The 57,255-nt window shown below is 70.0% G+C and carries 50 protein-coding genes and 1 pseudogene (2 of these 51 cut by a window edge); 16 read left to right on the top strand and 35 right to left on the bottom strand.

Annotation, left to right across the window (positions count from 1 at the left end; translation table 11 throughout):
• The 11 genes and pseudogenes from dxs to ACFV2X_RS18860 form a co-directional block, all read right to left on the bottom strand.
• Positions 1–618 carry the beginning of a 1-deoxy-D-xylulose-5-phosphate synthase gene (dxs, locus tag ACFV2X_RS18910; RefSeq protein WP_385617566.1) on the bottom strand. It extends 1,371 nt beyond the left edge of the window, so 618 of the gene's 1,989 nt are visible here — the first part of the coding sequence; the start codon lies at positions 616–618; the stop codon falls past the left edge of the window.
• A 229-nt stretch (positions 619–847) separates the two neighbouring features.
• A pseudogene (locus tag ACFV2X_RS18905) lies at positions 848–2,136 on the bottom strand (sugar ABC transporter permease).
• On the bottom strand, positions 2,133–2,921 hold the full coding sequence (locus ACFV2X_RS18900; protein WP_014175708.1) for an ATP-binding cassette domain-containing protein: 789 nt from the start codon (positions 2,919–2,921) through the stop codon (positions 2,133–2,135). The pseudogene ACFV2X_RS18905 and the gene ACFV2X_RS18900 overlap by 4 nt, the downstream one beginning before the upstream one ends.
• Positions 2,922–3,060: 139 nt before the next feature.
• Positions 3,061–4,167, bottom strand: a complete 1,107-nt coding sequence (locus tag ACFV2X_RS18895) for a substrate-binding domain-containing protein (RefSeq protein WP_385617563.1) — start codon at positions 4,165–4,167, stop codon at positions 3,061–3,063.
• Between the two features lie 252 nt (positions 4,168–4,419).
• On the bottom strand, positions 4,420–5,619 hold the full coding sequence (locus ACFV2X_RS18890; protein ID WP_089509173.1) for an ROK family transcriptional regulator: 1,200 nt from the start codon (positions 5,617–5,619) through the stop codon (positions 4,420–4,422).
• A 321-nt stretch (positions 5,620–5,940) separates the two neighbouring features.
• Entirely contained in the window at positions 5,941–6,666 is a 726-nt protein-coding gene (locus ACFV2X_RS18885; RefSeq protein WP_385617561.1) for a hypothetical protein, read from the bottom strand.
• 3 nt (positions 6,667–6,669) lie between these two features.
• Positions 6,670–6,927, bottom strand: coding sequence for a phosphopantetheine-binding protein (locus tag ACFV2X_RS18880; protein WP_358633209.1), 258 nt, complete (start codon positions 6,925–6,927; stop codon positions 6,670–6,672).
• Between the two features lie 16 nt (positions 6,928–6,943).
• Positions 6,944–8,215 (bottom strand): type III PLP-dependent enzyme, encoded by a 1,272-nt coding sequence (locus ACFV2X_RS18875; RefSeq protein WP_385617559.1) that lies wholly within the window; start codon positions 8,213–8,215, stop codon positions 6,944–6,946.
• Positions 8,202–9,203, bottom strand: a complete 1,002-nt coding sequence (locus tag ACFV2X_RS18870) for a 3-oxoacyl-[acyl-carrier-protein] synthase III C-terminal domain-containing protein (protein WP_385617557.1) — start codon at positions 9,201–9,203, stop codon at positions 8,202–8,204. Before ACFV2X_RS18870 ends, ACFV2X_RS18875 begins: the two co-directional genes overlap by 14 nt.
• 5 nt (positions 9,204–9,208) lie before the next feature.
• Entirely contained in the window at positions 9,209–10,480 is a 1,272-nt protein-coding gene (locus ACFV2X_RS18865) for an acyl-CoA dehydrogenase family protein (protein WP_385617555.1), read from the bottom strand.
• Positions 10,477–11,217 (bottom strand): acyl-CoA dehydrogenase family protein, encoded by a 741-nt coding sequence (locus ACFV2X_RS18860; RefSeq protein ID WP_385617553.1) that lies wholly within the window; start codon positions 11,215–11,217, stop codon positions 10,477–10,479. The genes ACFV2X_RS18865 and ACFV2X_RS18860 overlap by 4 nt, the downstream gene beginning before the upstream one ends.
• A gap of 143 nt (positions 11,218–11,360) precedes the next feature.
• Between ACFV2X_RS18860 and ACFV2X_RS18855 the strand changes: the two genes are divergently transcribed.
• The 3 genes from ACFV2X_RS18855 to ACFV2X_RS18845 are packed head-to-tail and all read left to right on the top strand — an operon-like array spanning position 11,361 to position 14,731.
• On the top strand, positions 11,361–11,609 hold the full coding sequence (locus ACFV2X_RS18855; protein ID WP_089508721.1) for an acyl carrier protein: 249 nt from the start codon (positions 11,361–11,363) through the stop codon (positions 11,607–11,609).
• A complete protein-coding gene (locus tag ACFV2X_RS18850) occupies positions 11,602–13,236 on the top strand; it encodes an AMP-binding protein (protein WP_385617551.1) in 1,635 nt (544 codons plus the stop codon). The genes ACFV2X_RS18855 and ACFV2X_RS18850 overlap by 8 nt, the downstream gene beginning before the upstream one ends.
• A complete protein-coding gene (locus ACFV2X_RS18845) occupies positions 13,223–14,731 on the top strand; it encodes a class I adenylate-forming enzyme family protein (protein WP_385617549.1) in 1,509 nt (502 codons plus the stop codon). The genes ACFV2X_RS18850 and ACFV2X_RS18845 overlap by 14 nt, the downstream gene beginning before the upstream one ends.
• Here ACFV2X_RS18845 and ACFV2X_RS18840 read toward each other — a convergent pair.
• The 8 genes from ACFV2X_RS18840 to ngcE form a co-directional block, all read right to left on the bottom strand.
• Positions 14,706–15,650: a hypothetical protein gene (locus ACFV2X_RS18840; RefSeq protein ID WP_385617547.1), complete on the bottom strand. Its 945-nt coding sequence runs from the start codon at positions 15,648–15,650 to the stop codon at positions 14,706–14,708. The two genes, ACFV2X_RS18845 and ACFV2X_RS18840, sit on opposite strands and share 26 nt — an antisense overlap.
• On the bottom strand, positions 15,647–16,699 hold the full coding sequence (locus ACFV2X_RS18835; protein WP_385617545.1) for a glycosyltransferase family 2 protein: 1,053 nt from the start codon (positions 16,697–16,699) through the stop codon (positions 15,647–15,649). Before ACFV2X_RS18835 ends, ACFV2X_RS18840 begins: the two co-directional genes overlap by 4 nt.
• Positions 16,689–18,188 carry a hypothetical protein gene (locus ACFV2X_RS18830; RefSeq protein WP_385617544.1) on the bottom strand — a complete coding sequence of 500 codons (1,500 nt, stop codon included), beginning with the start codon at positions 18,186–18,188 and terminating at the stop codon, positions 16,689–16,691. The genes ACFV2X_RS18835 and ACFV2X_RS18830 overlap by 11 nt, the downstream gene beginning before the upstream one ends.
• Entirely contained in the window at positions 18,185–18,433 is a 249-nt protein-coding gene (locus ACFV2X_RS18825) for an acyl carrier protein (RefSeq protein ID WP_385617542.1), read from the bottom strand. Before ACFV2X_RS18825 ends, ACFV2X_RS18830 begins: the two co-directional genes overlap by 4 nt.
• Complete coding sequence (locus tag ACFV2X_RS18820) at positions 18,433–19,902, bottom strand: class I adenylate-forming enzyme family protein (protein WP_385617591.1); 1,470 nt, start codon at positions 19,900–19,902, stop codon at positions 18,433–18,435. Before ACFV2X_RS18820 ends, ACFV2X_RS18825 begins: the two co-directional genes overlap by 1 nt.
• Before the next feature lie 288 nt (positions 19,903–20,190).
• Positions 20,191–21,162 carry a carbohydrate ABC transporter permease gene (locus ACFV2X_RS18815; RefSeq protein ID WP_385617540.1) on the bottom strand — a complete coding sequence of 324 codons (972 nt, stop codon included), beginning with the start codon at positions 21,160–21,162 and terminating at the stop codon, positions 20,191–20,193.
• A 61-nt stretch (positions 21,163–21,223) separates the two neighbouring features.
• Complete coding sequence (locus tag ACFV2X_RS18810) at positions 21,224–22,255, bottom strand: carbohydrate ABC transporter permease (protein WP_385617538.1); 1,032 nt, start codon at positions 22,253–22,255, stop codon at positions 21,224–21,226.
• A 57-nt stretch (positions 22,256–22,312) separates the two neighbouring features.
• Positions 22,313–23,749, bottom strand: a complete 1,437-nt coding sequence (gene ngcE, locus ACFV2X_RS18805; RefSeq protein ID WP_385617536.1) for an N-acetylglucosamine/diacetylchitobiose ABC transporter substrate-binding protein — start codon at positions 23,747–23,749, stop codon at positions 22,313–22,315.
• 345 nt (positions 23,750–24,094) lie between these two features.
• On the opposite strand from ngcE, the gene ACFV2X_RS18800 reads away from it, so the two are divergent.
• The gene (locus ACFV2X_RS18800) at positions 24,095–24,610 is read left to right on the top strand and encodes a hypothetical protein (RefSeq protein ID WP_385617534.1); all 516 of its coding nucleotides are present in this window, start codon (positions 24,095–24,097) and stop codon (positions 24,608–24,610) included.
• A gap of 316 nt (positions 24,611–24,926) precedes the next feature.
• Entirely contained in the window at positions 24,927–28,802 is a 3,876-nt protein-coding gene (locus ACFV2X_RS18795; protein WP_385617533.1) for a GH92 family glycosyl hydrolase, read from the top strand.
• A gap of 61 nt (positions 28,803–28,863) precedes the next feature.
• Here ACFV2X_RS18795 and ACFV2X_RS18790 read toward each other — a convergent pair whose 3' ends face one another.
• Positions 28,864–29,199, bottom strand: coding sequence for a hypothetical protein (locus ACFV2X_RS18790; RefSeq protein WP_385617531.1), 336 nt, complete (start codon positions 29,197–29,199; stop codon positions 28,864–28,866).
• Between the two features lie 151 nt (positions 29,200–29,350).
• On the opposite strand from ACFV2X_RS18790, the gene ACFV2X_RS18785 reads away from it, so the two are divergent.
• A complete protein-coding gene (locus tag ACFV2X_RS18785; protein WP_385617589.1) occupies positions 29,351–30,211 on the top strand; it encodes a DUF5753 domain-containing protein in 861 nt (286 codons plus the stop codon).
• Between the two features lie 3 nt (positions 30,212–30,214).
• The gene (locus tag ACFV2X_RS18780) at positions 30,215–30,415 is read left to right on the top strand and encodes a DUF397 domain-containing protein (RefSeq protein ID WP_385617530.1); all 201 of its coding nucleotides are present in this window, start codon (positions 30,215–30,217) and stop codon (positions 30,413–30,415) included.
• Between the two features lie 727 nt (positions 30,416–31,142).
• Here the strand turns inward: ACFV2X_RS18780 and ACFV2X_RS18775 are convergent.
• The 3 genes from ACFV2X_RS18775 to ACFV2X_RS18765 are packed head-to-tail and all read right to left on the bottom strand — an operon-like array spanning position 31,143 to position 36,776.
• Positions 31,143–31,496 carry a hypothetical protein gene (locus ACFV2X_RS18775; RefSeq protein ID WP_385617528.1) on the bottom strand — a complete coding sequence of 118 codons (354 nt, stop codon included), beginning with the start codon at positions 31,494–31,496 and terminating at the stop codon, positions 31,143–31,145.
• 1 nt (position 31,497) lies between these two features.
• A complete protein-coding gene (locus ACFV2X_RS18770; RefSeq protein WP_385617527.1) occupies positions 31,498–36,180 on the bottom strand; it encodes a putative T7SS-secreted protein in 4,683 nt (1,560 codons plus the stop codon).
• Positions 36,180–36,776 carry a hypothetical protein gene (locus ACFV2X_RS18765; protein ID WP_385617525.1) on the bottom strand — a complete coding sequence of 199 codons (597 nt, stop codon included), beginning with the start codon at positions 36,774–36,776 and terminating at the stop codon, positions 36,180–36,182. The genes ACFV2X_RS18770 and ACFV2X_RS18765 overlap by 1 nt, the downstream gene beginning before the upstream one ends.
• A 361-nt stretch (positions 36,777–37,137) precedes the next feature.
• On the opposite strand from ACFV2X_RS18765, the gene ACFV2X_RS18760 reads away from it, so the two are divergent.
• From ACFV2X_RS18760 to ACFV2X_RS18725, 8 genes are all read left to right on the top strand, one after another.
• The gene (locus ACFV2X_RS18760) at positions 37,138–37,548 is read left to right on the top strand and encodes a hypothetical protein (protein WP_385617523.1); all 411 of its coding nucleotides are present in this window, start codon (positions 37,138–37,140) and stop codon (positions 37,546–37,548) included.
• A gap of 85 nt (positions 37,549–37,633) precedes the next feature.
• Positions 37,634–38,293 carry a response regulator transcription factor gene (locus tag ACFV2X_RS18755; protein WP_385617521.1) on the top strand — a complete coding sequence of 220 codons (660 nt, stop codon included), beginning with the start codon at positions 37,634–37,636 and terminating at the stop codon, positions 38,291–38,293.
• A gap of 188 nt (positions 38,294–38,481) precedes the next feature.
• Complete coding sequence (locus ACFV2X_RS18750; RefSeq protein WP_385617519.1) at positions 38,482–39,864, top strand: sensor histidine kinase; 1,383 nt, start codon at positions 38,482–38,484, stop codon at positions 39,862–39,864.
• 99 nt (positions 39,865–39,963) lie between these two features.
• Positions 39,964–41,637, top strand: a complete 1,674-nt coding sequence (locus tag ACFV2X_RS18745; protein WP_385617517.1) for a S41 family peptidase — start codon at positions 39,964–39,966, stop codon at positions 41,635–41,637.
• A 332-nt stretch (positions 41,638–41,969) separates the two neighbouring features.
• Complete coding sequence (locus tag ACFV2X_RS18740) at positions 41,970–42,470, top strand: hypothetical protein (protein WP_385617515.1); 501 nt, start codon at positions 41,970–41,972, stop codon at positions 42,468–42,470.
• A gap of 8 nt (positions 42,471–42,478) precedes the next feature.
• On the top strand, positions 42,479–44,230 hold the full coding sequence (locus tag ACFV2X_RS18735; protein WP_385617513.1) for an alpha/beta hydrolase: 1,752 nt from the start codon (positions 42,479–42,481) through the stop codon (positions 44,228–44,230).
• Positions 44,231–44,245: 15 nt separating this feature from the next.
• Complete coding sequence (locus ACFV2X_RS18730) at positions 44,246–44,764, top strand: hypothetical protein (protein ID WP_385617511.1); 519 nt, start codon at positions 44,246–44,248, stop codon at positions 44,762–44,764.
• Positions 44,765–44,962: 198 nt separating this feature from the next.
• Entirely contained in the window at positions 44,963–45,169 is a 207-nt protein-coding gene (locus tag ACFV2X_RS18725) for a hypothetical protein (protein WP_385617509.1), read from the top strand.
• 7 nt (positions 45,170–45,176) lie between these two features.
• On the opposite strand, the gene ACFV2X_RS18720 is transcribed toward ACFV2X_RS18725, so the two are convergent.
• Positions 45,177–46,391, bottom strand: coding sequence for an MFS transporter (locus ACFV2X_RS18720; RefSeq protein WP_385617507.1), 1,215 nt, complete (start codon positions 46,389–46,391; stop codon positions 45,177–45,179).
• A gap of 64 nt (positions 46,392–46,455) precedes the next feature.
• Here ACFV2X_RS18720 and ACFV2X_RS18715 point away from each other — a divergent pair, with 64 nt between their 5' ends.
• A complete protein-coding gene (locus tag ACFV2X_RS18715; protein ID WP_089509166.1) occupies positions 46,456–46,854 on the top strand; it encodes a MerR family transcriptional regulator in 399 nt (132 codons plus the stop codon).
• A gap of 11 nt (positions 46,855–46,865) precedes the next feature.
• On the opposite strand, the gene ACFV2X_RS18710 is transcribed toward ACFV2X_RS18715, so the two are convergent.
• The 11 genes from ACFV2X_RS18710 to ACFV2X_RS18660 form a co-directional block, all read right to left on the bottom strand.
• Entirely contained in the window at positions 46,866–48,344 is a 1,479-nt protein-coding gene (locus ACFV2X_RS18710; RefSeq protein ID WP_385617505.1) for an NAD(P)/FAD-dependent oxidoreductase, read from the bottom strand.
• The gene (locus ACFV2X_RS18705; RefSeq protein WP_385617503.1) at positions 48,328–48,621 is read right to left on the bottom strand and encodes a (2Fe-2S)-binding protein; all 294 of its coding nucleotides are present in this window, start codon (positions 48,619–48,621) and stop codon (positions 48,328–48,330) included. The genes ACFV2X_RS18710 and ACFV2X_RS18705 overlap by 17 nt, the downstream gene beginning before the upstream one ends.
• Positions 48,611–49,807: an NAD(P)/FAD-dependent oxidoreductase gene (locus tag ACFV2X_RS18700; protein WP_385617501.1), complete on the bottom strand. Its 1,197-nt coding sequence runs from the start codon at positions 49,805–49,807 to the stop codon at positions 48,611–48,613. The genes ACFV2X_RS18705 and ACFV2X_RS18700 overlap by 11 nt, the downstream gene beginning before the upstream one ends.
• Positions 49,804–50,442 carry a GntR family transcriptional regulator gene (locus tag ACFV2X_RS18695; RefSeq protein ID WP_385617499.1) on the bottom strand — a complete coding sequence of 213 codons (639 nt, stop codon included), beginning with the start codon at positions 50,440–50,442 and terminating at the stop codon, positions 49,804–49,806. Before ACFV2X_RS18695 ends, ACFV2X_RS18700 begins: the two co-directional genes overlap by 4 nt.
• A gap of 66 nt (positions 50,443–50,508) precedes the next feature.
• Positions 50,509–51,510, bottom strand: coding sequence for a proline racemase family protein (locus ACFV2X_RS18690; RefSeq protein WP_385617497.1), 1,002 nt, complete (start codon positions 51,508–51,510; stop codon positions 50,509–50,511).
• Entirely contained in the window at positions 51,507–52,415 is a 909-nt protein-coding gene (locus ACFV2X_RS18685) for a dihydrodipicolinate synthase family protein (RefSeq protein ID WP_385617495.1), read from the bottom strand. The genes ACFV2X_RS18690 and ACFV2X_RS18685 overlap by 4 nt, the downstream gene beginning before the upstream one ends.
• Before the next feature lie 59 nt (positions 52,416–52,474).
• Positions 52,475–54,001, bottom strand: a complete 1,527-nt coding sequence (locus ACFV2X_RS18680) for an aminopeptidase P family protein (protein ID WP_385617493.1) — start codon at positions 53,999–54,001, stop codon at positions 52,475–52,477.
• Positions 53,998–54,885 (bottom strand): ATP-binding cassette domain-containing protein, encoded by an 888-nt coding sequence (locus tag ACFV2X_RS18675; RefSeq protein WP_385617491.1) that lies wholly within the window; start codon positions 54,883–54,885, stop codon positions 53,998–54,000. The genes ACFV2X_RS18680 and ACFV2X_RS18675 overlap by 4 nt, the downstream gene beginning before the upstream one ends.
• Positions 54,882–55,730, bottom strand: coding sequence for an ABC transporter ATP-binding protein (locus ACFV2X_RS18670; protein ID WP_385617489.1), 849 nt, complete (start codon positions 55,728–55,730; stop codon positions 54,882–54,884). The genes ACFV2X_RS18675 and ACFV2X_RS18670 overlap by 4 nt, the downstream gene beginning before the upstream one ends.
• Complete coding sequence (locus ACFV2X_RS18665; protein ID WP_385617487.1) at positions 55,727–56,722, bottom strand: ABC transporter permease; 996 nt, start codon at positions 56,720–56,722, stop codon at positions 55,727–55,729. Before ACFV2X_RS18665 ends, ACFV2X_RS18670 begins: the two co-directional genes overlap by 4 nt.
• A protein-coding gene (locus ACFV2X_RS18660) for an ABC transporter permease (protein ID WP_385617485.1) crosses the window boundary here: on the bottom strand, positions 56,722–57,255 show its 3' portion. 426 nt of this gene lie beyond the right edge of the window; only the last 534 of its 960 coding nucleotides appear in the window; its start codon lies beyond the right edge, outside the window — the gene reads right to left on this strand; its stop codon occupies positions 56,722–56,724. The genes ACFV2X_RS18665 and ACFV2X_RS18660 overlap by 1 nt, the downstream gene beginning before the upstream one ends.

Below are 57,255 nucleotides of genomic sequence, written 5' to 3'. Positions count from 1 at the left end.
GTCCTTGCCGCGGGCCAGGAAGCGCTCATAGCCGTCGGTGGTGCGCAGGGTGGCCAGGTGGTTGGCGAGGCCGCCGATGGTCGGCGCGTACGAGCGCTCGTTGTCGTTGACGACGATGACCAGCGGGCGGTTCTTGGCCGCGGCGATGTTGTTGAGCGCTTCCCAGGCCATGCCGCCGGTCAGCGCGCCGTCACCGATGACCGCGACCACATGGTCCTGCTTGCCCAGCAGCTCATTGGCCTTGGCCAGGCCCTCGGCCCAGCCCAGCACGGTGGAGGCGTGGCTGTTCTCGATGACGTCGTGCTCGGACTCGGCGCGCGAGGGGTAGCCGGACAGCCCGCCCTTGCTCTTGAGCTTGGCGAAGTCCTGGCGGCCGGTGAGGAGTTTATGGACGTAGCTCTGGTGGCCGGTGTCCAGGAGCACCTTGTCCCTGGGCGAGTCGAAGACCCGGTGCAGGGCGATGGTGAGCTCCACCACGCCGAGGTTGGGGCCCAGATGGCCACCGGTCTTGGAGACGGCGTCGACGAGGAAGGTGCGGATCTCCGCGGCCAGCTGGTCCAGCTGCTCCAGAGTGAGCCGGTCCAGATCACGCGGTCCCCTGATGTGGGTCAGCAGCACCCGTGCCTCCTTGCTGTCGAGTTTGCCGTCGTGCGTCTTTGCACTTGTGCCTGTCGAGCCTTGCCGGTCCGCCTGAGTCTAATGTTCCGACCGGCGGGCGAAGGCCCGGTCCATGCGATACGCGTCACGCGTTCGGCGGCAGAACACGCGTGCCCGGCACCGCCTGCGCGAGGCGGTGCCGGGCACGTGAGAAACGGCACAGGGCGAGTGCGCCCTCAAAAGAGGGGGCTCAGCCGCGTCCCGCCGAGCGCTGGGTCCTCCGCGAGACCGAGTCGATCACGACCGCGGCCAGCAGCACCGCACCGGTGATCATGTACTGCACGGAGTTGGCGACACCCAGCAGGGCCATACCGGACGCGATGGAGCCGATGACCAGCATGCCGAGCAGCGCCGACCAGACCGACCGCGGCCGCCGAAGAGGCTGGTGCCGCCGATGACCGCGGCGGCGATCGCCTCCATGAGCAGGTTGCCGGTGCCGGCCTGCTGGCTCGCGGAGCCGATCCGGGAGGCGATCATGATTCCGCCGAACGCCGCCATCAGCCCGGACAGGGCGTACACCGAGATCCGCACCAGATCCACGTTGATGCCCGCGCGGCGGGACGCCTCGACGTTGCCGCCCAGCGCGATCACCTTGCGCCCGTACGAGGTGCGGCGCACCACGAAGTCGAGGGCGAGCAGCACCACCACGAAGATGACGAGCGCCAGCGGCAGGCCCTTGTACTCGTTGAGCCGCCAGGCCGCGGCGTAGGCGATGACGGCCAGCACCGCGGTGCGCACCAGGATCTCGCTCAGCGGCCGGGAGGGTACGCCGGCCGCCTTGCGGCGCCGCGCGCCCAGGAACTGGGCCAGGAAGAACGCGGCCACGGCGACCGTGGCCGCCCCGTACGCGGCGATCAGCTGGGAGAAGTAGTGGCCGGACAGGGTCTGCACAAAGCCGTCGTCGTCGAGGTCGAGCGTGCCGGTGGTGCCCAGCACCTGGAGCATCAGCCCGTTCCAGGCCAGCAGACCGGCGAGGGTGACCACGAAGGCCGGGACGCCGATCTTGGCGAAGAAGAACCCGTGCAGCGCGCCGAGTGCGGCTCCGAGGGCCAGCGCGATGACCACGGCGAGCACTTCGGGGACCCCGTGCCTGATGTTGAGCACCGCCATGGTGCTCGCGGCCAGCCCGCTGAGCGAGCCGACGGACAGGTCGATCTCACCGAGCAGCAGCACGAAGACGATGCCGACCGAGATCATTCCGGTGCCGACGATCAGGATCGACAGGTCGGAGAGGTTCTTGGGTGAGAGGAAGGCGTCGTCCTTGATCTGGTAGACCGCCCAGATGACGGCGATGCCCACGATGACCGGGAGCGCGCCCAGGTCACCGCTGCGCAGCTTGCGGCCGAACTCCTGGACGTAGCCCTTGAAACCCTCCTGGCGCACCAGCAGCCGGGGGTCGACCGCGGTGACCGCGTCCTTGGCGACCGGGACCACGTCCTCGGTGTCGCCGCCATTGGTCTCGTCGATCTTGGTGGTCACTTGGCAACCTCCGCGTTACGCGCCTTGCGGCGGGTCACGGCGTTGTCCGTGGCGCCGGTGATGGCGGAGATGATCTCTTCTTGAGAGGTGGTCTTCACATCGAAGGTGCCGTTGTTACGGCCGAGCCGCAGCACCGCGACCCGGTCCGCCACGGCCTTGACGTCGGCCATGTTGTGGCTGATGAGGATCACCGCGAGGCCGCGCTCGCGCAGCCGCTCGACCAGGTCGAGGACCTGCGCGGTCTGCTCGACGCCCAGGGCCGCGGTCGGCTCGTCGAGGATGACCAGCTTGGGCTCGCCGAGCATCGAGCGGGCGATGGCGACGGTCTGCCGCTGGCCGCCGGAGAGCGAGGCGATCGGGATCCGCACGCTGGGGATCCGGATGGACAGGGTCTGCAGCAACTCGCGGGAGCGGCGCTCCATCTCGACCTCGTCGAGCACCCCGGCGCGCAGGATCTCGCGGCCGAGGAAGAGATTGCCGACCACGTCGATGTTGTCGCACAGGGCGAGGTCCTGGTACACGGTCGCGATGCCCAGTTCCTGGGCGTCGTGCGGGCGGCTGACCTGGACCGGCCTGCCCTCCCACTCGACGACGCCCTCGTCGGCGGGGCCGACTCCGGCGATCGCCTTGACGAGGGTCGACTTGCCGGCGCCGTTGTCGCCGACCAGGGCGACCACTTCACCGGCGCGGACCTCCAGGTCTATGTCCGTCAGCGCCTGGACGGCGCCGAACCGCTTGGAGATCCCGCGCAACGCCAACACGGGTTCATTCGGCACGATGGCCATCTCCGATCTGAGCAGGGGCGGACCCCTGCGGTGTTACGGAGAGGAGAGAGCTCTCTCTCCTCTCGCCTTCTTGTGGGGGCTGTGGTGGTGCCGACAACAGGGACGGGCCGCCCGTGGTTCACGGGCGGCCGGTGGCGCACTACTTGATGCCGAGCTGGTCGCACGCGGCCTTGTACTTGGCCGTGCAGACGTCGGAGGCCTTGTACAGGCCGTCCTTGATCACGGTGTCCTTGATGTTGTCCTTGGTCATCGACACCGGCGGGATCAGCGTCGCCGGGATGCCCTTCTTGGTCGGGCTGTCGGCCGTGGCCTCGGCGGGGACCTTCTCACCGCGGCCGAGCGCGAGGGCCATCTTCGCGGCGGCCGCCGCCTCCTGGCCGTAGGGCTTGTACACGCTCATGTACTGCGTGCCCGCCAGGACCCGCTGGACGCCCGCGAGTTCCGCGTCCTGCCCGGTGACCGGGGGAAGCGGGTCGACGCCACCGGCCTTGAGCGCGGCGATCGCGCCGCCGGCCATGGTGTCGTTGGCCGAGTAGACACCGATGATCTTGTCCTTGCCGAGCGAGTTGATCGCACCGGTCATCTGCTTGTTGGCCTCATCCGCCAGCCAGCGGTCGATGTCGTACTTCTTGCCGATGTCGACCTTGCCCTCCAGAACCGACAGCGCGCCCTTCTTGAACAGCGCCGCGTTCGGGTCGGCCTCCCAGCCGTTGAGCATGACGACCTTGCCGGACTTGGCCTTGCTGCCGAGCGCCTTGAGCAGCGCCTCGCCCTGCACCTTGCCCACCGTCTCGTTGTCGAACGAGGTGTACGCGGAGACCGGGCCCTCGGCGAGCCGGTCGTAGGCGACGACCGGAATTCCGGCCTCGTCGGCCTTCTTGACCGAGCTGGAGATGGCCTTGGAGTCCACCGAGTCGAGGATGATCACGTCCACCTTCTTGGTGATCATCGAGTCGACCTGCTGCTGCTGGACCGAGGTGTCCGACTTGGCGTTGGCGTACACCACCTTGCAGTCCGCACAGCCCGCCTTGATCTCCTTCTCGATCAAGGGATGGTCCATCGCCTCGTATCTGGCGGTCTGGTCTTCCGGCAGGAGCAGGCCGATGGTGAGGGGGCCGGTCTTCTTCTTGTTGTCGCCCTTGTCCTTGTTGTCGCCGGCTTCCTTGGCGGAGCCACAGGCGGCGAGCGAGACGGCCATCGTGACGGCGGCCGTGGCGACGACGACGCGACGCATCGTTGCGTTCATGCTGGGGGTGACCTCCCTGACGAGGCCGCGTCATTGCGGCCGAGGTGGCTGGAAGTCAACTCGGCCGCCCGCATGACGTCAAGAAGTAAATCCTTAACGAGATGGCAACGGTGCCATTCGTTATCTGAGTGAACGCAGCGTGATCCGGTCCAGACCAGGCAGAAAAGCCGGGGATCCGGGCACTGAATGTGCCCGGAGCCCCGGCTCGTTGCGGCGGTGAAGCGGGTCAGGTGGTCAGGCCGGCGGCCCCGCTCAGGTGAGGGCGGGGGTGCCCGCCGACAGGGCGCCGTCGAGCAGCGTCGAGTCGCCCATCTCGCTCAGCACCAGCGCCAACGCGCCCAGCACCTCGGCCCGGCCGCCCAGCGCCCCCGGCATCACCGACAGCCGGCGGGCCGCGCTCGGGATGGCGTACCGCGCGACCGACTCCCGGATCGGGCCGAGCACCAGCTCCCCCGCCTCGGCGAGATGGCCGCCCAGCACCACCCGGCTCGGGTTGATCAGATTGCACAGATTCGCCACGCCACTGCCGATGTGCCGCCCCACGTCCGCGATCACCCGGCGGCAGCCGGGGTCGCCGTCCCGGGCCAGCTGCACCATGCGCTCCACGGTCAGGTCGGCGCCATGGCTGGAGTACAGCAGCGGCAGCACGTACCGGGCCGCGGTGAACGTCTCCAGGCAGCCGCGGTTGCCGCAGCGGCACACCGGGCCCGACTCGTCCAGCGTGATGTGGCCGATTTCGCCGGCCGTACCGCCGGGCCCGCGGTAGATGTGTCCGCTGATCACCAGGCCCGCGCCGACACCGTCGGCGACCTTGATGTACGCGAGGTCGGCCACCCCTCGCCCGGCCCCCCACACCAGCTCGCCGAGTGCGCCCAGGTTGGCATCGTTGTCCACATGCACCGGCACGCCGAGGCGCTGGGCCAGGTCGTCGCGCGGATTGGTGCCCGCCCAGCCGGGCAGGATCGCGGTCGAGCCGAGCGTGCCGGTCTCGACGTCGATCGGGGCCGGTACGCCGAGGCCGACCCCGACCACCTTGTCCTGGCTGATGCCGGTCGCCGCGATCAGCCTGCTGACCAGGTGTTCCGCCCGGTCCAGGCCCTGCGAGGCCGAGGCGTCCACGTCCAGCGGCTCGGACTCCTCGGCCAGCACCTGATGGGCCAGATTGCCGATCGCCACACGCAGATGCGTATGCCCGAAGTCCACGCCGACTACGATGCCCGCGTCCCCGCTGAGCGAGACGCTGCGCGCCCGGCGGCCGCCCGCCGAGGTCGGGGTGACCTCGACCGTGCCGCCGTCCTTGAGCTCACGGACGATATTGGAGACGGTGGCCGCGGACAGCCCGGTGGTCCGGGCGATCTCCGCCTGGGTGAGCGAACCCGCCATGCGCACCGCGCGGACCACCCGCTCGAGGTTGGCCCGGTGCAGCGACGACTGCGATCCCGGAGTCTCCACGCCCATCCACTCCTGCCTCCGCGGGCGACACGACCGCCGCTCCGCCGGCCGGGCCGCAGCAGTGAGGCCCGGCTTGTCTCCAACATGTGAACTCTAAGCTGAGCCGCCTCGGTTGTCCCCCGTCAAGTCCTTGACAGACCATGACGGAGCCAAGAGGACTCCTTGATCGATTGGTGTGTACCAGGCCGGACGGTTGCGCTCCGCCGCGTCGGTGTGACTTGAGGCTTCCCGTGCCCTGCATACACAATCTCGATATCGCGCCAGCGTACGACGGTCGGCGCCAGGCGGTAGGGGGTGTCCAGCACCTGAGCGATCAGGCGATCACGCCCCGACGAACACCGCGACATGCAGCCGGCCCAGCCCCCGGTCGCGGTCCGCGATCACCAGCCGCTCAGCGCCCTCCCCCGCCGCGTCCGCCGCCGCATCGCGCAGCGCCCGCCACACCCCGGCACAGCCGTGGGCCGCCTCGGCGGTCCGTACCGTGGCCCCCGCCGCCTCCAGGGGCCCCGCCGGCTCGCGCAGCCCGTCGCCCAGGACGTACCAGGTACGCGCGGCCGGCCCGAGCAGCGGCAGGCAGTCCGCCGCGTCCCCGGCCCGCTCCTCCACCACCGCCTCCAGGGCCCAGCCGCCCGTCCCGCCGAGGGCCAGCACCGCCCCGGCCGCCGGGTCGAGCACGAACAGCGCGGCGTCGCTCAGGCCCCCGCTCCGGTGGATACGGTCGAGCACCTTCAGACCGCTGAAGGGGGCGCCGATCCCCTGGTCGGCGATCGAGAAGGCGCGCGGCTCGCCGGGGCATGCCTCGGCGAGGAACCCCGCCGCGAGCCCGGCGGGGGCCGCGTCATACGCCTCGTGGGCCACCACCAGATAGTCCAGCGGACGAGACAGCGTCGGCCCCGATGCCCCCGGGGCCTGCTGCCCACCGCCACCGGGCGTTCCCGCCAGCAGCTCACCGCCCATCGCGACGAAGGAGCGCTCGCCGGGCGGCCCCGGGAAGTCCAGCCCCCAGGTCGCGCCCAGGCGCAGCCCCGCCACCCCCGTATCCGTCATCCCTCACCGCTCGGCCGGGAGGCCGCGCATCAGGAAGTCGACGAGCGAGCCGACAGTCTCGAAGACGTCCGGTTCGATGGCGTCCGTGTCGACGACGACCCCCGCGTTGTCCTCCAGGTCGATCATGAGCTCGACGATGCTGGTGGAGTCGAGCCCCAGGTCCTCGAAGAGCCTCTTCCCCTCGTCCACCGGGGTGTCGGAGTACGGCACCATCGCGGCCACCGCCTTGCCGATCGTCTCGACCATCTGTGCGCGGTCCATCCGGGCCTCCCGTCACTTACTGAACGAACTGGTGGTGTCGCTGCTTGCGCAGCAGGTCGTCGGCGGTGTCCCGGTCGCGGACCAGCAGCGGGCGGCCCTCGTGGACCAGCACCTCGGCCGGGAATCCATGGCTGAGGAAGAGTCCGGGCGACGCCGTCGGGCCGTACGCGCCCGACCGCAGCACGGCCAGCACATCGCCCGGCGCGAGGTCGGGCAGGGGCACACCGCGGGCGAGGGTGTCCTCGGGGGTGCACAGCGGGCCGGTGATGTGCCAGCGGCGCTCGGGTCCCGCGCCGGCGCCCGCGACCGCCGCGACGGGGAAGTTGCGGCGGGCGTACGAGCCGACGCCGACCGCCGCCATGTGGTGGTGCGTACCGCCGTCGGTGACGGCGAACCACGTGTCGCGGGATTCCTTCACGTACTGAACTCGCACCAGGTAGGCCCCGGCGCGGGCGGTGAGGAAGCGCCCGGACTCCAGCAGCAGCCGGGTGCGCGGATGGCGGCGCGCGAAGTCGCCCACGACGGGCGTGAGTCCCGCGCGCAGCGCGTCGAGGTCGAGGTCCTGTTCGTTCTCGAAGTACGCGACTCCGAGCCCGCCGCCGACGTCCACCGCCTCCAGCTCGATGCCCGTGGCCGCCGCGATCCGTTCGGCCAGCGCCAGCACCTGGGCGGTGTTCTCCACGATCGCCGCCGCGTCGAGGATCCGGGTGCCCAGATAGACGTGTACGCCCAGGGGTACGGCGTGCGTGAGCGCGCTCAACCGGTCCTTGCGGACGAGCACTTGCTCCTCGTCGATGCCGAACTGCCGGGGCTTGCCGCCCATGGCCAGCCGCGAACCGGCGCCGCCGAAGGAGGGGTTGATCCGAAGCAGCACCCGCTGCCGCAGCCCCGCCTGACGCGCCGTCGCCTCGATGAGCTCCAGCTCTTCCCAGGACTCGCAGACGATGGCGTACACCCGGCCCTGGACGCAGGCGCGGATGTCCTCGGCGTTCTTTCCGGGGCCGAGGAAGATGATGTTCTCGGGGCGGGCCCCCGCCGTGCGGGCGGTGCGCAGCTCGACGAGGGAGGAGACCTCGGCGTGGGCGCCGTGCGCGAACAGCAGTGAGCAGACGCTGCTGTTGGGGTTGGCCTTGAGGGAGTAGAAGATCTCCATGGGGCGCGGCAGCGCCTCCGTGAGCGACCGGACCGCGCCCGCCAGCAGCTCGCCGTCGTAGACGTACAGCGGAGTGCCGTAGTGGTCCGCCAGATCCGCGGCCCTGATCCCCTGGACGGCCTCAAAGCTCTCCATCGCGCCCTCCCTCGCTCCCTCGCCCGCCTTGCTCGCCTTCTCGTTGCAGGACCACCGCGCCGAAGGTGGCGCCGAGGCCGACGGTGGCCAGGACGTACCGGTCGCCCGGCGCGAGCCGCCCGGAGGCGCGCAGCGAGGCGAGGTTGAGATACGGGTCGGCGCAGTTGGCGTGGCCCAGGCGCGGCAGATCGTCGAGGTAGATCTGGGAGAAGGGGATGCCCAGCTCCTTGGCCACGCCTTTCCAGGACAGGCGGTTGACGTTGTGCGGGACGATCCACCGTACGCCGTCGAGCCCGGTCCCCGCCTCCCCCAGCGCCTCCTGGATCACGGCGGCGAGGGCGGGCGCGTAGAACCGGGTGTACTCCCGCTCCCGGTCGGGGTCCTGGCCGCCGAGGCTGCGGTAGAACCGCCCGTACGTACGGAAGGCGGAGCCGAGCAGCGGATCGCCCGGCACCCGCGGGCCCACCACACACGCGGCGGCGGCGTCGGCGACGACCGCGATCCCCGGGATGACCCCCCGCTCCGGGCGGGCCACCCGGTCGCCGGTGAGCAGCAGCGCGCTGCCGCCCGTCTCGGGTGTGAGCAGCTGTCCGGCCAGGAAGAGCGCGAACAGCCCGGCGGCGCAGTTCATCTGGCCGACCGCGAAAGCGGGGGCGTGGTCGAGGCCGAGGGCGGTGCGGACGCCGTCGAGCAGCTGGGCCCCCGCCGGGCCGGTCTCCGTCGGGCCCCCTGCCGGGCCCGCCTCCTCGCCGATGCGCGCGAACAGCACCTGGCGTATCTCGCGCGGGTCCGTGCCGCGCAGCGCCTCGCGGCCCGCCGCCGTGAGCATGTCGGCGAGCGAGTGGCCGGTGCTTCGGGGGATATCGCGGAAGCCGAGGTAGTCGCGGTAGAAGCGGGCCTTGGCGTCCGGGAGCCCGGCGTCCGCGGTGACGTCCGCGACCGTGAGCGCGGTGCGCGGGACGAAGGTGCCGACGGGCCCCAGGCGCATCGGCGTCACCCGCCCTCGCCCGCGGGCACGCCGTCGCCGACCACGGGCACGCCGTCGCCGCCCGCGGGCACCGGATCGCTGCCCGCGGGCACGGCGCCCGACCGGGCGAAGTCCTGGGCCAGTCTGAGCCGTTGGATATCGCTGGTGCCCTCCATGAGCTCCAGCGCGGCGGCGTCGCGGACCCACTTCTCCAGCAGCGGATGGTCCAGCAGCGCGCCACGCCCGAGGAGCGCGGGCAGCCGGCGGGTGACGTCCCCGACCAGGCGGACCGCCTCCAGCTTGCACAGGGCGGAGGCGTCGCCGCGTCCCTGATCCGCCTCGACGAGGAGCGCGGTGCGGTGGACGAGCCGGGCGGCGGCCGCGATGCGCAGCGCGGCCGTCTCCAGCACCCGCCGCTCGGCGGCCGGGGCCGGCGTCCGGCGCTCGGCGCGCACGTAGTCGTACACCGCCGCGGCGAGCCCGACGGCGGTCGCGGAGATCTGTACGCGCGCACCGTAGAAGGCCGTGACCGCGCCCCACATCCCCCGGCGGGTGGCGGGCAGATGGGCGCCGAGCAGCCGGTCCCGCGCGATCGGCACCTCGTGGAAGGTCATTTCGCTGATACGCGCGCCCCGCAGTCCGATCATGTCCAGCGCCTCGCCGTGCGCACCGGGCGCCGGGAGCTCCAGGAGCGCGGCGCGCACGCTCAGCGGCGAGTTGCCGGTCTGTGCGAAGACCACGCCGACGCCGCCGCGCGAGCCGTTCCCGACGTACTTCTTGGCGCCGCTCAGCAGCCAGTCACCGCTCCGGTCGGCGGGGTCGGCGGGGGTGAGCGCGGTCTGCATGCGGGTGGCGTCGCTGCCCGCCTGTGGTTCGGTGATGGCGCAGAAGGCCCAGGTCGCGCCGTCGGCGACGCGCTCGTAGAACGCGGCCTGCTGCCGTTCGTCGCCGAGGGTGCGGACGACCACGCCGGCGAGGGCGGGGGCGGGGCCGGCGAACATGGCGCCCGCGTCGCCGCGCGCCAGCTCCATGGAGCAGATCATCTGCGCGAGGAAGTCCCGCGGCAGGCCCTTGACTTCGGCCCGGTACCGCTCGTCCTGGAACCGCTCGGGGATGCTCATGGCGCGGAAGAGGCGGAAGGCGGGGTTGTCGAGGTGGTCGTCCATACGGGCCGGGTCGGCGTCGATGGCGAGCGCGGCCTCCCGCAGCGCGGGGGCGACCTCGCGCGCACGGGCGCGCATACGCCTGTGCGCGGCGTCCAGGACCGGGTCCTCGGCGTCCAGGGCCAGGGCCGTCACGACCACTCCCGTTCGGGGTCCTGCGGCGGCGCCACCCACAGGCTGCCGACGTACGCCGCGACGTACAGGGAGCGCACGGGGTGGTCGGCCAGATAGCCCGCGCCGCCGAAGAGGTTCGTCAGGGCGGCGTCGGCCGCGTCGAGGCGCCGGTGGAGCTCGGGTGCGGCGTACGGATCGGCCCCGGACGTGGTCAGCAGGAGCTCGCAGGCGCGGACGGCGGCGACACAGTCGGCGATCTTCGCACGTACCAACTGGCGCTCGATCAGCGGTCGTTCGCCGGAGCGCCGCCCCGCCACATGCGCCACGGCCCGCTCCAGCAGCGCCTCGGCCAGCCCGGCGCGCAGCGCGGCGAACAGGGTCCCGGCGAACGCCAGCCGGTCGGGCTGGTCGGGCTCCGGCCCTGCGTCGTCGTCGAGACCTTCTCGGGGAACGACCTGAAGGACCTCAAGACCCTCGCGCCCGGCCAACTCATGGCGCGGGCCCGGCCGTACCGTGACCCGCTCGCCGGGCACCACGCGCCCCGCCATCAGCCAGCCGCGTATTTCCGGGGAACTGGCCGCCGACCCGTCGGGCAGAACACAAAAGCCCTTGTCGGAGCAGGGCGCGAGGAAATCCAGGTGTCGCACGGCGGCGGCCAAAGCCGCCGAGAGGCCGCTCTCGCGGGCGGTGCGCAAGACGTCCAATGCGGCGGAGAGGGGGTCCGCTCCGGGGTCCACTCCGGGGTCCGTGGAGGACAATTCCGCAGCTTTTGCCGCCATATCCCCCAACCCCATATACCCCGGCCCCCGGTGATGGTCAATCGTGCGGCAAGACCCTAGGAGCCGCCAAGATCCACGTCAAGACCTTGACACCTGATGGCGTATCCACTTCGATCCGGACCATGCGAAAGTCCTCCGCCGAGCAGAGCGTTCTAGCGGCGCTGCGACAAGTTTTGGGACGCGGCGAGCTGCCCGGCGTCGACACCGGCACCAGACTCTTCGAGGACCTCGGTCTCGATTCCACCTCGGTTATCGAACTGCTCATGCTCATCGAGACACAGACGGGCGCCGAATTCGATACGGAAAGCCTGGAACTGGAGCATTTCGCCACCGTGGGAACACTTACGGAGTTTGTGAGCTCGCATGGCTAGCGCTCACCTGGCCGACGGGGACGGGCCGGGCGGCCGGCAGGGTATGCACGGCCATTTCCTGGCCTCGGTACGGGCCCATCCGGACCGGATCGCGCTACGGGTGTCCGCGCGGACCTGGACCTACGACGAGATGCACCGGACCGCGCTGTCCTGGGCCTCGGCCCTGGTGGACGCCGCCAAGGGCAGGCCGACCACGGTCGGCGTCCTCGCGGCGCGCGGCGAGGTGGCGTACATCGGCATCCTGGCCGCGATGTACGCGGGCGCCGCCGCGATGCCGCTGAATGTGGAATTCCCCGCGGCGCGCACCGACGCCATGCTGCGGGCCGCCGACACGGCCCTGGTCCTTGTGGACGACCAGGGTGCGCGGATCCTCGATCAGCTGACCGATCACCCGCCGGTCGTGCATGCGGGAAGCATCAATACCGGCGGTGTGAATACCGGAGATCGTGCCAAGAGCGGCGAAAGCGCCCCCGCCGGAAATGGCCCGGCGGAAAATCCGGGTGCGACCGCGCCGTTCGAGCCGTTCGAGCCGTGGTGCGTCGAACCGGACGACCGCGCGTACATCATGTTCACCTCGGGCTCCACCGGCCGCCCGAAAGGCGTGCCCATCTCGCACGCGAATGGCGAGCACTTTCTGCGGTGTGTGCGAGACCTCTACGATTTCGGGCCGCAGGACGTCTTCTCACAGACGGTCGACATCACCTTCGACCCCCTGATCTTCGATCTGTTCTGCGCCTGGAGCGCGGGCGCGTGCGTCGCCCATGTCCCCGGCCTCGGCTATGCCGATCTCCCCGCGCTGGTGAACGCGCTCGGTATTACGGTCTGGTTCTCCGCCCCCAGCACGATCTCCGTCGTCCGCAGGACCCGGCGGCTCACCGACGCGGCCATGCCCGGCCTGCGCTGGAGCTTCTTCGCGGGCGAGGCGCTGATGGAACACGACGCGGCCGACTGGCAGCGGGCCGCCCCCGGATCCACCGTGGTGAACCTGTACGGGCCCACGGAAGTCACCATGAACGTCACCGTCCACAAGTGGCACGCGACCGACGTCCCACACCCCGAGGCACACGGCGGCGTGCCCATGGGCCGGCTCCACCCCGGGATGCGCGCCACGCTCCTCGACGCGGAGGGGAACCGCCATCCGGAACGGGGCGAACTGTGTGTCACCGGGCCGCAGATGTTCGCGGGCTATCTCGATCCGGCGGACGACGCCGGGCGCTTCCTCGACCTCGACGGCGAACGCTGGTACCGCACCGGCGACCTGGTCACCACGGCCCCCGGCGGCACCCTGCTGTACTCGGGCCGGCTCGACCACCAGGTGCAGATCCGGGGCGTACGGGTGGAGATCCCGGAGGTGGAGTGGGCGCTGCGGCGCTGCTCGGGGGTGGACGAGGCGGTGGTGGTGGCGGTGCCCGCAGGCAACAGCCATGCCCTGCACGCCTATTACACCGGGGCCGCCACCGAGCGGGGGCCGGTCGTCGAGGAACTCGGCAAGCTGCTCCCCCGGGCCGCGATTCCGCGCGTTCTGAAGCAGGTGGCGCGGTTCCCGCTGAACGCCAACGGCAAGATCGACCGCAAGGCGCTGGCCGCGGAGGCCGCGCGGGAGGCAGGGCGGGATGCCCGCCGGTGACCCCGAGTTCGGGCAGCCGGCCGTACCGCACGACGTACTCGCCTCCCGGCAGCCGGCCGTACTGCACGATCTGCTCGACGCGGCGGCCCGTCGCCACCCCACCCGCCCGGCTCTCACCCACGCCAAGCTGACCTGGGACTACGCCCGGCTGCGCACGGCCTCGCTGCGGGCCGCCGGGTGGCTGCGCGAGCGGGGCGTCGGGCGCGGCGACCGGGTGCTGCTGGCCCTGCCGTCCGGCCTCGCCGTGGCGGCCCTGGTGTACGGCTGTTCGCGGGTGGGGGCCGCGTTCTGCGTACTGCACGAGCAGGTACGCGGCCCCGCCCTCGCCCATGTCCGCGAGGACAGTGAGGCGGCCCTCCTGGTCACCGCGGACGACGGCCCACCGCTCCTGGATGAGGACGGCGAGGACGGCGAGGACCCGCGGGACGCCATCGGCCCGCTGTCCGTCGACCCCGTCTGCCTCATCTACACCTCAGGCTCCACCGGTCCGCCCAAGGCCGTCGTGTCCACCCACGCCCAACTGCTGTTCGCGGCCCGGGCCATCCACGGCGAGCTGGCGTACCGCACCGAGGACGTCGTCTACTGCGCGCTGCCGCTCTCCTTCGACTACGGCCTCTACCAGCTGTTCCTCAGCACCCTGGCCGGCGCCCACCTCTGGCTCGGCGGCACCTCGGACGTGGGACTGGTCCTGCTGAAGAACCTCCGCCGCTCCGGGGCCACCGTGCTGCCCGTCGTCCCGTCGCTCGCGCAGAGCCTGGCCCGTATGCTGCCGCGCTACGGCGCCGACGGCATACGGCTGCGGCTGCTCACCAACACCGGCTCCGCGATGCCCCCGCAGGTGCTGGCCGGGCTGCGCGCCGCGCTGCCCGGGCTGCGGGTCCAGCTGATGTTCGGCCTGACGGAGTGCAAGCGCGTGGCCATCATGCCGCCGGACGAGGATCTGCGCAGACCGGGCGCGTGCGGGCGGGCGCTGCCCGGTACGGAGGTCCTGGTGGTGGACGAGCGGGGGCGGCGGGTGGCGCCGGGCATCGTGGGCGAGATCGTGGTGCGCGGCCCGCATGTGATGGCGGGTTACTGGCGGCGGCCGGAGCAGACCGCACAGCGGTTCCCGCGCGCCGAGGGGCTCTTCCCCGAGCTGCGCACCGGGGACTTCGGCCGGCTGGACGAGGACGGCTATCTGTATTTCTCCGGGCGCCGCGACGATCTGTACAAGCAGCGCGGGTTCCGGGTGAGCGCCGAGGAGGTGGAGACCGCCGCCCGCCGGGTGCCCGGGGTGCGCGGCGCGGCCGTCCTGCCGCCGTCGGGGGAGGGCGAGGAGGCGGTGCTGTGCGTGGCGGGCTCCTCGCTGCGCCCCGGCGAGGTGCTGGCCGCGCTCAAGGCGGAGATCGAGGCGTACAAGGTCCCGGCCCGCTGTCTGGTGGTCCCGGAGCTGCCGCTGACGGGCAACGGCAAGACGGACCGCAAGGCGCTCAGGTCGATCGCCGCAGGATCCTGACGGAGGTCTTCACGGGCCGGCCGTCGCTCGCCGTCGCCAGGAAGCACAGATCCGCGTAGGGGCCGCAGATCTTCCACACCGTCCCCGCGACCGACCGGTGGGGCGGCCATCGCTCGCCGTCGAGCAGCCCGTATCCGGCCATGCTGATGAGGTAGTACGGATCGGCGGGCAGCCAGCGATCGCCGCGGCGCACCTCGAGCCAGGCGTGCGGCAGCGGGAACGCACCGGCCAGCAGCAGCCCGCCGGCCGGCCGCACGGCCGCCCCGGCGTCCTCCGCGACGCGCGCCAGATAGGTGGTGCCGGCGCGGCAGTCGGCCAGCCGGGTCTCCCGTACGAAGCCGACGTCGTCACGGAGTTCGTCGGGCACGAGGTAGTACTCAAGCCGTGCGGCCTCCGGCAGCACCGGCCCCAGTTCCCGGGCGCAGTCGGCCGCGCCCTTGTCCGCGCCCTCGCCCACTCCCTTGTCCACGTCCGGCGCGTTCTCGCCGGCGGACACATGGAGGTCCGCCTCGAACACATCGGGCCCCATCCGCCGCAGCGTGCCGTCCACCACCCCGGAGGCGAGCTGCGACGAGGGCTCCAGGACCGCGCCGCCCACCCGCCCCTGGAACCGCGTCCGGTAGGTGGTCGTGGCGACCGCCTCCGCGTTGAAGGGCTGGGCCGACAGCCGCACCTGAAGCCAGGCGGGGGACGGGATACGCAGGCCGAGGCCGAGGTTCTTCAGATCGAAGTCGTCGAAGCGGCGGTCCGCCCCGCTCCCCTCGTACGCGAGGCCGAGGTCCAGCGCCTCGTCCAGCAGCTCCCCGTTGATCCGGTGCACCCGGGCCGCGGTCTCGGCGCCCACCTCGAACCGCCGGAAGCGGTCCGGGACCCGCACGGCCCGCTCCAACACCTCCTTGACCGCCTGCTCTCGGCTCATCGCTCACCTCGCTCGCCGCGCTCGCCTCGCAGGATGTCGCGCAGCGAGGACGCGTCGCGGCGCATCAGCGGATCGGCTATCTCCACGGCCTCGTAGTTCCCGTCCTTCTCGACCACGTGCACGATCACCCGGGCGTGGTCGTCGGTGACAGCCACTTCGGAGTCGAAGGCGAGGACCCAGCCCAGATCCGGATCGCGGTACGCCCGTGTCAGGGGCCGTTCATGCCCGGCGGCGAAGGCCCGTACGGGCTCGGGCAGCGGGCCGCTCACCGGCGTGAGCGCACCGAGCGCGGCGAGGCCCGTCCGCTGCAGCAGGGCCACCTTCACCGCCTGCCGGTGGACGGGGTGCTCGGCTTCCTCAAGGAATCGATTCAGCACTTCGGTCTCCGCCTCGTTCCGGGCGAAGCCCCCCGCATAGCTGGAGGCCCGCACCCGGTAGACGTACGACGGCTCGTCCGGCTTGCTCACCCGCGCCCCCGCCGCCACCAGCCGCAGCCACAGGTCCCACTCCTCGCCGTACGCCACATGGCGGTAGCCGCCGATCCGCTCGTACAGCTCGCGCGCGAACAACGACCCCACGACGACATAGTTCTGCGCCAGCAGCTGGATCAGCTGGTCGCCCGGGACCGGAAGCCCGCCCTTGGTGTACGTGGCGGGGCGGAAGGGGCCCTGGCCGGTCCAGGTCAGCGGGCGCGGGCTGATCAGGCCGGGCGCGGCCGCGTACGTCTCGCTCATCGCGGCCACGTGGTGCGGCAGTACGACGTCGTCGCCGTCCAACTGGAGCACCAGATCCGTCTCCAGCGCCTCGATCGCGGCCCGCCGCGCCCCCCACACCCCCAGGCGGCGCGGGCCGTGGTTGCGCAGCAGTGTCAGCGGCAGAATGGCGCGCCAGCGCTCGACGAGCCGTACGGTGTCGTCCCCCGAGTTGTCGTCGACCACCACCACCTGGTCGGCGAGCGTGGTCTGCATGGCCAGGGAGCCGAGCGCCTGGTCGATGAACGCCGCGGAGTTCATCGCGGCGATCACCACCCCGACGGTGTTACGAGACATGAGCCGACAGCCGCTCGTCGACGTCCCGGTCCCGCGCCGCTCCCTGGTGCTCGTTCACCACCAGCTCCTCCACGCCGTACAGCAGCCCGCGGAGGTCGGGTGCGGGCAGATACCGGGTGTCGGCGGCCAGGCCGATCACCCGCTCGCCGCGGTCCGTGGTGCGCACACTGCAGTAGAGCTTGACCGAGGGCAGCCGGAAGGGCTCGGCCCAGCGGAAGGAGGTCTCCGCCGCGGCGGAGCCGCGCGCCGGGCGGCCGCCGTCCGCCGCGGGGGGCGCGAGGGCGCCGAGGTCGTTGTGCAGCACCGACAGGTCCAGCTGCTCACCGCGCTCCCGGCCGACCTCCGCGACCAGCCGCTCCAGACGGGCGGGGTCGTACTGGGCACGGGCGTATCCGCGCAGCTTGGCGAGGTGGGCGGCGCGGACGCAGTCGTCGAACGAGGGCCCTGAGACATCGAAGCAGAGCAGCACATCCGAGGCGAGCGGGGTCACCATCGCCTGCCGCTCGGCGCCGATCCGGTTCGCGAAGATCGTCTTGAGTACGCAGTGGGAGAGGCCGGCCCGGCGCGCCAGCAGCGTGCCGACGGCCGCGAGATACACGGTCTCTTCGCCTGCCCGGCAACGCCCCGCCACCTCCCGCGCCGCCGCCTCCAGCCGCCCCGACCGGAACTCGCCGTGGGCCCACCCCTGCGGCCCCGCGGCGCCGACGGGCGCGGGCGTGGGTGGCGTCGAGGGACGGTTGGGAAACATCGTCCGGGGCGCGCGCCGCAGCAGCGACCGCTGGTACGCGTCGGCGCGCCGGTCCGCGGTCTGCCCGATCTCGGACCGCTCGGTCCGGGCGAGGTCGGCGGGCTGCGGTACGGGCGGGGTGGGTGCGGGCGGGGTAGGTGCGGCTGCGGCGCGTACGGCCTCGGCGGACGCGGCGTGGGCAGGCGCAGCCATGGCAGCCTCGGCCTCGGCGCGTACGGCGGCGCCGTCCGCCAACAGGCCCTTCAGCCGGCGCACGACCAGGCCCATCGCCCAGCCGTCCACCGCGACATGGGACACGTACAGCGCGAGCCGACGCGGTTCGCCGCCGGGCCCGGTCAGCACCGCCACGCGGATGCCCCACTCCCGCGACAGGTCGAAGTCCGTCACGGCCAGGGCGTCGAGCGCCGCGGCCGGATCGTCACCGTGGACGACCCGGACCGTCAGCCGCCCCTCCCCCTGCACCTCCTGGTGCGGGGCGGAGTCGGCGGTCCCGTCCCGGTACACGGTGCGCAGGCTCTCGTGGGCGGTGACCAACTCCCGTACGGCGTCGATCACCTCGCGCAGCGAGCGGCCCTCGGGCACCGGCAGCGACATGCGCTGGTTGTAGTCGTAGTGGGCCCGCTGGGCACGGCTCTGGAGCGCGCGGTAGATGACCTGCTGGCCCCAGGTGAGCGGGGCGCGTACGGCGCGCAGCCCGCCGAACTCGACGACCTCCTCGCGAGGGAACTCCGCGCCGGTCAACGCTGCCTCAGCACGAAGTCCGCCATCCGGCCGACGGTCGAGAGGTTGTCCGGTGACATCTCACCGTCGGGGACGTCGATTCCGTAGTTCCCCTGGAGCCAGACCAGCAGCTCCAGCATGGCCATCGAGTCGAAGTCGGGGATCTCCAGCAGATTGGTGCCGGGGCCGGGCGGGGCCTCGGCCAGCGCGGGCACCACCACGGTGATCTGCCGGGCGATCTCCTCGACCAGGCTCTCGCGGTCCATCACGCGCTTCCTTCCTTGTCGTGCTCCGGCCCGGCCTCGGGCCCAGGTGCGGCGGGACGCGGGGCGAGGATCTTGCCGGTCGTCGAGCGGGGCAGTTCGGCGGTCACCTGGATACGCCGCGGAATCTTGTGCTCCATCAGCCGCTCCTGGCACCACCGGATCAGCTCGTCGGCCGTCACCGGCCCGGGGGCGGCGACCCGGGCCACCGGCACCTGGCCGCGGCCGCCGTCCGCCTCCGCGAAGACCTGCGCGTCGGTGACGGCGGGGTGCTCGGCGAGCACCCGCTCCACCTCCACCGGATTGACCTTCTTCCCGCCGACGTTGATCATCCGGGCGAGCCGGCCGATCAGCTTGATGGAGCCGTCGGGGCCCAGGGTCGCCAGGTCCCCGGTGCGCAGTAGGTCCCCGTTCAGGGACAGCGGGCGCACCCCGTCGACATGGGCGTAGCCGTCGGCCAACGTCTCCGTGGCCAGCTGGAGTTCACCCGCGCCGTCCTCCTCGTCCGCCTCCCGGAGGGTCGCCACGATCCCCGGCAGCGGCTGCCCGACGTCCCCCGGCCGGTCGCCCTCCGGGTCGACGGGCTTCACGGTGATCGCCCCGGCCTCCGAGCAGCCGTACATGTTGAGCAGCGCGAAGCCGTGCTCCTTCATCACCGCCGCCGCGGCGCCGCTGGGAATCGGGGCGCCGGCGGACAGCGCGCGCTCCAGGCCGTCGAAGCGGGAGGTGGTGTCGGCCGCCATGAGCCGGTAGTGGAAGGGCAGGGCGATCAGCACCCGCGCCCCGCTGTCCCGCACCGCGGCCGCGATCTGGGAGGGCACCACGCGCGATCCGCACAGCGTCACCGGCGCGCCGCTGAGCAGCGGAGCGAGCAGGCCGAGCGTATGTCCGTACAGATGGAAGACCGGCGCCGCGCACACCACGGGGGTCGAGGGGCCGTAGCCCATGGCCTCGGCGCACCGCAGCGAGTCCACGATCTGGGCGCGCATCGACCGCACGGCGCCCGAGGGCTCGCCTGTCGAGCCGGAGGTGAGGAAGATGCCCGAGCGGGGGGAGGGGAAGGCGGCGCCCCCGCCGTCGCCCCCGGAGGCGGAGATGGCCAGCGAGAGCCCGTGACGTTCCCATACGGATCCGGAGTCGTCGTCGGGTCGGGAGTCGGCCAGCAGCAGATGGGGCCCGAAGGCGGCGGTGACACGGGCGTACTCGGCCTCCGGCTGGCCGGAGTCCAGATGCATCAGCGGCACCTGGAGCAGATCGCAGGCGAGGGTCGCGACGAGGGTCTGTACGGGCCTGCCGGTACGCGCCGCCGCCAGCCGCAGCGGCCCCCGCGCCCCCCGCGGCCGCAGGCGCTCGGCCAGGTCTTCGGCCGCCCCGAGCAGCCCGTCCCAGCTCCAGGTGTGACCGGCCTGCTCCCTGACGGCGACGCGGCCCGGATCGGCGATCCGGCTCGCGATCTCCTCGCACAGCCCCATGGACACCGCGGCTCCTCCCCGTTGTAAGCCTCGTCGCCTGAATGCCCCGTCGCCCGAGAATTCCGCCACAGGACGCGCAATGGCGCCATTGAGGAATTGCCGCCCGGAAACGGCGACTTGCCGCCCGGGTCAGCGCCGGGAAACTACGGGCACCATACAGGCGCGTACCGCGCGGGTGAGAGGGATTGGCAGCAACATCATCGGCAAATCAGCGACACCGCGACAGACCAAGGCCCCGCCCTCCCCGTGCTGGGGAAGAGCGGGGCCTGGAACGCCTGGAACGCCGGGTTACTTGAGCGCCCCCGCTGTCAGACCCGCCTGGACCTGACGCTGGAAGACGATGTACACGCCGAGCACCGGCAGCATCGCCAGCACCAGTCCAGCGAAGAGCGCGGACCAGTCCCCCTTGTACTGCTGGCTGGCCGCCAGCTGCACCAGACCCTGGGTCAGCACCCGCTTTTTCTCGTCCGTGACGAGCACGGTCGGCAGCATGTACTGGTTCCACTGCCCCAGGAAGTTGAAGATGCCGACGCTGATCAGGCCCGGCTTCGCCATCGGCAGCATCACCTGGAAGAAGGTCCGGGTCTGCGAGGCCCCGTCGATCAGCGCCGCCTCGGCCACCGACGAGGGCAGCGTCTTGAAGAACGAGGTGAGGAAGAAGACGGTGAACGGCAACGAATAGGCGATATAGACCAGAATCAGCCCGTGGAACGTGTTGAGCAGGTCCATGTTCCTCATCACGAAGAACAGCGGCACCAGCGCCAGAATGACCGGGAAGCTCATTCCGCCCACGAACATGAAGTAGATGATCCGCTTGCCCGGGAATTCGAAGCGGGCCAGGACATATGCCGCCATCGACCCCAGCAGCATCGTCCCGATCAGCGAGCACCCCACCACCAGGACGGTGTTGAGGAAGAAGTCGCCGATGTTCGACTTGCTCCAGGCCCGCGACCAGTTGTCGAAGTGCAGGCTGGACGGCAGACCCCAGGGAGAGGTGAAGATCTCCTTGTCGGTCTTGAGCGAGCTCATCACCGCCCACAGCAGCGGCAGGGTGACCAGCAGTCCCCAGAGCACCAGCATGCCGTGCGAGAAGACGTTGAGGACCTTCCCCTCGGCACCGATACGGCCCTTGGGGGTGAAGTCCGGCACCTTGCGCGTTCCCGTGCCCGGCGCCTTGCCCGCCGCCCCGGACGTCGCGCCGGGCGCCTCGTCCGCCTTGGTGGCGCCCGGGAGCTCCGAGGGCTGTGCTTGCGCGGTCACTGTGCTACCCCCAGGTCAGCGGAGATACGGCGGTTCCGGTGTGCGAAAGAGAGCCTGGCCATCAGTACTCCAGCCGCTCGCGCCGACCGAGCCTGCCCACGATGACCGCGAAGATCAGGGTCACGATCAGCATCGCGACGCCGATCGCCGTCGCACGCCCGGCCTGCCCGTCGCGGAACGTCTTCGTGTAGACCATGTAGCCCAGCACCTGGGTGGAGTCCGCGGGTCCCCCCGGCCCCACGGTCATGATCTGCACGACGGCGAACGCGTCGAGGGCGAGTATGCCCATGTAGATCCAGCCGGTCTGAACCGTGTCCCACAGCAGCGGCAGGGTGATCCTGAAGAAGGTCGTGATGCGGTTGGCGCCGTCCAGCAGCGCCGCCTCGTAGAAGTCCTTGGGAATGGCGCTCATTCCGGCGGAGAACAGGACGACGTAGAAGCCGACGTTGCACCAGACCATGACCACCATGAGGCACCACAGCGCGAGCTTCGGATCGGCCAGCCACTCCTGCTGCAGCGAATCCAGCCCGATGCCCCCCAGAAACGCGTTGAGCGCGCCGTTCCGCGGGTTGTACGTGAACTGGAACAGGAGGGCGACAATCGCGATCGAGAGCACCTGCGGGAAGAAGTACACCACCTTGTAGATGCTCGACCCACGCACCCCGGAGACGGCCGCGTTCTTCTTGCTACGGCCGCCGACATTGAGCATGAAGGCGAAGAACAGGCCCAGGCCGAGCGTCACCAGCGGCACGACCAGCAGCAGGAGCACATTGTGCCCCACCGCTGTCCAGAACAGGTCGTCGTGCAGAAGCCAGTCGTAGTTTTTGAACCCGACCATCTTGAAGTCGGAGCTCAGTCCCGTCCAGTCCGTGAAGGAGTAATAAATGGACTGGACGAACGGCGAAATCACGAAGATCGCATAAATGACCACTGGCAGGGCCAGGAATCCCAGGGGGAACCCGTACTGCCGATAGGCACGCTCGATCTTCTGCCGCGTGGACAGCTTGACGCGCGGTTGCCCGACGCCCGGGTGTTTACCGCCCGGGACCTTCGCGACCACCGCCGTAGCCGACTGGTGCTTACCGTGCTGCATCTCTACCGACCTCGGTCTTTCCCTGCGCACAGGGCCGCTGGTGACGCTCGAACCTCATCAGGCGTGCTTGTACTTCTTCACGGCGTCGTCCTTGGCCGTGTCGTCGGCAAACTTCTGGATCTTCTTGATCGCCTCGGCCGGGGTCATCCGGCCCGCCATCATCTCGCCCAGCGCGCCCACGCCGATCTGCTGCTTCTGCAGCGCCACGTACCAGTCCTGCAGACGCGGGTTGACGACGTTCGACCCGGCCTTCTTCAGCGCCTCCTGGGCGGACGCCAGACCCGGCGGCAGGCTCAGGCCGTCGGTGCCGCCGTTGAGCGAGGTGAGCGAGGAGACCTGCTTGACGAAGTTCTTGGTGGACTTCTCGCCGAGCATGATCCGCAGCAGCTCCATGCCGCCCTCGGGGTTCTTCGCCGCCTTGGGCACGATGAAGGGCTCACCGCCCGAGGCCCAGATCGTGCCGAACGGCATCTTGTCGCTGCTGTCCAGGCTGGAGGGCGCGCTGACGGACATCTGGAAGTTGTCCGGCGTGGTCTTCTTCGCCTCGTTCTCCACCCAGGAGCCGTTCGGGATGAACAGCGCCTTGCCCTGGTTCCACGCGGTCTGCGACTCGATGTGGGTCAGGCCGGGGCTGCCCTTGAGGATGTAGCCCTTCTTGTAGAGCTCGTAGTACGCCTCGAAGGCGGCCTTGACGGCCGGGTGCTTCCAGGCGTTCGGCTCCAGGTTGTCGATCGCGATCAGGGTCTCGGGACCGCCGATCTTCGCGATGAAGGGGTAGAGGCTGAACGGCATGTAGTACGGGAACTTACCCGGGTAGGTCCAGCCGGCGACGCCCTTCTTCTTCGCCTTCTCGCAGAGCTTGAGCATGTCGTCCCAAGTCTCCGGGTACTCAGCGTCCAGCTTCTCCAGGTTGGTCTTGGAGTACCAGACGCCGTAGACGGTGTAGGCGTAGTACAGGATCCACACCGGCTTGCCGTCGAACTGGCCCATCTCCACGACACCGGGGCGCAGCGTGTCGCGCACCTTCTTGCTGGGGTCGTCCACGGAGGGCGCGTCCAGCAGCGGCGTCAGGTCGGTCAGCTGGTTCTTGGCGACAAGGGTGCCGAAGTCCATCTGCTCGGCGCCGGAGTTGTCGATCAGGTCCGGCGGGGTGCCACCGTTGAACCGCGGCTGCAGCACCGTCTGGATCTTCTGAGTGGCGGAGTGCTTGACCTTGCCGGCCGTCTTCGGGTACGCCTTCTCGTACTCGGCCTCGGCGTCCTTTGCGTACTTCTGGCCGAAACCACCATCGAAAATGACGACGTCGAGCGCGGCGCTCTCATTGACGGCGAGCGGGTTCTTGTCGCTCTTCTTGCCCTTGTCGACCTTGTTCCCGTCGTCGTCACCACCGCTCGCGCAGGCGGTCAGGGTGCTGATGGACGGCACGGCAACCAGTCCGAGCGCCGCGGACCGCTTGATCAGGTCGCGACGGCCGAAATCTGGGGTGGATCCCATGCTCAAGTCCTCGCCTTCGTCAGGACTCAGGCGGTGTAGCGGTTTCCCGTACATACTCGCCTCCGGCGAGGGGCCCGACACCGCGGGTCAGTTGAAGCGTGAAACGGAGTATTGCTGAGTGTGCGCCGGGGAGCACGGAGGCCCGCTTAGGCGGGCGCGACGTAAGGCCGCACAGCGGCCTCCCCCCGGGGCGACAGGTATAGTCCACTGGGCCTCAAGTGGGCAAGATCGAATGGTCATTGGGCCCCAGTCTTTCCCGAGTTGAGACCTGTCCGACATACCGTAGGGGACACAGCCCGTACGGCACGCCGCCGTGCGCGTGAACCAACAAGAAAGGCGGCCCCTGTGGTCCGGAAGCAATTCCCCTTCGCCACCGCGCTTGTCGTGGTCGCGACACTCGCGTCGATATCGGCGTGCGGCTCCGAAGGGGGCGGGTCCTCCGCCGGCGACGCCAAGGGCGGCGCGGCGCTCGGAAAGGGCATGGCCGAGCTCCCGGTCGAGCCGACCGAGTCCCCCAGCCCCACCGAAGACCCGACGGACGACCCCACGGACACGCCGACGGGCGGCAACGCACTCGTCAGCCCGGACATCAAGATGGGCACCTGCGGATGGGGCTCGGACGGCATCCCGTACGCCAATGTGAAGATAACCAACTCCGATTCGACCACCTCCTACTACACGCTGATGGTCGGCTTCGTCGACGGCAACGACAAGGCGGTGACCACGGGCTTCGAGTCGGACGCCGAAGTGGCCGGAAACGCCTCCAAGACCGTCAAGGTGGTCGGACTCCTGGCGGACTCTTCCAAGAAGGCCAAAAAGTGCCGGGTCTCCCTCGGCACCAAGTCCAAGACCGCGTCCTGAGCCATGAGTCGCGGACGACAGGTCCCGACCGCGGATGCCACGCCCTGAGCCACCGCTGACCGCGCTCTGATAAATCACTGGTGACCGTGCCCGACGCCGCGGACGACCCCGCCCCGAGCCGCCGATGATCACCTGGAGGCGGGAGCGGCCCCACCCCCACCGCGGCCGGTCCCGCCCCGCCACCCCACCCGCTCACTCCGGTTCGGATTCCCCCACACATCCGTGACACCGCCTTGACACCGTTGGGGCGCAGCCTCCCTACTTAACTCTGCCCGACGCAACTGACAACGTTGTCTAGCTCGTGGAGAGGCGGAGCATGCGACTGAGACGCCCCAGCCCCAGACCATGGCACGCACCCCGACGACCGGCCGCCCTGGTGGCGGCCGTTGTGCTGACGCTGACGGCCCAGGGCGCGGCGGCAGCCGCGCACGCCGAGCCCGCCGCCGCGTCCGCCAGGTCGTCCGCCAAGTCATCCTTCGCGTCGTCCTTCGAATCGAACGACCCGCAACCGGACTGGCGCAACATGGTGGAGACGGGCCCCGACGGCGAGAAGAAGGCCTCGGGGGTCGACGGCGGCTACAGCAACGGCATCCCCGGCAATGTCACCGACAAGGTGACCGCGGTCCGGGCCAACGGGGAGAACAGCGAGGGCGGCGAGGTGAAGGAGAACCTCGTCGACGGAGAGTCCAGCACCAAGTGGCTGGTCTTCGAGAAGACCGCCTGGCTGGAATTCGACCTCAAGGACCCGGTCAAGGCCGTCCGCTACGCCCTCACGTCCGCCAACGACGTCCCCGGCCGCGACCCCGCCGACTGGACCCTCAAGGGCTCCGCCGACGGCTCCGACTGGAAGACCCTCGACACCCGAGAGAACCAGTCCTTCTCCGCGCGCCTCCAGACCCGCGAGTTCGCCTTCGACAACGAGACGGCCTACCAGCACTACCGGCTGGAGATCACCCGCAACGCCGGCGACGACATCGTGCAACTCGCCGAGCTGCAGCTCGCCACCGCCGACACCGCCCCGCCCGCCCCCGCCGATATGCGCACGCAGGTCGACAGCGGCCCGGCCGGCTCCCCCACCGCCAAGGCCGACGCCGGCTTCACCGGCACCCACGCCCTCCTCTACGCGGGCACCCACAAGCCGGACGGCCGGGCGTACTCGTACAACAAGATCTTCGACGTGAACACGGCCGTCACCCGCGACACCCTGCTCTCGTACCGGATCTTCCCCTCCATGCCGGAGACCGACCTCAACTATCCCGCCACCCACGTCTCCGTCGACCTCGCCTTCACCGACGGCACCTACCTGAGCGATCTGCCCGGCGCCGTCGACCAGCACGGCGCCCGGCTGAGCCCCCAGGGCCAGGCCGCCTCCAAGACGCTGTACGTCAACCAGTGGAACCACAAGGAGTCGCGGATCGGCGCGGTCGCGGCGGGCAAGACGATCGACCGCGTCCTGGTCGCGTACGACTCGCCCAAGGGCCCGGCGAAGTTCCGCGGCTGGGTCGACGACATCTCCATCGCCGCCAAGGCCCCCGAGAAGCGCCTCAAGCACCTCTCCGACTACGCGGTCACCACCCGTGGCACCAACTCCAGCGGCAGCTTCTCCCGCGGCAACAACTTCCCGGCCACCGCCGTCCCGAACGGCTTCAACTTCTGGACCCCGATGACCAACGCGGGCTCACGCAGCTGGCTGTACGAGTACGCCCGCGCCAACAACGACGACAATCTCCCCACCATCCAGGCCTTCAGCGCCAGCCATGAGCCGAGCCCCTGGATGGGCGACCGGCAGACCTTCCAGCTGATGCCGTCCACCGCCACCGGCACCCCCGACGCCGGACGCACCGCCCGCGCACTCCCCTTCCGTCACACCAGTGAGACAGCCAGGCCGCACTACTACGGCGTGACCTTCGAGAACGGCCTCAAGACGGAGATCACCCCCACCGACCACGCCGCGCTGATGCGGTTCACGTACCCCGGCGATGACGCGAGCGTCATCTTCGACAATGTCACCGGGGACGGCGGGCTGACCCTGGACGCCGAGAACGGCGTCGTCACCGGCTACTCCGACGTCAAAAGCGACCGCAACCCAGGGTCGGGCCGCATGTTCGTGTACGGCGTCTTCGACGCGCCCGTGAGCGCGGGCGGCAAGCTGTCCGGCGGGGGCGGCAAGGACGTCACCGGATACTTCCGCTTCAAGCCCGGCGCGGACCGTACGGTCACGCTACGGATCGCCACGTCCCTGATAAGCCTGGACCAGGCGAAGACGAACCTGGACCGCGAAATCCCCGCGTCGGCTTCATTTACGCAGGTCAAGTCCAGCGCGCAAGCGGCCTGGGACAACATCCTGGGAAGGATCGAGGTAGCGGGCGCGACCCGCGATCAGCTCACCACCCTCTACTCGAACCTCTACCGGCTGTACCTGTATCCCAATTCCGGTTTCGAGAACACGGGCACCACGGACAAGCCCAAGTACCAATACGCCAGCGCGTTCTCCGAGCCGGTCGGCGAGAACACCCCGACCCACACCGGCGCCAAGATCGTCGACGGCCAGGTCTACGTCAACAACGGCTTCTGGGACACCTACCGCACCACCTGGCCCGCGTACTCCCTGCTGACCCCGGCCCGGGCCGGAAAGATGGTCGACGGCTTCGTCCAGCAGTACAAGGACGGCGGCTGGATCTCCCGCTGGTCCTCCCCCGGCTACGCCGACCTGATGACCGGCACCAGCTCGGACGTCGCCTTCGCCGACGCCTACCTCAAGGGCGTCCGCTTCGACGCCGAGGCCGCCTACGAGGCCGCCCTGAAGAACGCCACCACCGTCCCGCCCTCGCCGGGGGTCGGCCGCAAGGGCATGGACACGTCCATCTTCCTCGGCTACACCACGACCAAGGCCCACGAGGGCCTGTCCTGGGCGCTGGAGGGCTATGTCAACGACTTCGGCCTCGCGAAGATGGGCAAGGCGCTCTACGAGAAGACCAAGAAGGCCCGCTACAAGGAGGAGTCCGAGTACTTCCTGCGCCGCGCCCAGAACTACGTCAAGCTCTTCGACGACAAGGCGGGCTTCTTCCAGGGCAAGGACGCGGACGGGCGCTGGCGCGTCGACTCCGACAAGTACGACCCCCGGGTCTGGGGCTACGACTACACCGAGACCAACGGCTGGGGCTACGCCTTCACCGCCCCCCAGGACAGCCGGGGCCTCGCCAACCTCTACGGCGGCCGGTCCGGGCTCGCCAAGAAGCTCGACGCCTACTTCACCACCCCGGAAACCGCCTCCCCTGAATTCGCCGGTTCCTACAACGGCGTCATCCACGAGATGACCGAGGCCCGCGACGTCCGCATGGGCATGTACGGCCACAGCAACCAGGTCGCCCACCACGCGGCATACATGTACGACGCGGCCGGCCAACCCTGGAAGACCCAGGAGAAGGTCCGCGAAGTCCTCTCCCGCCTCTACCTCGGCAGCGAAATCGGCCAGGGCTACCACGGCGACGAGGACAACGGCGAGCAGTCCGGGTGGTACATCTTCAGCGCCCTGGGGTTCTACCCGCTGGTCATGGGCGGCTCCGAGTACGCGGTGGGCTCCCCCTTGTTCACCAAGGCCACGGTGCACCTGGAGAACGGCCGCGACCTGGTCGTCCGGGCCCCGAAGAACAGCGCCCGGAATGTCTACATCCAGGGCCTGAAGGTGAACGGCAAGCCCTGGAACTCGACCGCTCTGCCCCATGACGTACTCGCGCGGGGCGGGACGCTGGACTTCGACATGGGCGCCAAGCCGACGAAATGGGGCACCGGGAAGGGCGCAGCGCCTACATCGATTACGACGGACGACAAGGTGCCGACGCCGCGCCACGATGTGACGGTGCCGCCGGGCGGGGGTTCGGCGTTGCTGGACAACACGTCGGGGACGGAGGCGTCGTTCGAGTCGGTGGACCTTCCTTTGGCCGAGCCCTCCCGGGTGGTCCAGTACACGCTGACGTCACCCGGTGATCGGGCGAAGGCCCCATCGGGCTGGGTGCTCCAGGGCTCCCACGACGGCGAGAAGTGGACGGACGTGGACCGGCGCTCGGACGAGTCCTTCGCGTGGGACAAGCAGACGCGGGTCTTCTCGGTGCGGTCGCCGGGGTCGTATGAGCATTACCGGCTGGTGCCGGACGGCAAGTCGACGCTGGCGGAGGTGGAACTGCTGGCGTAGTTGATTTGTGTTCGGCACGGGCCGCGTCGTCCCTGTGGGGGTGGCGCGGCCCGTCGGCGTCTCAGGCCGCCTCGGCCGGCTCGAAGCTGGGCGCGGCGGGCGCGGCGAACCAGAGCAGCCGGGCGGTGGTGTCGCTCTGGCGCCCGAACCACCAGGTGGCGCGCTCTGGTGACTTGAGGCTCAGCCGATGCCGACCGTCCACGGTGACGACGTGAGCGCTTCCGTCGCCGTACGCCAGCCCCCAGGCGGCGATCGCCGCGTCGGGCTCGCCTGGGGCCACGTCGTACTGGACGGTGACTGCGAAGACGCGCGGGGCGTTGTCCAGGGCGAGTTCGCACAGCTCTTTGTCCAGGTCGAACGGGGCGAGTTGGGTGTTCTGCGGGGCTACGGTGTCCATGGATATCTCCTGTCGAGAGGAGGAGTTGGAGTGGCCTGGCTCACAACGTAGCGCGCCACTTCTAACGGTTTACTCGACTTGCATCAAAAGCTTTACAAGTACCCTCTTGTGAGTGACCAAGTGGCCCATGAACGGGCAAGAGAGAAGGACCATGCCGCCCAGCAACCCTCCAACCGTGCGACGACAGCGCCTGGGTGCGGAACTGCGGAAGCTCCGCGAGCGTGCTGGGATGTCAGCGGCAGCAGCGGCGGGCCTCCTGGGCAGCAACCAGACCCAGATCAGCAACATCGAGGCAGGGCGGCATGGGGTGAGTGCCGACCGGGTACGGACGCTGGCCTGCAACTACTCGTGTACAGACGAAGCGCTCATCGAGGCGCTGGTCGGCATGACCGGGGAGCGCGGACGCCAGTGGTGGGAGGAGTACCGAGGAATCCTGCCCGCCGGGCTGCTCGATCTGGCCGAACTCGGCCACCATGCGGTCGCCTTGCGCGTCTCGCCCGCCATCCACATCCCCGGGCTGCTCCAGACACCGGAACATGCCCGAGAGGTCTTCCGCCAGGTCGTCCCAGCCCTCCCACCACACGAGGTGGAGCATCGAGTGTCGCTCCGCATCAAACGACAAGAAGTCCTGCACCGGGACAGCCCAACACCACTCACCGCAGTCATCCACGAAGCCGCCTTGCGCATGAAGTTCGGCGGACCGGAGATCACGCGGATGCAGCTGCAGCATCTTTTGGAGATGAGCGAGCGGGACCACATCACGATCCGCGTCATTCCCTTCGACGCGGGAGTCTTTCCGGGTGCTGGGCAGTCTGTCTTCTTCGCCCTTGGCCCCGTCGCACAACTGGATACGGTCCAGTTGGACCAGTCGCACGGCCCCGTATTCATCGATGCGGAGGCGCAGCTTCAGAAGTACCGAGCACTCTTGGACCGACTGGAGGAAGTGGCCCTCAAGCAAGAAGAGTCACGCGACTTCATCCACAACATCATGCGAAGTCTCAGAGAGGAATAGAAGTTGCAGACCATCGCCTGGCGAACCTCCTCATACTGCGGAGAAGGAGAGAGCTGCCTGAACGTCGCCGCCCCCACCCCCGAGGCCATCAAAATCCGCGAGAGCGACGACCCCGACATCATGCTCACCACCACCCCCGCCACGCTCGGCGTCTTCATACGCACCGCCAAGGCAGGCACCTTCGACCACCTCACCGACTCGTAAATCGCCCGCCTCTAGCGAACGGCGCCTCCCTCACCAAGGCGGAGCCGCTGACCATCGCGGAGTTCGCCGGGCAAGCCCAGCTCGCTGGGCACACACCAGCTGATCGCTCGACCCTTCAGCCGCCGGGCGACTTCCTTTAGTCAAGGGAAGATAGCCTCTATTCACTCATAGCTTCGCCAATGGCTGCCGCCACGGACAGCGGTATTTGCTCATCACACGGATCGTCCATACCAAGAAACGGTAGATCAAGAAGGACCACAACCCCATTGCTGAATTCACGCCGGATCACCCGGAGATTTTGGACGATCGCAGAATATACCGGGGCTCACCTCCACAAAGTCCTCACGGACCGTGATCTCGTTTCCTTTTCGCGCAAACGGCCGATACAGAGGAATGGCCACCCACAAGGGCAACCCGTCCCCCTTTTCATTCGGCAGGATCTGAGCCCGGTCACGAATTGGCCGCCCCGCCATAGCGTTCGAAAGCCCAGGCACCGACCATTACGATGAGGTCGGCCTCCACTGACGCGGCTCTGGATTCGACCACTTCCACGTCGTCTCGCGACCGAAAAACTTTCACCCACGATCCGACACCCTGGTGCCGCTGGACCATCGAGGCGCAACCAAAGTGACAGCTTCGCCTTGAACTCACCGTATTCATCCACAGCGTCTCTATGTGACGCCCCCTTGTCCTCGCATCCGACGTGACCGGCTGAAGACCCCAAGGGTCACGCCTCATGTTCGATGAGGTCCTCGACCGCCTGCCGCAACCATGCGTTGAAGTCCGGGAACCGCGGGCCTCGTTGCTCCCAGCCTGGGGCGGCGCCCATGTGAACGACGGCCACCCCTCCTGTGTCCAGGTCCCAGCACGCGACGTCGTCGTTGTCCTGACGCTTGGCGAACAGGACCAGTCGGCGTGTCGGATAGGCGGAGGCCAGAAGGCTCATGCCAGATCTCAGCAGTTCACCGTCCACGATCCACCAGGGTTCCAGGTCCGTGAGACCGAGTTCGACGACCCGAAGGAACTCTGGAGGATAGGAGAAGCTCTCGGGTAGTTCGTCGTCAGTGAGTAGGTTTGCCATGTCAGTTGCCGTCCCATCCGGTCCAGGGAGAGCCCATCGGATACGTTCTACGGTAGAGGCTCGACTGCTTACCGATCCGTAGCAGAATTCCGTCGCCCCAAGTCTCGGGAACGCCCTTTTTAGTGGTGAGCGTCAAGACTCGTACGGGATCGGCCAATGGTTCATCGAACTCATGCACCCGAGCTTGGACGTCGATGCCCGCGTGGTGGGCAGCGATGACACGCGTGTTGTCCACCGTCGTCAGACCGCCATCGGGCATCCGCACTACGTCGATCGGATCTCCCGCCCAGCCGTTCCTCTTCATGCTGTCGATGATCTCAGCGGCCTCGTTGACTGACGTCTGGCTCAGCCGGATGGACCGTGGGTTGAGTTGATGAACACCTGTCTCCCTGGCCTTACCTTCAGGGCACGGCCCCAGCCCCAGAGGGTCGGTCCAGGTGTGGGGGTTGTGGATGTAGGTCGCAGGGTTGGGGGCGGGCGTGAGGCCGAGGGGGTCGGGGGTGAGGTAGCGGGCGGTGGTGGGGTCGTAGTAGCGGTGGTGGTTGTAGTGGAGGCCGGTTTCCGGGTCGTAGTACTGGCCGGGGAAACGGAGGGGTGTGTACGTGGTGCTGTCAGCGGTCCAGGTTGTGGTGCCCCAGAGCGTGGCACGGGTGTGCCAGGCGATGTCGCCCGTTTCGTCAACGAGTTCTGTGGGCGTACCGACGAGGTCGGTGACGATTGCGAAGAACCGCTGATCGATCTCACGCTGGGTGGTGGCCTCGGTGATGCGCTCGGTCTGGGCGATCGGGTGCAGGCCCTGGTGGTCCCACGTCAGGGTGACCGGGTGGGCGAGGTCGGGTGCGGTGGTGGTCTGTTCGATGAGTGTGGGGCCGTCCCAGGTGAAGTTCACCTGCTCGACGACCGTTTCGCCATCGGCCTCGAGGCGTTGTTTGGCGGTGCGGCGGCCGAAGGGGTCGTACAGGTAGCGCCACACCGTGCCGTCGGGAGTAGTAACGGCAGTGAGGCGATCCTCGGCGCCCCAGGCGTAGTGCCAGGTGTCGGGCTTCTTGGACAGCCGGGTCTTCTGGCGGAGGGTGAGGCGACCCGCACCGTCGTGTTCGTAGCGGATGTTGCCCGCGCGGGTGATACGGGTGCCGCTGTAGGTGCGGGTGCCGGTTGATTCCTGGGCAGTGTGGGTGGCGGGCCAGGATGCCTGGGTCTGGTTGCCTGCCTCGTCGTAGGCGTAGCTCTCGGTCCAGCCCCGCGCGTGGACCGTGGTGACGCGGCCTGCCGCGTCCAGACCGAAGGCGCGGCGGCCGCTGAGGTGGTCGTCGATGGCGGTGACGTAGCCGTCGGTGCTGTAGGTGTAAGCGCGGCGCTGGACTGTTCCGACACTCGGTCCCGTCAGGGCCTGTTCCGTGAGGCGGCCAGCTGGGTCCCAAATCTGGGACAGGGACAGCTCGTCCCCGATGCGGCGGTTGATCTCGCGGCCTGCGGCATCGTGGTCGAAGGCGACAGTGTGGCCGGAAGCGGTGAGGGTGGTGCGGTTGCCTGCCGCGTCGTAGGTGTACACAGTGGTGGCGCCGGTGGGGGTGGTGCGGCGGACGCGGCGGCCTAAGGCGTCGTAGGCGTGGGTGAGGACCCGGCCGTTCACCATTTCGGCCTTGACGCGGCCCATGCGGTCGCGCTGGTAGACCACCTCGGAATCGGGGCTGGTTACCTGGAGGAGGCGGCCCGCCGGATCGTAGGTGTAGTGGGTGACGCGGTCTTCGACGTTCTTACTGGTGACGCGGCCCGATGCGTCATGCTCGAAATAAACCGTCTGGCCAATTGGGTTGGTGTGGGCGGTGAGACGGTCTGCCGCGTCGTGGGTGTAGGTCAGGGTGCGGTTGTCGAAGTCCGTCTCCGCGACCAGGCGGCCCGCCGGGTCGTAGGCGTACGACCAAGTCAGACCCTGCGGGTTGGTGACCTGGGTCAGGCGCAGCGCCGTGTCGTGCGTGAATTCGTAGCGGACACCGTCCGGGCCGGTGCTGGCAGCCAGCAGGTCGAAGTGCGTGTACTCGTACGCAGTCACCCCGCCCACCTCATCGACGCTCCGCGTGCAGTTGCCCTCGCCGTCGTATGTCCAGCTCTCCGTCGCCCCGTCCGGGTTGGTGCGGGCGGCCAGCTTGCCCTCGACCGTCCACCGCAGGTGTGTGGAGTGGCCCAGGGGGTCGGTGAGGACGGTCGGGCGGCCGAAGGCGTCGCGCTGGTAGCGGGTGGTGGCGCCGAAGGGATCGGTGATCTCCACCGGCAGGCCCGCCGCGTCACAACGCACGCCCGTGGTCTGCCCCAACGCATCAGTGATGGCGATCAAATGGCCACGGTCGTCATAGGTGTAGCGGGTGGTGTGGTCGGTCGGGTCGGTGACGCTGGTACGGTGGCCCGCCTCGTCGTAGGTCTGGCTCCACGTGGCACCGTCCGGGCCGGTTACTGACGTTGGCAGGCACAGTGCGTTGTACGTGGCAGAGGTTTCGTGGCCATCCGCAACTGTGATCTTTGTGAGGTTGCCTGCCTCGTCGTATGCGTAAGCCGTGGTGTGACCCAGCGGGTCGGTTCGGGTAAGGATCCGGTCATGTCGGTCATACGTGGTGCGGGTGGTGTGGCCCAGTGGATCGGCCTCGGAGACGATCTGGCAGGCGTCGTTGACCAGGTAACGGGTTGCATGGCCATCAGCCGTCGTGACAGTCGTGACGCGATGGCCGGTGGCCTGGTCGATGCGGTCGTAGTCGATACGGATCGATATGTGGCCCGCTTCGCCACCCTCCGCGATGCAGCGGTGGCGGTTGTCGTAGACGTAGTCGTAGCGGCGGTCGTTGGTGTCGGTCCAAGAGATGACACGCTTCTCGTCGTCGTACTCGAACCTCAGCGGCAGACCGGACGAGTTGATGACCTCGGTGAGGTTGCCCTCGGCGTAACCGTAGCGGAGCAGTTCCTGGTCGGTGCCGTCGGGGGCGGCGCCTGCCAGGTGGAGGGCGGTGATCCGGCCGTCGGCGGTGGTCAGTTTCAGGTGGTAGCCGGCGGAGTGGACGATGGCCAGCGGGGTGCCGTCGGGGTCGTATTCGAAGGTGATGAAGTGGCCCGAGCGGTCGGATATCTGCCCCAGTCGCGCGACCCCGTCTCCGCCGTCCCTCGGCCCGGAGAAGTGGCGGGTGTGGCCGGTGGACGGGTCGGTGAGGGTGTAGTCACCGTGCGCGTCTCGTTCCAGTGGCCAGCGAGGGCCCACCACGGGGAGCGTGGGCAGGTCGGGAGCGGGGTGGGCGTAGGTGAGCAGCAGGCCGTCTTCACTGATGAAGACGACTCCTTCGGCGTCGACCTCCAGGCGCTGGTCGGCCGTGCTCGACCACGACGGGCCGAACCAGCGCCCCGCCGTGTAGCCCGACTCCACCCGGCGACGGAAGAGCAACGGCAGAACGCCGGGCAGGGTCACATCCGTCTGCGGCAGGAACATCTTCCCTGTCGCCAGATCGACCGGATCCGTGCCATCGGTGGTCTTCTTGGCGTCCGGCTGGCCATGGGCGTTCGGCCCGTTCTCGTGCAGGGACTTACGGGCGCCACTCCGGGCACGGCGGCCGTACTTGCCCGCCGTGGCACCCTTCCGGGCCGCGCCGATCCCCTTCGTGCCCACCGCCTCGGGGACGAGCCTGCCCAAGCCTTCCGCTGGGTCCTTGGCGAACCCATCCAGCGCCTGCTTGCCCGTGCCATAGGGATCGCTGGCCAGGTTGACCAGCCCCGCCGCCGTGTTGTTCAAGCCCGTCGCGTACTCGGCCGGGTGCGTGATGTTGTACGGGTCCAGCGGGTTGACGCTGCGCGCGAAGCCGATGACCCCCGCGCCGCCCTTGATCACGCCCGCCGTGAAATGCGTGGCGTCCAGCTTCAGGCCGGTGAAACCGTCATCCGCCTGCTCGAAGTACGACGGCTTGGGCGGCGCCGCATCCCGCGCGGCCTTCACAGCCGTACGGGCCGTATCCGCCGCCTCGTTGCGCTGGCGGCGGGCCTCGTCCAGCTTCTGCTGCGCCAGTTTGGCCTTGCCCGGGCCCGGGTCGTGGAACTTGCCCGGCTTGCAGGCATCCTTGCCGTCCTCGATGGCCGTGTTGTACGCCGCGACCTGCTCGTTGTAGGCCGACACCGCTTCCTTCGACGCCTTCTTCGCGGCCTTGTAGGCGTCGATGGCCTCCTGCGCCTGGGTCTGCGCCCACTCCACCGTGCCCGCGAACGTCTCCATCGCGAGCGCGGCCTTCTCGCATGCGTCGGCGGCCTTGAACCACTTCTTCGGCTCGACCGCCACCTCCTCGCGGAACGCGTCCGCCGCCTTGCCCTTCCAGTGCGCGGAGTCCAGCCGCTTCAGGCCGTCCCCGACATCGTTGAACGCCTTCTTGAAGTCCCGCAGATGACTCGCCGTCGAGCGGATCTTGCTCGCACTGCCGAAGATCAGCTTCTTCGGGTTCTCGGTCTCATCGAGCTGCATCTCGGCGACATCCGCGCCCAGTTGATTCGCCGCCGAGCGGGACTTGTCACGGACCCAGTCCGCCCCGCCTTCCCAACCGACGTAGTCCAGGCCGTCGGCGATCTTGTTGCCGCCCGCCTCGACGACATCTCCGAGCGCCTCGACGCCGTCCTCGACCTTGTCCTCGATGACATCGGGGACGAAATCACCGAACCCCATCAGCCCTCACCGCCACCCTGCTCGCCACCTTGCTCAGCGGGTGGGACGGCGTACTGGGTGATACGGCTGGTGCCGCCTATCTTGTCGCCCGTGGCCTGCCAGGTGCCCTTGATCTCCTCGCTCGCCTTGTCGTAGGACTCCTTGCTGTAGTCCGGGCGCCAGGTCTCCCCCGAGAACAGCTCGCCCCACTCCTTCTGGGTGACTTCCTCCTCGCTCAGATGCGGATTGCCGGCCACCGAGTTCGCCACGACCTTGAACGTGCCGTCGATGTACCGGTCCTCCTCCCACTGCATCCCCGCCGCGAGGCCCACCTTCTTGGCCAGCTTGTTCGCGTCCTGGATCAGGCCGCGCACCCCCCACTCCCAGCGCTCGCAGAAGTCCTCGAAGTCCTTGGCGAGACCGTTGTGCCCCGCCTCCATCGACGTCAGCGACAACTCGTCGAACCCCGAACCGATCACGGCGTCCGTCGCCGAACCGATGTCCTTCAACTCACTGATGGCCGCCCGTAAACCCTTCGTGATGTCCTCTAACGCCTCCTTGTCCAGCTTCAGGTCCGGCTCCTTGCCACCGTCCCCGCCGCCGCCCCCGCCGCTCATCGGGCGCCCTCCCCGGGCAGGGCGACGCACAGGGCAGGTCTCAGCTCCACTACGCGCGTAGTGAGTACGCGGCAACTAGCCCCTCGTATCGCGATCTGCCCCGGCAGGCTCATCACGCCCCCTTGCCCTCCCTGGTCGAACTCCCTTGCTACGCAACGGTATTCGACACGCAACGGAGTGTCACCGCCATTTGTGGGCGTGTCGCGCTTCAGCGCAGGATTGCCGCTGCTGACCGCATCCGGATACCGCTGGGGATCAGAGGGTTCTGTGCGCCTATGCCCGCGTGGCACTATCCGTTGGCGTGGAGTGGTCGAGTCTGGTCGGGACGGGGATTGGGGCCGTACCGGGGGTGGGGGCCACCTTGGTGGGCGAGCATGTGCGGTGGCGGCGCGCCACCAGGGGCAACAGGCTGCAGGACCGCCGCAACCTGTACGCGGACTGCCTCGTCTCGTTTCGGAAGGCGCACGAGGCCATGCGGTTGGCCGCCGACGAAGAGCATCCGAGTCCGCAGGCGAGAGCGGCCAGGATCCGGCAGGTCTACCAGGCGTCGGGATGTGATGAGGCACGGGAACGGCTGATCCTCACGGCAACCGACGAGGTGGTGTCGGCGATCGACGCGTCGTACATCTCGCTTCGCCGGATCCGCGAGGTACTTGCCTCCGGTGCCACTGTGCCTACGCCGGACTATCAGGCAGCCAGGCAAGCACATCGGGAGACGACCGAAGCGGCTCGCAACGTTCTGCGTCGCGAGCTGAGTTCCCTGGACATCTGAGCTCCTGTGTCCGTCGGCCCGCCGGAGTCGCCCGATGGGGCTGCGGGACACTGGGACGACGACACGAGAGAGAGGGTGCCGGGGGATGCGCGTGCTCATCGTCGATGACGACGAGGAGATGGCACAGGTCGTCGCGGTGGGCCTGCGTCGTTCGCGGATGGCCGTCGACGTAGCGTTCGACGGTACGGAGGCGCTGGAACGGCTGGGCGCCGACGGCGACGCGTACGACGTGGTCGTCCTGGACCGGGACCTGCCCGGAACGCACGGCGACGAGGTCTGCGCGACGCTGATCGCCGCCGGGTGCCGCAGCCGCATCCTGATGCTCACCGCCGCGGGAACGGCGGACGACATCGTGGACGGGCTGGGCCTGGGCGCCGACGACTACCTCCCCAAGCCCTTCGATTTCCCCGTACTCGTCGCCCGGATCGCTGCCCTGGCCCGCCGCGCGCATCCGGCCGTACCGCCCGTGGTGCGCCACGGCGACCTCGTGGTCGACAGCGCCCGGCGCACCGCCGTACGGGCAGGCCGAGCGCTGGCCCTCACGCCCAAGGAGTTCGGCGTCCTCGAACTGCTCCTCGCCGCCGGGGGCCGTGCCGTCTCCGCCGAGGAACTGCTCGAACGGGTCTGGGACGAGGCCGCCGACCCTTTTACCAGCGCCGTGAAGATCACGATCAGCCGGCTGCGGGCCAAACTCGGGGCGCCGCCGGTCATCGAGACGGTGGCCAGGAGCGGTTACCGGATCTGAGGGGTTGTGGGGGCGAAGCGGCCGGGCTCTTTCGCGCGTTCGCATTCGGCCGTCGCATTCAGCCGTCGCATTCGGCGGTCTCCCCCACCGTCCTCCCATGCCTGTCCGCGGGTACCTACGCCGCCGGACGTTCCGACCCTTCCGACCGAGCACAGCGCAGGATCCAGCCGAAAGGTCGCCACGTTCACATGCCCGTCCACACCCCCGCCGCCGTCCGCGGCCTCGCGCCCGCCGCTCTGCGTCGGCTCACCGGCCGGATCGTGCGCGCGGGCCTGCCCCGCCGCACCGTACGTTTGCGGCTGACCGCCTTGTACGGAGGGCTGTTCCTGGTGTCCGGCGCAGCGCTGCTCGCGGTCACGTACGGCCTGGTGGCCGGCACCGTCGACCGTCCGCCCACGGTCCTGAAGCGGGAGGTGACAGTGGCCTCCCCCGGCCCGAGCGCACCGGCCGGCCGGGCACCCGGGAACGAGGGGACACGGCCTGGGGGTGAGCCCGGCGATCGGGCCGCCATGGACACCGCCATGGCCGCCCTGCAGAAGGACGTACAGCGGACCGTTGACCACCAGAAGTCCGCCATGCTGCACACCCTGCTGGTCCAGTCGGGGATCGCCCTGGGCCTGATGTCACTGACATCCGTGCTGCTGGGCTGGGTCGTGGCCGGCCGTGTCCTGCGCCCGCTGCGGACCATCACCTCCACCGCACAGGACATCTCGGCGACCAGCTTGCACCGGCGGCTGGCCCTGGCCGGCCCGCGGGACGAACTGCGGGAGCTGGGCGACACGTTCGACGCGCTGCTGGCCCGGCTCGACGGTTCCTTCCAGGCGCAGCGGCAGTTCGTCGCCAACGCTTCCCACGAACTGCGTACGCCGCTGGCCCGCCAGCGCGTGCTGGGCCAGGTCGCCCTGGCCGACCCCGAACCGACCGTCGAGTCCCTGCGTACGGCCCACGAACGGATACTTGCCGCCGGACAGCAGCAGGAACGGCTCATCGAAGCGCTGCTTACCCTGGCCCGCGGCCACGCGGGCCTCGACGAGCGCCACCCCTTCGACCTGGCCCGGCTCGCCCGGGAAGCCGTGGCCGCGCGCGCCACCGCGGCCCACGAACGGCAGGTGACGCTTCACCCCTCGACCGGCGCGGCCGTCTCCTCGGGCCACCGGGCGCTCGCCGAACGGCTGGTGGCCAATCTGCTGGACAACGCGATCCGCTACAACATGCCCGGCGGGCAGGTGGACGTCACCACCGGCACACAGGCCGGCCGGGCCGTCCTCACGGTCGCCAATACCGGCCCGGACGTGCCCGCGGACGCCGTCGAGCGGATCCTCCTGCCCTTCCAGCGCCTCGGCCCGGCTCGCACCGGCAGCGGTGCCCGCGACGCGTCGTCCCAGGGGTTCGGCCTGGGCCTGTCCATCGTCTCGGCCATCGCATCCGCCCACGATGCCACCCTCACCGCCGCCCCGCAGCCCGGCGGCGGCCTGGTCGTCACGGTCGGCTTCCCCACCGCGACGACACAACCGCCGCGACGACGCAACCGCCATGACGACGCAACCGCTGTGAAACCGCCCGCCGCGTAGAACGTCCGTCAGCGCCGCCGCACCGACCGCCGCACTGACCGCGGCGTAGCCCACGGCGTCGCCCACGGCACGACCGACGCGAGTTCAGGAGCACTCCGCATGCGCAACACACCGGCCGACCCGCTGCCGACCGCCACCACACCGACCGCAACCACACCGGCCGACCCCGTACCGGCCGAGCCCCTGCCGGCCGACCCCGTACCGGCCGAACCCGCGGCCACCCGAGCCGCGCCGATTGAGCCCTCGTCGGCGGAACTCCCCGCCGCCCAAGCGCCGTCGGCCGGCCGCAAGCTCGGCCACCGCCGGATCGGGCTGCCGCGGCAGCGGCGCGTACTGGTCACGACCGGGATCGCCGTACTCGCCTGCAGCGTGCTCATCACCGCCCTGACCGCGTCCGCCAGCCCATCGGCAGAGCCGCACCAGGCCGACCGGCCCGCCGCCTGCGCACCGCAGGACCCGACCAGCCCCCAGCCGCCCGCGCAGGACCCGGCCCCGACCTCCGTCAGCACGGTGGAGCAGGCGTACTACTGCATCTTCGACAACTATTACGGCGGCGCCCGGCTCGATGACCGCCCACTGCTCCAGTACGCCGCCCAGGCCGTCGTCCGGGAGCTGCGCAAACGCGGTGTCGACCAGCCGTTCGCCGTCCTGCCGGCGCTGACCGGCGACCGGGACAAGGACTGGCCGCTCTTCGCCAAGCGGCTCCAGGAAGTGCTGGACGCGGTGCCGGAAGACCAGGCGCTGCGCTCCTCGCTCGCCGTCGCCGCGATCCAGGGGATGCTCAGCGCCCTGCACGACAACCACGCCGACTACCAGGGTCCCGGCAGCCCGGGTGCCACTCCGGACGCCCACCCGTGGGGCCTGGGCATCGGCCTGAACAGGATCCTCCCCCCGGCCGCGACCGCCCCGGACTTCACGGGTCCGCTCTTCGTCACCACGGTCGGCACCGGTACCCCCGCCGCCGCGGCCGGGCTCAAGCCCGGAGACGTCATCGAGCGGGTGAACAATGTCCCGGTCTTCACCAACGGCCGGCTCAACCCGGGAGTTGTGGACTCCCTCCACCCGTCGTATCCCCGGCACGTCCCGGTGACCCTCACCGTACGGCGCCCCGCCACCGACCGGACCCTGCACATGCGTGTCACTCCCGGTCCGCTGCCCGCGCAGCCCAAGCCGCGCGTGGACGTCACCCTGGTGGCCGGCAGCATCGCCGACGTCCGCATCGACGCCTTCTATCCGGGCGTCGCCCAGGAAGCCCTCAAGGCCATCGCCGACCTCAAGGCGACCACCAAGCTCACCGGCATCATCTTCGACCTGCGCGGCAACCGCGGCGGCGTCGCCGACGAGGGCAACAAACTGATGGGCGCGTTCGTCCACGACGCATCGGCCGTTTCCTTCTGCGACGCCGACGGCACCTGCGCCCCTCAGCCCGTCGACAACAGCACCCCTCTGCTGCACCTGCCCATGGTCACGCTCACCGACGACGGCTGCGCCTCCGCGTGCGAGGTGTTCGCGACGGGCGTCAAGGACCTCCACCTGGGCGCCCTCGTCGGCACCCGCACCGCGGGAGTGAACTCCGGCCCCGCCCGCCTGTACGCGCTCAACGATCACACCAGCCTGATCCGTCTGCCGTCGCAGCGCGCCATCGGCGCGAACGGCGAGATCATCGACGGTATCGGCGTCCCCCCGGACCACTACGCGCCGCTGACCGAGGCGGACGTGTCCACCGGCAAGGACCCGGCCCTCGACAAGGCGACGGCGATCCTCTCGCCGTAGCACACGCGGCGGCCCTGCCGCCGCTGGGGCCCCGGCAAGGTCCCGGAGCCCCAGCGGCGACAAGGGCTCATAGGATTGTCGCGGAGTGCTAAGGGGACGGCGCCGTCTGCTGACAACGTCTGCTGACAACGCGGGCCGGGAGGGGACCTGGAACGTCTCACCGAGCCACGGTACGGTCACGTTGCGCCACGCACAGGCGGCGGAACGGCAGCGGTTGCAAACTCCGCACAAACCAGACCCCAGGATCTCCCCAGCCCGGCTCTCGGCAAGTTCCCTTCCGTTATTGCGCTCTGTTACCTTCCTTGTTCTGCCATGAAGAACATGGTGTATGGGTGGAGGAAGGCAGTATGGGGGACACAGGACTGTCTGAGCGTTGGCAGGCGTATTACGACGCGGCGGGCGGAACGGATAGCGGCGACAAAGACGTCCAAACCAGGCTGGCGAGTGCGGACGGGAATAAAGGGGGCGGGAAGGGCGGCTCCGACGGCAATCTGAAATCGTCGAAGGGGCCGTGGAATACCGCGTCGAACGCCCTGGACGATCTGCGCCGGAATGCCACGACCGCGCTGGGCGACCTCAAGCACGGCCAGGAGGGCGCGGGGGTCGCCGGCAAGGGCGTCGAGGGGCTGGAGAGCACGTCCATGCAGCAGCGGGTCTTCAACTCCTGGGAGGCCCGGCTGACGGTCGTACGCGATGAATGCGGCGAACTCATGGGGAAGCTGCAGAAGGCGGGCAAGGACCTCGCCAATCAGGACGAGGCGATTGAGACTCTGTTCAAGGCGCAGGATACGAGGCCGATACCCCCGCCGGGCGGCCCGTCAGGGAGCTGGTGATCCGCGCCATGGTGACTTTCGCACAGTTGAAGGCGATCGACCCCGCCCAGTTCGAGCAGGCGGCGGACGGCTGGCACAAGGTGAGCAGCAGCGCCAGTGCGGCCAAGGACCGGCTGGACAATGAGATCAACGCGAAGCTCCGCGGGGGCCTGAAGGGCCAGGGGGTCGGTGCGGCGCTGGGCCGGCTGGAGCGGCTGAGCGAGAACTTCCACTACATGCAGGTGGAGTGCGCGCTGATCCTGACGGCGTTGAACGGGCTGGCCGGGGAGTTGCGGGCGGCGAAGAAGAAGCTGGACAACGCCGTCCAGGACGCGCGGGACGCGGGGATGACCGTCAAGGAAGACGGTTCGGTGGAGTACAAGCCGCCGTTGGTCCTGCTGCCAGGCCAGGAGTACGAGCCGCCCGGGAACGGGACGCCGTTTGTGACGACGACGCCGAAGCAGCAGGCGCAGGGGTTCGCCGACCGGATCGGTGACGCGCTCAAGGACGCGACGGACGCGGACGGCAAGTACGCGAAGACGCTGGGCAAGCTGATCACGGTGGCCGATCTGTCGGTCACCAAAGACGACTGGACCGACGCCGCGAAGGACCGCGGAGACGTCAAGAAAACGGTCGGCGACTATCTGCGGGACTTCCCCAAGGACATGTCGCCGAAGAACAACGCGTTCTGGTGGAAGAGCCTGAGCAAAGAGGAGCAGGCGGAGTACATATCCCTGTATCCGGCGAGCATCGGCAAGCTGGACGGCCTTCCCGCCGAGGACCGCGACGAGGCCAACCGGGTCTGGTTCAACGAGCAGCGGGCGAAGTACCAGACCGAGCTGGCCAATCTGCCACCTGAGCCGAAGCCCAAGTACATCCTGGCCGGACGGTCCATGGTCCTCAATCGGGAGTGGACCAAGTGGGACGAGCATAAGAAGCATTTGGAGTCCTCCCTCAACGGTATGAAACGCATTCAGATGCGTTTCGACGACACAGGGAAGGTCGACGCCTTCGACAACACCCGGCCCTCCGGATACAAACCGACCGGCGACGGGCTGCCGCCCGCGTATCTGCTGGATTTCGACCCCGAGAAGAACGGGCGCGCGATCATCGCGAACGGCGACCCGGACAAGGCCGATCACACCGCCGTGATGGTCGGCGGCACCAACGGCACGCTCGGCGGCATCAACAAACCCGTCATCGCGGGCACCAACCTGTGGCAGGCGGCCAGCGCGATGCCAGGCGACCCCAAGGTGTCGACCATCACCTGGCACGGTTACGACGCTCCGCAGAACTTCTTCCCGGAAGCCATGAAGGACAAATACGCGGACAAAGCGGGGCCGGATCTCAATCAATTCCTGTCGGGGCTGCACACCGCCCACGACCCATCGGCGAACGACCACCTGTCGGTGCAGGGGCAGAGCTACGGCACCGTGGTGGTGGGCTCCGCCGCCCGCCAGGGCACCCTGGAGGCGGACGATGTGATGCTCAGCGGCAGCCCCGGCGTCCAGGTCGGGCGGGCCAAGGATCTGGACGTGCCCGAGGGGCATGTGTGGAACCAGAAGGCAGAGGGTGACTGGGTGCCCAAGTGGGGCGCGCCCACCCATGGCCACCACGAAGGTCTGACGCAGTTCATCACCCCCAAAGACCCCATCTTCGGCGCCAACCAGATGGCCACCGACACCCATGGGCACGGAAACTACTGGCTGGCCGGTTCGGAGAGCCTGGAGAACCAGGCGAGAGTCGTGGTGGGACGCTACGACGAGGTCCAGTTGAAGTAGCGGGGGTAGTTTTCGATGTCCGACTCCGAATCCGGCTCCGAACCCGACTCCGGCTCCGATGACCTCGGTCTCGGCTATACGCCCGAGGTGCGGGAGGTCCCCGCGCTCCGGGAGGAGGCCAGGCGGCTCTCCAGTGAGCTGTACGACCTGCTGCGGGTGAAGGGGAAGACGTCCGCGCCCGGCCCGGGCGTGGACGTATGCGGCGACCTGGACCCCGAGACGTTCTATGTCATCCGCCATCTGTGGTCGCTGTACGGCCTGCCGGCCGGGGACCTCGAGGCCGGCTGGCAGGGCCTCAGGGAGGACCTTCCCCGGCACGGCTGGGAGATCGTCCACGAGGGGCGGGAGTCGACCGTTGCCCAGTCCCCGTTCCTGATGGCCGACTCCACCCGGAAGAAGTTCACCCTGAAGGCCACCTTGCTGATCCCGACCGCGAGGGACGCTGAGAGGAGCGGTGCGGAGCCCGGGATCATGTTCCATCTCGTCTCCGCCTGCTTCCGGGTCCCCGACGGCACCACGGTGGACGAGTACTGAGCCCTCGTACGGCAGAAACGGTCCCGGTCGCCCGGCGACCGGGACCGCCAACTCCGTGGCTTATCGGGCATCATGGACGCCATGACCTCTCCGGCCCCGGACGCCTGGGTCACCATCGCGTCCTACGAGAACCTGCCCGGCTGTCCGCGCCCCCTGGCGGCCGCGCGCGCTTGACTGCGCGACCGCGGCATCGACTGGATGCCCTTCACGCTGGTTGAGATCCGCTGCGACATGATGTGCGGCGTCGGGCCCGACGGCCGTCGGCGCGGTTGGATCCAGGTCCACGTCCACCCCGACGCGCTGCGACGCCTCGGGCTCCATCCCGACCAGCCGACCGCGGCGGTCGTGGGGCCGTCCCCGCCCGGCTGGTGGCATGCTGCCGCGGAGCGCCACGCTCAGATGTAGGCACCCCTCACGTCGTACGCGAGCGCTCCGCGGGGAAGCCGTGCGCGCGGGCGGCGATCACCACGGCCAGTACGGGCGCCAGGAGCGCCAGGACGCTCCAGGGGAAGGCGTCGGGGCCCAGGCGGTCGAGGAGGATGCCACCGGCGACTCCGCCGCCGGCCATGGCCGCGTTCCACAGGGTGACGAGCATGGCCTGCGCGGAGTCCGCCGCGTCGCCTCCCGCATCGGCCACGGCGGTCTGCAGCAGCGTGGGGACGCCTCCCCAGCCCAGGCCCCACAGCGCCGCCGCGAGGTAGACCAGGGCGCGGCTGCCGGCCGGGATCGCGAGGACGGCGGCCGCGGTGGCGAACAGGACCGTGGCGGCGATGGTCAGGGCCCGCAGCCGGCGGTCGATGCGGGCGCCCACGATCCAGATGCTCGCCATGGAGGCGGCGCCGAAGACCAGCAGGACGAGGTCGGTGGAGCCGCCCATGCCGAGCCCGTCGAGGTAGGTGGCGATGTAGGTGTAGAGGATGGTGTGGGCCAGCACATAGACCAGCGTGACGAACAGGACCGGCGCCACGCCGGGGACGGTCAGGGCCCGCAGGACCGGGGCGCGGCCGTCCCGCCGCTGCCCCGGGTAGTCGGGGACCAGCGCGGCGATCCACCCGATCAGGACGGCGGCGAGCGCGGTGATGAGGGTGAACGTCACCCGCCAGCCGAGCACTTCGCCGAGGAAGGTGCCCGCGGGCACCCCCAGCGAGAGGGCGATCGGTATGCCGGTCATCACGACCGCGACCGCCTTGCCCTGGAGCGCGACGGGCGCCATACGGCGGGCGTATCCGGCCAGCAGCGCCCAGGCCAGGCCCGCCGCGACCCCGGCGACGAACCGGGCGGCCATGGTCAGGGGGTAGCTCGCCGAGGCCGCGGTGACCGTGTTGGCGACGGCGAAGCCCGCCATGGCCGTCAGCAGCAGCCGCTTGCGGCGCCATCCCGCGGTGGCCGCGGACAGCGGGATCGCGGTGAGCGCGGTCCCGATCGCGTAGATCGTCACCGACTGCCCCATCGCGGATTCGCCGACCCCCAGGTCGGCGCCCATCGCGGGCAGCACGCCCGCGGGCAGTGTCTCGGTCAGGCTGGTGATGAAGACGGCGGTGGCCAGCGCCAGCAGCGCGGGCAGAGGAAGTTTCTGGTCCTCGGTTCCGGGGCGGGAACCGGCTTGTGGTGTGGTGTCGTTGCGCACGCCGCGTATGCTCGAACCATCACATAGATGTGAAGGTCAAGCGAGTGTGTACGAGGTGGAGCACATGCGCATCGGAGAGCTGTCGGAGCTCACCGGCACCCCCCGCCGGCTGCTGCGCTACTACGAGGAGCAGGGGCTGATCGCCGCGGACCGTTGCCCGAACGGCTACCGCGACTACGACGAGCGCTTCGTGGACCGGGTCCTGCAGATCAGGGGCCTGCTCGACGCCGGGCTGCCGACCCGGATCATCAAACAGATCCTCCCCTGCCTCGACAAGCCCCGGATCATCCACTTCTCGGACGCCACACCGGAGATGATCGCCACGCTGGAGCACGAACGCGACCGGATGACCGAGCGCATCGGCTGTCTGGTGCGCAACCGGGACGCCATCGCGGAGTACTTGGAGACGGTGCTCAGCAACGACCGCGCACGGGCCGCCACCCGGCAGGCGTCAGACGGTTGAGTGCGCGCGCGTCAGGACTCCTCGTCCAGCGCGGCGATTTCGCCGAGCGTCACCGGTGTGGCCAGCGGTCGGCGGGCCAGCGGAAGGAGATCGTCCGCACTGGGCGTGCCGGGCGTGCCGGGTGAACCGCCCGTGAGCGCCGCCGCCACCTGGGCGGTCGCGAAGCCGCACACCCGTCCCTGGCACATCCCCATACCGGGCCGGGCCAGCATCTTCAGTGTCCGAGGGTCCTTCGCGCCGAGTTCGCGGACCGCGTGGCACAGATCGCCGTACGTCACCTCCTCGCAGCGGCAGATGAGCGTGGACCCGTCGAGCCAGTCGGTCCAGCCCGGTGGCACCGGAGTGGCGGTGTGCAGGGCGGCGGCGAAGCGCCGGCCCCTGCGGATCGCCCGCTGGAGTCGGCGTACCCGGCCCTCGTCGATGGTCCGTCCCAGGTCGGCTGCCGCGGCGAGCCCGCTCAGCCGGCCCTCGCGGACGGCGAGCACGGCACCACCGACCCCGGTGGCCTCCCCCGCGAGATAAACGCCGGGGGTACCAGGACCGCCGGGCACATCGGCTCGCTGCCGGGCGTCGACCACGGCGACCAGCGAGCCGTCGGTGTCCAGCCGGGTGCGCGCGCCGACCATCAGCGGCAGTTCGAGCGACGGGGTGAACCCCCAGCCCAGCGCGACCAGATCGGCGTCCAGCTCGATCCGCACAGCGCTGCGCGGGCGTCCGTCGCGGTCCAGCGGCGCGATACGGACGGACCGCACCCGGTCCTCGCCGCGGATCTCGGTGACCACGGTCCTGGTGCGGTACGGGATGCCGTGCCGGGCGAGGAGCGCGGCGTACTGGGCGCCCTCGACCGCCTTGGCCGGTTCCCGTAGCGCGCCGCCCGGGTCGCGCAGCCAGCCGCGGAGCGGATTGGCCTCGCAGACCATGACGATCTCGGCGCCCGCCGCGGCGAGGCCGGTGGCCACCGGCAGCAGGAACGGTCCCGTCCCCGCCACCACGGCCCGCCGCCCGGCCAGGGTGCCGCTCCCCTTGAGCAGGGCCTGCACCCCGCCGGCCGCCATGACGCCGGGCAGATCCCAGCCGGGCACCGGGAGTTGGCGGTCGTACGCACCCGGGCAGAGGATCAGCGAACGCGCGGTCAGCGTCCGGGTCCCGGGTCCGGGCCCCGGTCCGCGGCCGTCGTGCGTGGGCCGCAGATGGAGGGTGAACCGGTCGGCGTCGCGGGTGATGAGCCACACCTGGTGTCCGAAGAGCGTACGGGTCCCCGTACGGACCAGGCCCGCGCGCAGGGCGGCGAACGTACGGCGGCCGTGCTGACCTCGTACGGGTCCCTCGTCGTGCGGACCGTGCCGCCAGTACTGGCCGCCGGGCCGCTCGCCGGCGTCCACCAGGGCCACGGTCAGCCCGGCCGACGCCGCCTCGACCGCGGCGGCCATCCCCGCCGGGCCCGCGCCGACCACCGCCACATCGGCCGTAGCATCAGCGTTCCCGCGCATCGGTGTCCCTCCCCGTACGTCGGGACTCCAGCCGCATACCGTCGGCCGCGGGCACCAGACAGGCCCGCTGGTCGGGGCGGCCGTCGACGGTGATCAGGCAGTCGTAGCAGACGCCGATCCCGCAGAACAGCCCGCGCGGCCTGCCCTCCCCACGGGTGGTGCGCCAGGCGACCACCCCGGCCGCGACCAGCGCCGCCCCGACGCTCTGGCCCGGCCGGGCGTGGATGGTCCGCCCGTCGAAGGACAGGTCGAAGGGTTGTGCTGTCTCAGGGGGCATCGGGGCTCACCTCGTCGCCGGGCAGGGCTTGTTCGAATCGTTCGGGCGCGAAGGGGCTCAGGTCCAGGCCGGTCGGGCGGTCCGTCATGGCCTGCGCGAGCAGCTTGCCGGTCCCCACGGACAGGCCCACTCCGGCGCCCTCGTGGCCACAGGCGTGCCAGAGCCCGGGGGCCCGCGGGTCGGGGCCGATCACCGGCAGGTGGTCGGGGCAGTACGGCCGGAAGCCCAGATAGCTGCGGATGGCCTGGACGGAGGCCAGGAAGGGGAAGAGCGCGATCGCGTTGCGGGCCAGTGCGGCGAGGACGGACGGCGGAACCTCGCGGTCGAAGCCGACCCGTTCCCGGGACGAGCCGATCAGGACGGTGCCCGCGCGGGTGCCCTCGACGACGGGTGAGGTCTGCAGCGCCGCGTCCGAACTGGCCACGTCGCCCACGTACTCCGCCGCGTACACCTTGTGCCGGACCATGACCGGCAGCGGCTGGGTGACCAGGACGCATCCCCTCCGCGGCAGCACCGGCACCCGCACCCCGGCCAGTTCGGCGACCGCGCCGCCCCAGGTGCCCGCGGCGTTGAGCACGGCGGGGGCGCTGAGCGGGCCGCGGCTGGTGCGGACTCCGGTGATCCGCTCGCCGGTCCGGAGGAACCCGGTGACCTCGGTGTCCGTCCGTACCCGCGCGCCCGCCTGCCGCGCCATACGGAGCAGATGCGCCACCACCAGCATGGGCTGGACCTGTGCGTCCTGCGGGTAGAAGGCGCCGGAGACGAGTTCGGGCGACAGATGGGGCTCGTAGTCCGGCAGTTCGTCCTTCGGTACGTCGACGGCCTCGATCCCCTGGGCGCGCTGCTCCACGACCAGCTTGGCGAGCGCGTCCGCACCGCCCGGGGTGGCGGCCACCACCAGACCGCCCTTGGCCTCGAACTCCCACAACCCGGCGTGTTCGGCCAGGTCCTCGCGCCAGACCCGCTGGGAGAACAGGGCGAGGTCGAGTTCGGGTCCGGCCTCCTTGTCGGAGACCAGCAGATTGCCCTCGCCGGCGCTGGACGTGCCGCCGGCGAGCGGGCCACGGTCGACGACGGTGACGCGGAGCCCGGCGCGGGCCGCGAAGTACGCGGCGGCCGCGCCGACCACCCCGGCCCCGATCACCACCAGGTCGGCGGTGTCAGCGCGCGGAACCGGCCCCGTCATGTGCCGCCCGCCCAGATGCCCCGTACGTGTCCGATGTGGCGGTGCATGAACAGCTCCGCCGCCTCGGCGTTCCTGGACTCGACGAAGTCCAGCAGCTGGTGGTGTTCCGCCGCGGACTCCACCAGGTTGCCCTTGCGGACCAGCGGTGCGAGACCCAGCAGCCGGGTCTGGGCCCGGAGGCTGGACACCACGTCCAGCAGCCGCCGGTTGCCGCCGTGCGCCAGCAGGGCGAGGTGGAAGACCCGGTCGGCCTCGACATAGCCGATGAGGTCGCCCTTCTCGGCGGCCTCCACGATCCGCTGGGCCAGCTCCCGCAGCTCGGGGAATGCCTCCGCCGGGACCAGCGGCACCACGGCCCGTACCGAGGGCGGTTCGACCAGCAGCCGCACCGCCGTCACCTCGTCCAGGTCCTGCTCGGAGACCTCGGTGATGAGGAAGCCCTTGTTGGGCTGCGCCACCACCAGCTCCTCCTTGACCAGGTCGATCATCGCCTCGCGCACCGGGGTGGAGGACACCCCGAACTTGGCGGCCAGCGTCGGCGCGGAATACACCGTGCCGGGTGTCAGCTCTCCGGAGATGATCGCGGCGCGCAGGGCGTTCCGCACCCGGTCACGGAGGATTTCACGCTTTCCCACGGTGCGGAGGTGCGTCGTCGACTCCTCCGTGACCGGCCGTTCGCCGTCCAACTGGGTTGCCTCTTTCTAAAGCAGGAATCCGGCCGGAAAGGGGTCGTCCGGATCCAGGGTGTACTGGGCGGTGCCGGTGACCCATGCCCGCCCGGTGATGGTGGGCACCACGGCGGGTCGTCCGGCCACCTCAGTCTCCTCGATCAGCCGCCCGATGAAGCGCGTGCCGATGAAGGACTCGTTCACGAACTCCGCCCCCACGGCCAGTTCGCCCCGGGCGTGGAGCTGCGCCATACGGGCGCTGGTGCCGGTGCCGCACGGCGAGCGGTCGAACCAGCCGGGGTGGATGCCCATGGCGTGCCGGGAGTGGGCAGCCGTCGAGCCGGGCGCCTTCAGGTAGACGTGGTGGCAGCCACGGATGTCGGGGCGCTCGGGGTGGACCGGCTCGTCCTGCTCATTGATCGCGGCCATGATCCCCAGGCTGGCCGCCAGCAGTTCGTTCCCGGCCTGCCGGTCGAACGGCAGGCCCAGCTCCGCCAGCTCGACGATGGCGTAGAAGTTGCCGCCGAACGCCATGTCGTAGCGGACCTTGCCGAGGCCGGGCACATCGACCGTACGGTCCAGGGCGTGGGCGAAGGAGACGACGTTGCGCAGGGTCACCGAGCGTGCGCGGCCGTCCTCCACCGCCACCTCGGCCGTCACCGGCCCGGCCGGGGTGTCCAGCCGGATGACGGTGACCGGTTCGCGCACCTCCACCATGCCGGTTTCCACCAGCACGGTGGCGACTCCGATGGTGCCATGGCCGCACATCGGCAACAGGCCGCTGACCTCGATGAACAGCACGCCCCAGTCGGCCTCGGGGGTGGTCGGCGGCTGCAGGATGGCGCCGCTCATCGCCGAGTGGCCGCGCGGCTCGTACATCAGCAGGGTGCGTACGTCGTCGCGGTTGGCCATGAACCACGAGCGGCGCTCGGCCATGGTCTCCCCCGGGACGACGCCCACGCCGCCGACCACGACCCGGGTGGGCATGCCCTCCGTATGGGATTCGACGGTGTGGAAGACACGGCTGGATCTCACTTGTATCCCCTGGCGACAGCGGCTTCGGTGTCCCGGACGACCCGCTCGGCGATCTCGGGCCGGAGCGGGGTGCGGGGCGGGCGGCAGGGGCCGCCGCGCAATCCGACGACGTCCATGGACAGCTTGATGGACTGGACGAACTCGGTCTTGGAGTCCCAGCGCAGCAGCGGGTGCAGATCGCGGTAGAGCGGCAGGGCCTTGGCGATGTCGGCGGGTTCGCCGGAGGTGGCGAGCCGGTAGAGCTCCACGCAGCTCTCCGGGAGGACGCCCGGGTAGCCGGCGATCCAGCCGACCGCCCCGGCCAGGCCCAGTTCGAGCAGGACGTCGTCGGCGCCGATGATCAGGTCGAGGCCGGGGGCGAGTTCGGCCAGTTCATAGGCGCGGCGGACGTCTCCGCTGAACTCCTTGACCGCGACGATCAGGCCCTCGGCGTGCAGTTCGGCCAGCAGGTCGGGGGTGAGGTCGACCCGGGTGTCATGGGGGTTGTTGTAGGCAACGACCGGAAGGCCGGCCGCGGCCACCTCGCGGTAGTGCGCCACCACGCCCTCGCGGTCGGCGCGGTAGGTGTTGGGCGGCAGCAGCAGCACCGAGTCGGCGCCCGCCTCGGCCGCCTGCTCGGCCCACCGGCGGGCCTCCAGCGCGCCGTACGCGGACACGCCGGGCATCACGGTGTGGCCCTCGGGGGACGCCTCGACGGCGGTGCGCACCATCCGGGCGCGTTCCTCGTCGGACAGCGTCTGGTACTCGCCGAGGGAGCCGTTGGGGCAGACGCCGTCACAGCCACCGGCGGCGAGAAAGCGGACGTGCTCCGCGTAGGCGTCGTAGTCGACGGAGAGGTCGCTGCGCAGCGGCAGCGGCGTCGCGACATGGATTCCGCGCCAGGGGGTGTCGGGGCCGACGGTCATGGATCCTCCTTCTAGAGAGTGCAATGTTACATACCACTGATGGTTACGGGTAATGCGGCTCAGCGGGTCGTCATCCAGCGCTCCAGACCCGTGGCGTCCAGCGGCAGCGCCGCGGACAGCACCTCCGCGCCCTCCTCGGTGACCAGCAGATCGTCCTCGATGCGCATCCCGATCCCGCGGAGCTCCGGCGGGAGGGTGCGGTCGTGCTCGTGGAAGTACAGCCCCGGCTCCACCGTGAGCACCATGCCGGGCGCCATCTTCGCCCCCTGGTACGCGGCGTAGTCCGCCCGCGCGCAGTCGTGTACATCGAGACCGAGGTGGTGGCCGATGCCGCAGACCAGATAGCGCCGGTGGTGCTGGCCCTCCGGGGACAGCGCCTCGTCGACGGAGACCGGCAGCAGCCCCCAGTCGGCGAGGCCCCGCGCCACCACCTCCATGGCGGCGGTGTGGAAGTCGGCGAAGTCCCGGCCCGGGGCGACGGCGGCCAGGCCCGCCCGGTGCGCCCGCTCCACCAGGTCGTGCACGTCGCGCTGGGCCTGGCTGAACCGGCCCGAGGCCGGGAAGGTGCGCGTGACATCGGCGGTGTAGTAGCTGTTCGTCTCCACACCCAGGTCCAGCAGCACCGCCTTGTCCTCCGCCACCGGGCCGTCGCAGCGCACCCAGTGCAGCGTGGCCGCGTGTGCGCCGCTGCCCACGATGGACGCGTAGCCGGGGCCGTTGCCGTGGGTGCGGGCGTAGCGGTCGAAGGTGCCCTGCAGCCAGCGCTCTCCGCCGCCCGCGATGGCCGCCGGGAACTCGCGCACCACGGCGGCGAACCCCTCGACGGTGCGGTCCACGGCCTGCCGCATCTGCTCGATTTCCCAGGCGTCCTTGACCATGCGCAGTTCGGACAGGGTACGGCCCAGATCGGCGGACGCGGCGAGGCCGTGGCGGTGTGCGGTGTCGGGGTCGAGCCCACCGGTCAGCAGCGGCTTGTTGAGCCCGGCCAGCGTGGTGTCGAGCTCGTCGAGCGGGCGGACGTCCAGGCCCAGCGCCTCGCTCCACTCGTCGAGCCCGGGTGCGCCACCGACCCACAGCTCGCCGTGCGCGGCGTCGGCGAAGAACCCCGTCTCCCCGGGCCGGGCCGGGGCGGGCAGGTGCAGGGTCGCGTCATGGCCCCCCGGTACGGGGCGCAGCACCAGTACGCCGTGCTCCACCCCGCCACACCCGGTCAGCCAGTAGAAGTCGCTGTCCGGGCGGAAGTCGTAGTTGGTGTCGTTGGAACGCACCGGAGCGCGCCCGGCGGCCACCACGATCGCCGCTCCCGGGTGGGCGGCGCTGAGCCGCGCCCGGTGGTGTGCGGCGGCCTCCGCGGCTCCCGGCACGGTCCGGGCGCTGCGGTCGGGGGTGTCCCAGCCCTCCGCCATGAACGCCGCGAAGGAGGGCAGCCCGGCCAGCCGGGGCATCCGCGGGTCCAGCTGCGTGGACCGCGGCGAGGACTGCGGCGCGGGGGCCTCCGCAGCAGTGGCGGGGGTGTCCATGGCAGGGGTTTCCGTGGCAGAGGTGTCCGTGGCGGTACGGGAGCGGGTTGTCAGGTCGTCGGTCATGGCAGCTCCTCGGCTGAGGCGGTGGTGGACGCGTGCTCAGTGGCGCCCTCGCGGCGCCGGCGGTCCCATTCCGGGTCGATACGGGGTATCGCGGCCAGCAGGGTGCGGGTGTACGGGTCCCGGGGGTCGTCGAAAACCTCCGCGCAGGGGCCGGACTCCACGATGACACCCTGCTTCATCACCGCGATACGGTGCGAGATCCGGCGCACCACGGCGAGGTCGTGGGCGATGAAGAGGTAGGAGAAGCCGCTCTCCCGCTGCAGGCGCAGCAGCAGGTCCATCACCTGGGCCTGCACCGACACATCGAGCGCGGAGACCGCCTCGTCGCAGATCACCAGCTTCGGGCCGACCGCGAGGGCGCGGGCGATGCCGATCCGCTGGGCCTGTCCGCCGGAGAATTGCGCCGGGTAACGGTGCAGATGGTCCGGGTTGAGACCGACCCGTTCCATCAGCTCCCCGGCGAAGGCCCGCCGCCCCCCGGGGATGGGGAGTCCCTGGTAGACCAGGGGTGCGGTGAGGATGCGCTCCACGGTGTGGCGGGGGTTGAGCGAGGAGAAGGGGTCCTGGAAGACGACCTGGACGTCGTTGCGGAAGCGGGCCAGTTCGGGCCCGCGGGCATGGGTGACGTCCCGCCCGTCGAACTCGATGGTGCCCTCGGTGGCTTCCATCAGCTTCGCCACCAGCCGCGCGGTGGTGGACTTCCCGCTGCCGGACTCGCCCACCAGCGCCAGCGTCTCGTGCGGAAACACCTCGAAGCTGACCGAGTCCACCGCGGTGAACACCGATTTGCGCCCCAGCGGACCGCCCCCGCCCCGCGTGGTGAAGCGCTTGGTGAGATCGCGGGCGCGCAGCAGGGGCCGTACCTCAGCTCGGCTGCCGGTCACCGGACTTCCTCCTGTGCTTCGTCGTCGATGCGCGGGATGCTCTCCAGCAGCATCCGGGTGTAGGGGTGGCGCGGCGCGGAGAAGACCCGCTCCGTGTCGGCGTATTCGAGCTGTTCGCCCTCGCGCATCACCAGCACCCGCTGGGCGATCGTGGCGATCACCGCCAGGTCGTGGGTGATGAAGAGCATGCCGGTGCCGGTCTGCCGCTTCAGCTCGGCCAGCAGCTCGAGGATCTGGGACTGCACCGTGACGTCCAGCGCGGTGGTGGGCTCGTCCGCGATGAGCAGGGCGGGTTCGCAGATCAGCGCCATCGCGATCATGATGCGCTGCCGCTGTCCGCCGGAGAACTGGTGCGGATAGCGGTCGACCCGCTCGGCCGGGTCCGGGATGCCGACCCGGCCGAGTGCGTCGATGGCCATCGCTCGCGCCGCGCGGCGCGAGCCGCCGCGGTGGCAGCGGTAGACCTCGGCGATCTGGAGGCCCACGGTGTAGTACGGGTTGAGTGAGGACAGCGGGTCCTGGAAGACCATGGACATCACGTTTCCGCGCAGCCGGCGCAGCTCGGCGTCCGGGCGGCCGAGCAGTTCGGTGCCCCGGAACCGGATGCTGCCGCTGGTGCGCGCGCCCCGTGGGAGCAGCCCCATGACGGCGAGGGCCGTCATGGACTTGCCGGAGCCGGATTCGCCGACGATGCCGAGGGTTTCGTTGTTCCGCAGAGTGAAGGTGTTGTCGCGGACGACGTCAACCGGTCCTCGGGTGGTCGGGAAGGTCACGGTCAGACCTTCGACCGCCAGCAGGTCCGCGTACTTGGCCGAGTCAGCCCGGTGGGCTGGGGATGCGGTCATGACGCGGTGGTCCTTACGCGCGGGTCCAGCGCCGTATAGAGCAGATCGACCACGACGTTGCCGATCACCACGAAGAACGCCGCCAGCAGCGTGACCGCCATGATCACCGGCTGGTCGTTCTTCGCGATCGCGTCCGAGGCCATCTTGCCCACGCCGTTGAGGCCGAAGACGGTTTCGGTGATGAGGGCGCCGCCGAGCAGACCGGCGAAGTCCATCCCGAAGATGGTGACGATCGGGGTGAGCGCCGGCCGCAGCGCGTGCCGGCGGAGGATCAGGACCGGTCCGAGCCCCTTGGCGCGTGCCGTGCGCATGAAGTTCTCGGCGAGGGTGTCGATGACGTTGGCCCGCGTCATCCGGGCGTACAGACACGCGTATCCGATGGCGAGCACGATCCACGGCATCAGATACGACTGGAACCAGGCCACCGGATCGTCGCCGAACGGGATCGCCGCGGGGAACGGCAGCACTTGCCACTTGACCACCAGCAGGTACTGGAGCGCCAGGGCGAGTACGTACGGGGGGATGCTGGAGCCGCCGAGCGCCAGCGCCATGGTGGAGCGGTCCCACCACGTGCCCTCCTTGACCCCGCTCAGCAGCCCGATGGTGACCCCGCCGAGCAGCCAGAGCACGGCCGCGCCGACGGCGACGGTGACGCTCACCGGGAGCCGCTCGAGGACCATCTCCCACACCGACTGGCCGCTCTGGAAGCTGTAGCCGAGGCAGGGGGCGGGGCAGTGGACCAGATTGGCGCCCGAGCCGTAGTCCCGTCCGGCCACGATGCCGCGCAGGAAGTCCCACAGCTGCTGGAGGAACGGGCGGTCGAGGCCGAGGGAGGTGCGGATCGTGTCGATGCGCTCCGGTGTGCAGGTCTTGCCGCAGATCATCACCGCGGGATCGGGTGAGAGCTGGAAGAAGATGACATAGGTGAACACACAGACGGACAGGAGGATGACCAGCACCCACGAGAGCCGGCCGGCGACGTAGCGGAGCATCAGGAGGCCTCCCCCGCGTCCAGGGCGTGCCGCAGCCGGTCGCCCACCACGGTCAGCGCGAGCACGGTGCCGAAGAGGAAGGTTCCGGGGATCACGAAGTACATCGGGTCCACCTGGTACCAGCTGACCGAGTTGGCGATCATCTGCCCCCAGGAGGCGGTCGGCGGGGTGACCCCGACGCCGAGGAAGGAGAGTCCGGCCTCGGTGCCGATGTATCCGGGCACGGCGAGCGTGGTCATCACGATGATGGTGCTGCGCAGATTGGGCAGGATCTCCGCGAAGATCAGCGCCCGGCTGCTCGCCCCGGAGGACCGCGCCGCCTCGACGAACTCCCGGCCCGTCAGGGTCAGCGTCTGACCGCGCACCACACGCGCCAGATACGGCCAGCCGAAGACGCTCAACACGATCACCAGCAGCACCGGACGGTTGCCGGCCGGCAGCGCGGACAGCACCGCGATCATGAAGATCAGGGCCGGGAAGGCCATCAGGAAGTCCATCAGCCGGGAGATGACCTGATCCACCCAGCGGCCGTA

It is taken from the genome of Streptomyces sp. NPDC059679, assembly GCF_042734105.1.
Classification (GTDB): Bacteria; Actinomycetota; Actinomycetes; order Streptomycetales; family Streptomycetaceae; genus Streptomyces.
The sequence above is the reverse complement of the archived record's forward strand: the minus strand, read 5'-3'. Positions and strand labels throughout refer to the sequence as shown.

Bases quoted from the DNA above. Each gene is read 5' to 3' on its own strand.
- ACFV2X_RS18745 (WP_385617517.1), top strand. From the start codon at position 39,964: ATGCGCAACACACCGGCCGACCCGCTGCCGACCGCCACCACACCGACC.
- ACFV2X_RS18870 (WP_385617557.1), bottom strand. From the start codon at position 9,203: ATGCGCCTGGGGCCCGTCGGCACCTTCGTCCCGCGCACCGCGCTCACG.
- ACFV2X_RS18880 (WP_358633209.1), bottom strand. From the start codon at position 6,927: ATGGACCGCGCACAGATGGTCGAGACGATCGGCAAGGCGGTGGCCGCG.
- ACFV2X_RS18855 (WP_089508721.1), top strand. From the start codon at position 11,361: ATGCGAAAGTCCTCCGCCGAGCAGAGCGTTCTAGCGGCGCTGCGACAA.
- ACFV2X_RS18790 (WP_385617531.1), bottom strand. From the start codon at position 29,199: ATGGACACCGTAGCCCCGCAGAACACCCAACTCGCCCCGTTCGACCTG.
- ACFV2X_RS18825 (WP_385617542.1), bottom strand. From the start codon at position 18,433: ATGGACCGCGAGAGCCTGGTCGAGGAGATCGCCCGGCAGATCACCGTG.
- ngcE (WP_385617536.1), bottom strand. From the start codon at position 23,749: ATGGGATCCACCCCAGATTTCGGCCGTCGCGACCTGATCAAGCGGTCC.
- ACFV2X_RS18820 (WP_385617591.1), bottom strand. From the start codon at position 19,902: ATGGGGCTGTGCGAGGAGATCGCGAGCCGGATCGCCGATCCGGGCCGC.
- ACFV2X_RS18705 (WP_385617503.1), bottom strand. From the start codon at position 48,621: ATGCCCCCTGAGACAGCACAACCCTTCGACCTGTCCTTCGACGGGCGG.
- ACFV2X_RS18785 (WP_385617589.1), top strand. From the start codon at position 29,351: ATGCCGCCCAGCAACCCTCCAACCGTGCGACGACAGCGCCTGGGTGCG.
- ACFV2X_RS18895 (WP_385617563.1), bottom strand. From the start codon at position 4,167: ATGAACGCAACGATGCGTCGCGTCGTCGTCGCCACGGCCGCCGTCACG.
- ACFV2X_RS18680 (WP_385617493.1), bottom strand. From the start codon at position 54,001: ATGACCGACGACCTGACAACCCGCTCCCGTACCGCCACGGACACCTCT.
- ACFV2X_RS18845 (WP_385617549.1), top strand. From the start codon at position 13,223: ATGCCCGCCGGTGACCCCGAGTTCGGGCAGCCGGCCGTACCGCACGAC.
- ACFV2X_RS18735 (WP_385617513.1), top strand. From the start codon at position 42,479: ATGGTGACTTTCGCACAGTTGAAGGCGATCGACCCCGCCCAGTTCGAG.
- ACFV2X_RS18775 (WP_385617528.1), bottom strand. From the start codon at position 31,496: ATGGCAAACCTACTCACTGACGACGAACTACCCGAGAGCTTCTCCTAT.
- ACFV2X_RS18710 (WP_385617505.1), bottom strand. From the start codon at position 48,344: ATGCGCGGGAACGCTGATGCTACGGCCGATGTGGCGGTGGTCGGCGCG.
- ACFV2X_RS18875 (WP_385617559.1), bottom strand. From the start codon at position 8,215: ATGGAGAGCTTTGAGGCCGTCCAGGGGATCAGGGCCGCGGATCTGGCG.
- ACFV2X_RS18810 (WP_385617538.1), bottom strand. From the start codon at position 22,255: ATGCAGCACGGTAAGCACCAGTCGGCTACGGCGGTGGTCGCGAAGGTC.
- ACFV2X_RS18840 (WP_385617547.1), bottom strand. From the start codon at position 15,650: ATGAGCCGAGAGCAGGCGGTCAAGGAGGTGTTGGAGCGGGCCGTGCGG.
- ACFV2X_RS18670 (WP_385617489.1), bottom strand. From the start codon at position 55,730: ATGACCGCATCCCCAGCCCACCGGGCTGACTCGGCCAAGTACGCGGAC.
- ACFV2X_RS18750 (WP_385617519.1), top strand. From the start codon at position 38,482: ATGCCCGTCCACACCCCCGCCGCCGTCCGCGGCCTCGCGCCCGCCGCT.
- ACFV2X_RS18665 (WP_385617487.1), bottom strand. From the start codon at position 56,722: ATGCTCCGCTACGTCGCCGGCCGGCTCTCGTGGGTGCTGGTCATCCTC.
- ACFV2X_RS18700 (WP_385617501.1), bottom strand. From the start codon at position 49,807: ATGACGGGGCCGGTTCCGCGCGCTGACACCGCCGACCTGGTGGTGATC.
- ACFV2X_RS18850 (WP_385617551.1), top strand. From the start codon at position 11,602: ATGGCTAGCGCTCACCTGGCCGACGGGGACGGGCCGGGCGGCCGGCAG.
- ACFV2X_RS18685 (WP_385617495.1), bottom strand. From the start codon at position 52,415: ATGACCGTCGGCCCCGACACCCCCTGGCGCGGAATCCATGTCGCGACG.
- ACFV2X_RS18715 (WP_089509166.1), top strand. From the start codon at position 46,456: ATGCGCATCGGAGAGCTGTCGGAGCTCACCGGCACCCCCCGCCGGCTG.
- ACFV2X_RS18835 (WP_385617545.1), bottom strand. From the start codon at position 16,699: ATGTCTCGTAACACCGTCGGGGTGGTGATCGCCGCGATGAACTCCGCG.
- ACFV2X_RS18770 (WP_385617527.1), bottom strand. From the start codon at position 36,180: ATGGGGTTCGGTGATTTCGTCCCCGATGTCATCGAGGACAAGGTCGAG.
- ACFV2X_RS18765 (WP_385617525.1), bottom strand. From the start codon at position 36,776: ATGAGCGGCGGGGGCGGCGGCGGGGACGGTGGCAAGGAGCCGGACCTG.
- ACFV2X_RS18730 (WP_385617511.1), top strand. From the start codon at position 44,246: ATGTCCGACTCCGAATCCGGCTCCGAACCCGACTCCGGCTCCGATGAC.
- ACFV2X_RS18795 (WP_385617533.1), top strand. From the start codon at position 24,927: ATGCGACTGAGACGCCCCAGCCCCAGACCATGGCACGCACCCCGACGA.
- ACFV2X_RS18725 (WP_385617509.1), top strand. From the start codon at position 44,963: ATGCCCTTCACGCTGGTTGAGATCCGCTGCGACATGATGTGCGGCGTC.
- ACFV2X_RS18900 (WP_014175708.1), bottom strand. From the start codon at position 2,921: ATGGCCATCGTGCCGAATGAACCCGTGTTGGCGTTGCGCGGGATCTCC.
- ACFV2X_RS18885 (WP_385617561.1), bottom strand. From the start codon at position 6,666: ATGACGGATACGGGGGTGGCGGGGCTGCGCCTGGGCGCGACCTGGGGG.
- ACFV2X_RS18755 (WP_385617521.1), top strand. From the start codon at position 37,634: ATGCGCGTGCTCATCGTCGATGACGACGAGGAGATGGCACAGGTCGTC.